The following is a 49,655-nucleotide window of genomic DNA, read 5'->3' as shown; positions in this document are numbered from 1 at the left end:
GCCCTCACCCGTTCAGCGGCCCGTCAGCCCTTCAGCTTGAACTCGGTGCGGACCGTCTTGAGGCCGTTCACCTCGACCTTCACCTTGTACGTGCCGGGCTTCGCCGACTCCGGGCTCGGCGTGCCGCAGCCCTCGGTGCTGGCCTTGCGGAGCCAGGTGAGGGTGCGCATCGACTCGCCGTCGCCGGGGACCTCGGCGAGGAACGGTGCGGCGGTGCCCGGGCAGTCGTCCGAGGCCCAGAACTTCTTGTCGTCGGGCCCGGTGATGGTGACGACGGAGGCCGTGCGACCGAGGTCGATCTTGCAGGTGTCGCCGCTCTCGTTCTTGGCGACCAACTGGAACTGCGGCTTCTCGTCCGACGCGTAGGTCTTCTTGACGGTGCGCAGCGTCACCTCGACGTGGGAGGGCCCGCAGTCCGGCACCTTCGTATCGGCCGGGAGCACGCCCGCGCGAACGGAGCCGCCACCCGAACCGCCCGAACCGCCCGAGCCACCGGAGCCCTCGGCGCTGTCGCCGCCGGAACCGGCGCTGCCGCCGGTGCCACCGGTCCCGTCCGCGCCGGTGGAGCCGCCGTCGCCGCTTCCGGAGCCGTCGCCCGCGACCCAGCCCGAACTGCCGTTGCCGCCGGAACCTGCGGTGCCGTCGCCACCTCCGTCCGAGCCGCCGCCGGAGCCCTCGGAGCCGCCGCCGTCCTCTCCGCCCTCGCCCACCTCGTCGCGCCCGCCCGGGCGCTCGCTGATGGCCGGGCCCGAGTCGGTGGGTCCGGGAGTGATGGAACTGGCCGGTCCGTTGCCGCCGCTGCCCTTGCCCTGGTCGTCCTTGCCGCTGTCTCCGTCGCCCAGGCTCAACGCCCAGACGACGAGCAGGACCAGCAGCGCGAGGACGGCAAGGGCGACGGCCCTCCGTCGCCAGTAGATGGAGGAGGGAAGCGGCCCGATCGGATTGCGCAGAGATCCCACGGCGAAAACCTTACGAGACATCGCCCTCCCGAAAGCGCCGTACCCGCCGCAGGAGACGGCAACTTTTGTGATGAGCGGGCGAGATGTGACCCGGATGGCCCAGCCCGTGGTCGGAAACGCCCCTCGGATGGCCCCTTGATGACCGTCGGTGACCCGATGTGACGGTACGGGCGGGATTCGCCCCCGGCCCTGCCCGTCAGCCGGACAGGCCCGCCTCATAGGCGACGATCGCCGCCTGGACGCGGTTGACGGCCCCCAAACGGTCGAGGATGGCGCTCACATGGCCCTTGACCGTGCCCTCGACGAGGTGGAGGCGACGGGCTATCTCCGCGTTGGAGAGGCCGGAGCCCACGAGCGCCAGCACCTCGCGCTCGCGCGCGGTGAGCGGCTCCGTACGGGCGCGGGCCGCCGCCGCGCGGGCGAGACGGCCCCCGGGGCCGCCGCCCAGCTCGGTGATGACGTGCCGCGCGACCTTCGGTGAGAGGTAGGCGCCGCCGTCCGCGACGGCCCGTACGCCCGTGAGCAGTTCGTGCGGGTCCCCGGACTTGAGCAGGAAGCCACCGGCGCCGCCGCCGAGGGCACGGGCGATGTAGGCGTCCTCGGCGAACGTCGTGAGCATGGCGACGGCGGTGCCTCTCCCCTCCGGGGTCCGGGCCTGTGTCCGGGCGATCTCCTCGCAGGCGGCGAGGCCGTCCAGGCGCGGCATCCGGATGTCGAGCAGCGCCACGTCCGGGCGGTGGGCGGCCACCAGCTCGACGGCCTCCCGCCCGTCGGCCGCCTCCGCGACGACCTCCACCTGCGTGTCGGCGGCGAGAATCGCCCGCACCCCGGCCCGCACCAAGGCCTCGTCGTCCGCGAGCAGCACCCTGATCCGACGCGGTGCCTGGGACTGGCCCGGCTGGCCCGGCTGGTCCGCCGGGTCCTGCGGGCCCTGTGGTCGTGGGGTCATTTCGGCACGCTTCCTGGAGAGGTGGCTGGGTCGTCAAGGGCACGGTTCAGGACGTCGCGTATGAGGGCCTTGTCGACGAGACGGCCGTCGCGGAAGCAGAGGCGGTAGTCGTCGACGCCGACGAAGAGAGCGCCGGACACGCGGTAGTACGCACACCGTGCGCCCTGCGGCCTGGCCGGGCCGCCCGCGCACGTGGGCGTGGGCGTGGGCTTGGACTCGGATGCGGGGACGGGCGGTGACGGTGCCGTGGGTGTGGGCACGGGGGCGGCTGGTGGGGCGGCGCTGGTGACCGTCACGGTGACGTCCTCGCCGCGCTCCCCGTGCGAACGGCGCAGTGCCATGGTGACCTCGGCTCCGGGAGCGTGCTTCGCCGCGTTGGTCAGTCCCTCCCGCACGACGCGGTACGCGACACGTCCCGCACACGCGCCCCGCCCATCCCCCGCAGCCCCCGTGCCCCACATATCCCCCGCGCTCCCTCTGTCCCCCGTACAGCGATTCCCCCGCACGGCGATTCCCCCGCACAACCGCTCACCCGTACGAAAGTACCGACCGCCACTGACAATCGCCCCTGACGAAGGTCAGGCCCCTGTCCGGCCTGGGCCGGAGGTCAGGCGCGAGGCCCGTGCCCGGCCCACAGGCCGCCCGGTTGCGCGCGCGTGGACGTTTCTCCGGCGGGCGCGTCCGTGCCAGGATCGTGCGTGCCATGACTGCGACCACCGAGACCCCCCACGCCGCGACCGCCGCCACCGGCGCCGCGCACGCCGATTCCGCCCAGTCAGCCCAGTCCGCCGAGCACACCCAGCACGCCGAACAGACGGAACAGACGGAACAGACGGACCGCGCCGACTCCATCGAGAAGATCGCCCGCGACCTGCACTCCCCCGTTGTCGACTGGTTCGGCACGCACGCCCGCGACCTCCCGTGGCGCCGCCCCGAGGCCGGGGCGTGGGGGGTCATGGTCAGCGAGTTCATGCTCCAGCAGACCCCCGTGAACCGGGTGCTGCCGGTCTACGAGCAGTGGCTGGAGCGCTGGCCCCGCCCCGCGGACCTGGCCGCCGAGCCGCCCGGCGAGGCGGTACGCGCCTGGGGCAGGCTGGGCTACCCGCGCCGCGCGCTGCGCCTGCACGGGGCCGCCGCCGCCATAGCGGAGCGGCACGGCGGCGACGTACCGCGCGGGCACGCGCAGTTGCTGGCGCTGCCCGGCGTCGGCGAGTACACGGCGGCGGCCGTGGCCTCCTTCGCCTACGGGCAGCGGCACCCCGTTCTCGACACCAACGTCCGACGGGTCTTCGCGCGGGCCGTGAGCGGACGGCAGTACCCGCCGAACGCGACGACGGCGGCCGAGCGCAAGCTCGCCCGCGCGCTGCTGCCCGCCGACGAGGCGACGGCGGCACGCTGGGCCGCCGCGACCATGGAGCTGGGGGCGCTGGTGTGCACGGCCCGCTCGCCCGAGTGCGGACGCTGCCCGATCGCGCAGCAGTGCGCCTGGCAGCTCGCGGGCGCTCCTGCGCACGAGGGCCCCGCGCGGCGTACGCAGACCTACGCGGGCACCGACCGCCAGGTGCGCGGCAAGCTCCTCGCCGTGCTGCGCGAAGCGGTGAATCCGGTTCCGCAGGCGACGCTCGACCGCGTGTGGAACGACCCCGTCCAGCGCGCCCGCGCCCTGGACGGGCTGGTCTCGGACGGCCTCGTCGAGCCGCTGGCGGGCGGCGAATACCGACTGCCGCTGAGCTGAACCGGCCCGGTCACCGGCTGAACGGAGCGGTCCGGGGCCCGCCAATCCGCTCGGCCCCGCTCAGCGGCCTGACAGCCGTTACACAACCGATGGACAGCCGAGGGCTGTCCGTGCGCTCGCGGTACGCGGGTCCGCAACACCGCCTCCCTAGGTTCTTGTGCGTAAGACGAGCAGTCCCACGTCACAAGAGTCTGGAGGCGGGCATGGCAGCGGAGGTACTGGACTTTGAGGAGTACGTGCGGACACGGCAGGAGGCTCTGTTGCGCAGTGCCCGCCGTCTGATCGCGGACCCCGTCGAGGCACAGGACCTGCTCCAGACCGCGCTGGCCCGGACGTACGGACACTGGGACGGCATCGCGGACAAGTCGCTCGCCGACGCCTACCTCCGGCGGGTGATGATCAACACCCGTACGGAGTGGTGGCGCGCCCGCCGTCTCCAGGAGGTGCCGACGGGGCAGCTCCCCGACGTCCGTACGGTCGACGACAGCACGGAGCAGCACGCCGACCGTGCCCTGCTCATGGAGGTGCTGATGGTGCTGGCGCCCAAGCAGCGGAGCGTGGTCGTGCTGCGGCACTGGGAGCAGATGAGCACCGAGGAGACGGCCGAGGCGCTGGGCATGTCGGCCGGGACCGTCAAGAGCACGCTGCACCGCGCGCTGGCGCGGCTGCGCGAGGAGCTGGAACGGAGGGCCGAGAGGTGCCCCGCCGCACGGGCGGCCTGACGGGCGCCGCGGCCCTGCTGCTCGTCGTGGGCGCCGCGGCCGGGGTCACGGGGATCGCCGGGTGCGGCGTGGCGGAGAACGGGGTGCGCGTCGAGGGCTCGCCCGCCGTCTCGGAGGGCCCGCGCGCCTCGGCCTCGCTCGTCTCGACGCCCCCTCCCAGCGCGCCGTCGGACCGTTCCGGGGACAGTGGGGAGGGCGGGGAGAGCGAGGCGGAGAAGGCCGAGAACTCCGAGAAGGCGCAGAAAGCGGAAGGAGAGGGCGGCAAGGTGGACGTCCTGGCGCTGTTGCGTGCCGATCCGAAGGTCAGCTCGGACGTGAAGCGGAACCTCCGGAAGCCGTGTACGGGGCACGTGTGGCCCGTCGACGTCGCCTACGGGCACCTCACGGGCTCGGAAACCCAGGACATGGTGGTCAACGTGACCTCGTGCGACACCGGCTTCGGCCAGGGCAGCTACGTGTACCGCCACGCCTCCGACGGCTCCTACGACCACGTCTTCACCAAGGAGGAGCCGCCGGTCTACGCGGAGGTCTCCGGGCGCGTCCTCAAGGTCGTCAAAGACGTCTACGTGGGCGACGAGCCGACGTGCTGTCCTACGGGGAGGTACACGACGACGTACGTGTGGCGCGACGGTTCCTTCAAGGTGAAGGCACGCGCGTACGACGACACGGGCGACACCGGCGCGAGCCCGTCCCCCGCGCCGGGGGCCGGCACGGGCTCGGGCGCGGGCTCGGCCGCCGGAGGCTGACACCGCCACCCCGCAGCCGCACCCGCAGCCCACGTCCACAGCACACCGCACCACAGAAGGGGTGAGAGGCCGAGAGGCCGGACCGACCGATGGCGGACACTCATGTGCTCTTCGTCGAGGACGACGATGTCATCCGCGAGGCGACCCAGCTCACCCTGGAGCGCGACGGCTTCACCGTCACGGCCGTGGCCGACGGGCTGGCCGGGCTGGCCGCCTTCCGCGCCGACCGGCCCGACATCGCGCTGCTCGACGTGATGGTCCCCGAGCTGGACGGCGTGAGCCTGTGCCAGCGCATCCGGAGCGAGTCGACCGTGCCCGTGATCATGCTCTCGGCCCGTGCCGACTCGATCGACGTGGTCCTCGGCCTGGAGGCGGGCGCCGACGACTACGTCACCAAGCCCTTCGACAGCGCGGTGCTGATCGCCCGCATCCGCGCGGTGCTCCGCCGCTTCGTGCACTCGGGCGCGAGCACGGGCACGGGTACGGGCGCGGGCGGCACCGGCGCGGGCCCGTCCTCCTCCTCGTCCTCGTCCCCGGCACCGGGCGTCGGCGCGGGCGGCGAGGAGGCGCTGCGCTTCGGCGACCTGGAGATCGACACCGAGGGCATGGAGGTCCGCAAGGGCGGCGCGCACGTGGCGCTGACGCCCACCGAAATGCGGCTGCTCCTGGAGTTCTCCGCGGCCCCCGGGACCGTCCTCTCCCGCGACCGGCTCCTGGAGCGGGTGTGGGATTACGGCTGGGGCGGCGACACGCGCGTCGTGGACGTCCACGTCCAGCGGCTGCGCGGCAAGATCGGCCAGGACCGCATCGAGACGGTCCGCGGCTTCGGTTACAAGCTGAAGGGCTAGGGGCGGGGGATGTCGTGGTGAAGCGCCCCACGGACCGCGTCACAGGCCGCCGCACGACCGGCCACCGCGCCACAGGCCCCGGCCTGCGCTGGAAGCTGACGGCGTCCATCGCGCTCGTCGGAGCCCTGATCGCGCTCGTGCTGAGCCTCGTCGTCCACAACGCGACGCGCTCCTCGATGCTGGACAACAGCCGCGACGTCCAGGACGAGCGGCTCCAGTTCGCGCAGCGCATCTACGACACGACAGCGCGCGTCCCCTTCGGCGCGAAGATCGACGATCCGCGGCTGCCGGAACCCCTCAAGGAGGCCGCCCGCGCGGGCAAGCGGGCCACCTATCTCCAGCCCGCGTCCGACGGCGGCGCCCCCTTCGTCTGGGCCGCCAGCCCTCTGGACGACGACGGCGACGGCAAGGGCGACGGCAAGGTGCTCTCGCTGCGCACCCGTTTCGTGGACCGCTACGCCGTGCTCTCCGACCTCGACCGGACCCTGCTCATCGGCTCCTTCTCCGTGGTGCTGGGCGGCTGCGCGCTCGGCGTGCTGTTCGCCGGGCGCCTCTCGCGTCGGCTGCGCAAGGCCGCCGACGCGGCGGGCGCGGTGGCGGGAGGGGCCACGGACGTACGGGTCAGCGACGCCATCGGGAAGCGGGTGCGCGACGAGACGGACGAGCTGGCCCGCGCCATCGACGGCATGGCCGACGCGCTCCAGGGCCGCCTGGAAGCCGAGCGCCGGGTCACGGCGGACATCGCGCACGAGCTGCGCACGCCGGTCACCGGGCTGCTGACGGCTGCCGAGCTGCTGCCGCCCGGCCGCCCCACGGAGCTGGTGCGGGACAGGGCGCAGGCGCTGCGCCAGCTCGTGGAGGACATCCTGGAGGTCGCCCGGCTCGACGGCTTCGCCGAGCGCGCCGACCTCCAGGAGATCGCGCTGTCGTCGTTCGTGGCACGCCGGGTCCGCTCCGCGGCACCGGAGGCGCGCGTCCGTACGGTCGACGACGCGGTCGTCGTCACCGATCCGCGCCGGCTGGAGCGCATCCTGACCAACCTCCTCGGCAACGCGGCGCGCCACGGCCGCCCGCCCGTCGAGGTCACCGTGGACGGCCGGATGATCCGCGTGCGCGACAACGGGCCCGGCTTCCCCGCCGAGCTGCTGGCCGAGGGCCCGAGCCGCTTCCGTACGGGCAACCGCGACCGCGCGGGCCGGGGGCACGGCCTCGGCCTGACCATCGCGGCGGGCCAGGCGAGGGTACTGGGCGCGGAGCTGACCCTCCGCAACGGCGGCCCGGAGGAGCCCGGCGCCGCCGGTCCCCCCGGCGTTGCCGCCGACGGTCAGGGCGAGGGCGGCGGCGCTGTGGCGGTGCTGTGGCTGCCGCGTGCCGCGCCGAGCGAGCCCCAGGGCACCCCGCCGCGCGGGGTCCCCGCGATCACGGAGGCGGAGTTGCGGGCGGGCGCGGAGGCGGAGTCGAAGTCGGAGGCAGAGGCGGGCCGACGGGGCGGGACGGAGTAGCCCGCCGGCTCGCCGCCTCCCAGGACCCCGCTCACTCGCCGGGGTCGCTCACTCCCCGGCCCAGGGCTTGTCCATGTCCAGGCCGCCCGCACGGGGCTCGGTCAGGGCGAACCAGGTGCCGTTGTCGTCGCGGAGGAGCGCTTCCGTGCCGTACGGGCGCTCCTGCGGCTCCTGGAGGAACTCGACGCCCCTGGCCTTGAGCCGTTCGTACTCGGCACGGCAGTCGTCGGTACGCAGCACGCCCCCGCCGATGGCGCCCTTGGTGACCAGCTTCGTCAGCGCCTCGGCCGACTCCGCGTCGAGGCCGTGGCCGTCGGTCCGCATGACCGCCATCTCGACGTCCGGCTGGCCGGGGATACCCACGGTGACCCAGCGTGCGTCGCCCATGGGCACGTCCGTACGGATCTCGAAGCCGAGCTTCTCCGTGTAGAAGGCGACGGTGCGGTTCTGGTCCGTCGACCAGATGGTGGTGATGGCGAGGCCCTTGATCATGGTCAGCTCCGTGACGGTGGGACGGGCGCACGGCGGGGCGGGGCGGAGCCGGGCGGGGGGCGGCACGAGACCGCTGCCCCCGCCCGCTCCCCGGGCCCGCCGGACCCCGCCGCGCCCGGAGTGGTCATGCCCCGATACTGGCACGCCCCTCTGACACCGGCCGCTCGTCGGACCCGGACCGCGGCTGGTCACCCGGAGCGTCATCCGGACCGCCCCCCTCCGAGCCCGAGCCCGCGCCGGAGTCCGCGCCCGAGCCCGAGTCCGCGCCCGGCTCGGCGCCCGGGTCCGCGCCCGGCTCCGGATCCGCGCCCGGCTCGGCGCCCTTGAGCGGCACCTCCTTGATGAACCAGGCCGCGACGAAGCCGATCAGCGCGGCCGAGGCGGCGATGAGGAACACGGTGTGCGTACCGTCGGCCACCGCGTGCTCGTACGCCACCCGTACCGCCTCAGGCAGCTTGGCCAGCGAGGCCGCGTCGAGCTGCGCGCCGCCCTCGGTGAGCTGCGCCGCGCCCCCGCCGGAGCCGCCCGCTCCGGGAGCGCCCCCGGCGGCCCCCGCGGCGGCCTGCTCCGCCATGGAGTCGCTCACGCGGTCGGCGAAGAAGGTGCCCATCAGGGCGACGCCGAAGGAGCCGCCGATCGTGCGGAAGAGCGTGGACGTGGACGAGGCGACGCCCATGTCCTTCGACTCGACGCTGTTCTGCGCGATCAGCATCGTGAGCTGCATCAGGAAGCCCATACCGGTGCCCAGCACCGCCATGTAGAGGCCGGAGGTGAGCCTGCTGGTGCCGACGTCCATCTGCGCGAGCAGGAAGAGGCCGACGGGGATCAGGGCGCCGCCGATGAGCGGGTACGCGCGGTACTTGCCCGTCTTGGTGGTGGCCCGGCCCGTGACGACCGACACGACCATCATCGGCAGCAGCACGGGCAGGAGCAGCAGCCCGGAGTTGGTCGCCGAGGCGCCCTGCACGGTCTGCTGGAACAGCGGCAGGAACGTCATCGAGCCGAACATCACGAAGCCCAGCAGGAAGCCGATGACCGTGACGAGGGAGAAGTTGCCGCTCCGGAAGACCCCCAGCGGCAGCACCGGCTCCGCCACGCGCCGCTCCACGAACAGGAAGACGGCGAGCGCGACGACGGCCAGGGCGCCCAGTCCCAGGATCATGCCGGAGTCCCAGTCGTACTCCGTACCGCCCCAGCTCGTCAGCAGCACGGCCGCCGTGATGCCGGTGGCGAGCAGCAGGGCTCCGCCGTAGTCGATGCGGCCCTGCGCGCGCTTCTTGGGCAGGTGCAGCAGCATGGTGACCATGACGAGGGCGAGCGCGCCCAGCGGCAGGTTGATGTAGAAGGCCCAGCGCCAGCCCAGGTGGTCGGTGAGGGTGCCCCCGACCAGCGGTCCGCCGATCATGGCGAACGACATCACCCCGGCCATCATGCCCATGTACTTGCCGCGCTGCCGCGGCGGCACCAGGTCACCCATGATCGCCATGGCGCCGACCATCAGTCCGCCGGCGCCCAGGCCCTGGAGGGCGCGGAAGCCGATGAGCTGGCTCATCGACTGCGCGGCTCCGGAGGTCACGGACCCGGCCAGGAACACGACGATCGAGGTCAGGAAGACGCCCTTGCGCCCGTACATGTCGCCGATCTTGCCCCAGAGCGGGGTCGAGGCGGCGGTCGTGAGGGCGTAGGCGGTGACGACCCAGGAGAGGTGTTCCAGGCCGCCCAGCTCTCCGACGATCGTGGGCATCGCGGTGCCGATGATCATGTTGTCCAGCATCGCGAGCATGATCGCGATCATCAGCGCGAAGACCGCGAGGCCCACGCTCCGCGGCTGCTTGCCGCCGTCCCCGTCCGCCTTCGCTCCCCCGTCCACCTTCGCTCCCCCGTCCGAGGCCGGTCCCCCGTTCGGCTCTTCCCCCGTGTCCGTGGCGGGCCCCCGCCGGGGCGCCGCCCCGGATATCCCGCTCGCCTCGGTGCTCCCCGAAGTCATTCCTCTCCCCGCTCCCTTACTTGCCGCCCGGCTAGTGAGTACGATGGGCAACGTAGAGCGAGCGCTAGCCGGTCGTCAAGTAAGTTTCTGGAGACTTGGGAGAGTAAGGCCATGAGCAGGGGCAACACCCGGCAAAAGATTCAGGAAGTCGCCCTGGAGCTCTTCGCGGAACACGGATACGAGAAGACCTCGCTGCGCGAGATCGCCGAGCGTCTCGACGTCACCAAAGCGGCCCTCTACTACCACTTCAAGACCAAGGAAGACATCGTCGTCAGCCTCTTCCAGGAGCTGACCAGGCCCATCGACGAGCTGATCGACTGGGCCCAGGAGCAGCCGCGCACCCTGGACACCAAGCTGGAGATCCTGCGGCGCTACAGCGAGGCGCTCGACGCCGCGACGCCCCTCTTCCGCTTCATGCAGGAGAACCAGGCGACGGTGCGCGACCTCAGCATCGGCGCGACGTTCAAGGAGCGCCTGCTCGAACTGCTGAGCCTCATCAAGGAGGACGACGCGCCGATGACCGACCAGGTGCGCTACTCCTCCGCCCTGTTCACCATGCACGCGGGCATGTTCACGATGCAGAGCCTGGAGGGCGACGCCGAGGACAAGCGGAAGGCCGTCCTCGAAGTCGCCCAGGAACTGGTCACGACAGCGCACCGCCACCAGGGCTGACCCCGGGGGGCGGCGCGAAGGTCTACGGGATGACGGGCGTCACCCTCACAGGTGGACGCCGTGCTCCTTCAGGATCTTGACGGGCTCGACGGCGGAACCGTAGTTCGCGGAGTGCCGGATCTCGAAGTGGAGGTGCGGGCCCGAGGAGTTGCCGGTGTCACCGGACTTGGCGATCTCCTGGCCCGTCTGCACCGTCTGACCCGGCTTGACGTTCACCTTGGACAGGTGCGCGTACTGCGAGTACGTGCCGTTGCCGTGCTTGATCACGATGGCGTTGCCGTACGCGGGACCGTCGCCCGCGCCGTTGCCGCCCGCCTTGACGACGGTGCCGCCGTGGACGGACTCGACCGAGGTGCCGGTCGGCACCGCGAAGTCCTGGCCGGAGTGCTTGTGGGCCCAGCGGTCGCCGCTGTTGCCGAAGTCGGCGCTCAGCTTGTACTTGCCGGAGACCGGCGTCTGCCAGGACTTGGCCTTGCGCTCGGCGTCGCGGGACGCCTTCGCCTTGGCCTCGGCGGCGCGCTCCCCGGCCTGCTTCTTGGCCGCGGCCTCCTTGCCCTGGTGGTCGGCCTGCTGGCGGGTCGCGTGGGCGAGGTCGCTCGCCGCGCTCGCCGCGAAGACGTCGGCATCGTCCGCACCCGAGTCGGCTGCGATCGCCACGCCGGCCCCCAGGGCCATCGACGCGCCGAATCCGGCCGCGAGGACCCCGGCCTTCACGCGGTTGCGGCCGATGGTCTTGGTGATGCGGTTCGTGGTGGTCTTCGACATGCGGGTGTTACCTCCGGAAGGTGTGGGGGACGTTCTCCCCGGTTTCCGGCCCGAGGAGCGAAATCCTTGGTAACCCGACACTTCTGGCGCATCAAGGGTGTCCATTACTAAAAGCCCCCGTAGCGACATCGGCCCACTTGGCTTACTTTTCGGACTTTTCGGGGCGTCCCTCTTGGTGCGCACCGGCTCCCGCGCTCCTATTCCGCGTCGTAGAGCGGTGCGGGCTGTGGGTGACGTCACCGGCCGCGCCCCCGTCTCTGTGGCCCCGCTCACCACCAAAAACCGCTTCCCTGTGGCACCGGTCACTCCTTCGGGGCCGCGCGCCGTACGCTGGGGAAAGGTCTCGTATGCACGGCGCGCCGCACGGCCAACGCGCAGGGGGGACGGGGGACATGGCACTCATCTCGTACGTCGGTGGCACGTACGTCGGTGGCACGTACTTCGGCGGCACGTACGCCGACGGCGCGCACGTAGGGGCTGTGGTGGCCGAGAGCCCCGACGGCTTCTCCCGCGTCGTCCTCGCCCTCGTGCTCGGCGCGAGCGGCGTGCTGGTCGGCGTCAGCGGCTGGCTCGGGGCCGGGGAGCGGCTGCGGCGCAATCCGGTGGTCGGCATACGCACCCGGCGCTCGCTGGCCAGCGACGAAGCGTGGCGCACGGTGCACCGCTTCGCCGCGCCCTGGTTCTACGCGTCGGGCGCGGCCCTCGTACTCGGCGGCGTCGGCGCGGCCGTCGTGGGCAACGGCGGCGCCTTCCTCACCCTCGCGCTCGCCACGACGACCGTCTCCGTCGCGCTCGCGCTCCTGGCCATCTGGCGGGGCCACCGCGCGCTCGACCGCAGCCACCGCCCATGACCGGCACCCCGTACACGCGCCCCGTGAACGGACCCCGCTCCTCCGCCAGTTGGGTGTCCTACGATCACGCCCATGGAGCCCGCAACCCTCGCCACGCGCCTCGCCTCCAGTGCCGTAGCGCCCCTGGTCAAGAAGCTGTTCGCGAAGGACGGGCCCGGTGCGGGGCTGGTCGACAGGCCGGTACGGATATCGGGGCTGGTCTCCTTCAAGGGCGAGAAACGCACCCTCACCGAGGCGGACCTCCACAAGCTCGCGGGTGAACTCGTGCGCCGCGCCGCCGAAGCCGCGGGCCCCCACGACGCGCCGTCCCCCGAGGAGCGCCGCGAACTCACCGAGGCGCTGGCCGTCGCGCTGCACAGCCTCGGCGATCTCGACATGGACGACGTCCAGGCCGTACGCCTCGGTCCCGAGGCTTTGGCACAGCGCCTCGCCCGCCCGCGCGGGCTCTCGGAGAGCACGGAGGCGCATCTCGGGCCACTGCTGCACACCGCCTGCCTGCACATCCTGGACTTCTTCAGCCGCCGCTCGACGTTTATCCCGCGCACGCTCACCGAGCAGGCCCAGCAGATCGACCACCTCGTGGCCGCGACGGACCTGCTGATCGCGCGCGTCCCCTCCCAGCGCGCCGAGGACGCCCGCTTCGAGCAGCAGTACGTGGAGCACATCGCCCGTAAACACGGCGAGCTGACCATTTACGGGCTCGACCTCAACCACGCCCGCGAGTGGCGGCTCGACTCCGCCTACATCTCGCTGGAGGCGACGCACGGCCACGGCGCCGGCGTGCCGCTCGCCGCCGAGCGCGCGCTGTCCGGGCACGACCGCGTGCTGCTGCGCGGCGCCGCCGGATCGGGCAAGACCACCCTCGTCCAGTGGCTCGCGGTGACGACGGCACGGCAGGTCTACGACGCGCATCTGCCCCACCTCATCGGCCGCGTGCCGTTCGTGCTGCCGCTGCGCCGCGTCGTACGGGAGGGGCTGCCGCCCACTCCTGACCGGTTCCTGCACGCCGTGCGCAGCGCCGTCGCCGGGGCGCAGCCCGACGGGTGGGCGGACCGGGTGCTGCGGGCCGGGCGGGCGCTGTTGCTCGTCGACGGCATCGACGAGATCCCGGAGAACGAGCGCGAGTCCGTGCGCCGCTGGGCCCGGGAGCTGATGGGCGACTTCCCGGGCAACCTCTGGCTGATCACCTCGCGCCCGTCCGCCGTACGGGACGACTGGCTCACCCGTGAGGGCTTCGCTGAGCTGACGCTCTCGCCCATGTCCCGCGCCGACGTGGGCGCCTTCGTACGCCGCTGGCACGGCGCGGCCGAGGCGGACCCGTCGCTGGGCGAGACGCTGCTCGCGTCGATCCGCACCAACGCGGACCTGGGGCGGCTCGCCGTGAACCCGCTGATGTGCGGGCTGCTGTGCGCGCTGCACCGGGAGCGCAACGGATTCCTGCCGCACGGCAGGAAGGACCTCTACGACGCGGCGCTCAGCATGCTCCTGGAGCGGCGCGACGTGGAACGCGACGTCTCCGTGGACATCGCGGCGGACGTCTCCGCGGGCAGGGGTTTCCGGCCCTCCAAGGAGACCCAGATCCAGCTCCTCCAGAAGCTGGCCCACTGGATGATCCGCAACGACCGCGCGGAGATGGAGCAGAGCGACGCGGTGGCGCAGATCGAACGCGCCCTCGTGTCCATGGCGCACGTCAGCGAACCGGCGGAGCGCGTCTTCCGGTGGCTGCTGGAACGCTCGGGGCTGCTGCGCGAACCGGCAGCCGGACGGGTGGACTTCGTCCACCGCACGTTTCAGGATTACCTGGGCGCAAAGGCGGCCGTCGAGGAGGGCGACTTCCCTCTCGTCATCGATAACGCGCACCGGGACCAGTGGGAGGACGTCGTCCGCATGGCGGTGGCCCACGCGAGGCCGCACGAGCGGGCCCGCATCCTGGAGGGGCTGGTGGCGCCCGTGCCCCGCGAAGGGCTGACGAACGCGGGCCGCGCGCACTACCGCAACGGCGACCACGACGCGTCCGAGGCCATCCCCGTGGGCAACATCCTGCTGGCCGCGGTGTGTCTGGAGCAGGCGACGGAACTGGCGCCCGAGGTCCGCGAGAAGGTCATCGGCCTCACCTCCGGACTGCTCCCGCCCGAGGACGCGTTCATGGCCGACCTGCTGACCGAGGGCGGCGCGGCGGTGCTGGGGCTGCTGCCAGGGCCCGACGAGCTGCCGCCCGGCGCCGAGCCGCAGTACGTCGTCATGGCGGCCACCCGCATCGCCGGTGACGCGGCGCTCCCCCTCCTCGTCCGCTACCGCGACGACCCCTCACTGGCCGTGCGCCGCCAACTGGCCTGGGCGTGGCACCGTTTCGAGACGGAGGAGTACGCGACGGACATCCTGGCCCACCTGGACGAGACGGACCTCTACTTCTGCGCCCACAACACCGACCACCTCCGTGCCCTGCGCACACTGGGTGGCCGGCCCCGCGTCCAGATCGTCGGCCCCTACCACCCCGACGACCTCACCACCCACCTCGCCCCCGACCGCCTCACCCACCTCTGGCTTCGCGACGGCTACGTGGGCACGGGCGAACCCTGGCTCACCGCCTTCCCCCACCTCCACACCCTGGTCCTCCCGTCCCCACCTCGCGACGCGGCGGCGACGACGATCCCGGAGGGGGTCGAGATCGTCAGCGAGGCGGACGTGGCGGAGGAGGGCGCGGACGAGGAGGAGGTCTCCTGACCGGGGACGGCACGGAAACGGCCCCTCCGCCCTGGCCAGGGGGCGGAAGGGCCGTCAGGTGACGTTCCGGCGCCGGAACGTCATGTGTGGGTCCGCTGGCCGGTCCGCTGCCGCGCGCGCTCGGCAGCGGAGGTGGTGGAGGCGGTGGCCTCAACACCGGACGCCGTACGTCACCTCACCGGCATCACGCGTAGTGCCAGTGGACAATCATGGAGCCGTCGTTGGCGGCGCCGTCCGTGCAGCGGTCGACGACGACGGGCTTCCCGTTCCCCATCGCCAGCTCCTTCGCGAGCTGCTCCTTGTTGCAGTCCGTCTGGTAGTTGCCCTGCGTCTCCGACGTGTGCTCCTCAGCCGCCTGGGAAACCCCGGCAGCGGCCCCGGAGAAGGCCAGGATGGTGGCGCCGAGAACTGCGGCCCGCTTGAACTTGCGCATTCTTGCTCTCCCTTGCCGTACGTGCGCGGTGCGCCCGCCCGAAGGCGCGCTGCCACCGCCTTCCGTGGGACGCGGTGAGTCGGCCTGCGGCGGTTCCGTCGTTCCGTCGCTCCGCGCGGTCGGTGCCGCGCGGCAGAACCGGAACGCCGGGGCTCCGACGAAGCGCCGACCGGCCCACGGGCGGCCGAATATCCTCGGCCGCGTGCGATCGAAGACTGCTCGGGCAGACTTCGATCATGTCGTCAGTCGATCACACGGACAGCGGCGCCCTCAAAGGGCCGAGCACCCCTGTTACAACCCTCTGACAAGGAATAACGCTTCGCACCTACGAAGCGAGAGTTGACGCCCGTTTAGACCCTTAACCGGAAATAACAGGCATCAGTGCGGAGCGATGTACGTACCCCGCTTCGGTAAAGGTGCTGGGACTAACGCGCCGTGAATTCGTACTGCAACTCATAGAGGTGCCCCGCCTTCGCCATGACCGTGGCCTCGATCGGCACGTCGTCGTCGGAGAAGACAACCCGCAAGGTGCGAAGCACGGGGAGGTCACTGGGGAGCCGCAGCGCGCGGAACTCCTCCTGGGTGGGCACACGCGCCGAGACCCTGTCCGCACTCAGCCGTGGCGGATACCCCAGGTCAGCGAGGAGCGTCGGCGTACCGCCCTTGATCCTGCGACGAGATGTCATCTCCGTCCCCTGCGCGATCTCCAGCGGATAGAACGACTTGACCAGTTCCACCGGCTCGTCGTCGATCATCAAGAGCTGGGCGCGCAAGAGAGCGGCCCCGGACTCCGGGAGCCCCAGTGCCGCCGCCACATCGGCCGGAGGCCGTGTCTCGCCCACGTCCAGCAGTTTGGTGCGCGCCCGTCCGCCGAGCTTCTCGGCCTCGGAGAGCCAGCGGTACGGCTCACCCGAGCCCGCAGGGGCCATGTACGAAGCAGGCCGCATGGTGCGTTGCCGGTGTTCTCTTACGGTGACGGCCGCACCAGCGCGGCCCAGCACCAGCCGTTCGTCCTTGAGAAGTTGCAGCGCTTTCTGAACGGTGGCGTTGGACGCGCCGAACCTCTGCTTGAGCTGCGCCGTGGAAGGGAGTTTCGCCCCTGGCGCCAGGTCCCCGCTCATGATCTCGTCCCGCAGATCGGCGGCAATCCGCTCGTGCAGCGAGCGCCGGTCGCCTTCATACGCTTCTGTGCCGGACACGGTCATCCGATCCTCAACTCGTACCGCAGTCGCTGCCGCCCGGACGGCATGGTCATCCGGTCCACCTGGAACGGCCGGTCGTCGGCGTCCAGGGTGACCCTGGTCAGTTGGAGCACCGGCGTAGCGGCGCCGATGTCCAGCACCTCGCGCTCGGCGTCGGTCGGCATCCGGGCGGTCACGTCTTCGACGACCCGTACGCCCACGTACCCCATCTCCGCCAGGAGCGTCACCGCGCCGCCACGGATCTTGGTCGTCCGCGCCAGCGGGGTGCCGCGTGCGAGGTGCACGGGGTAGTACGTGTCGGTCAGTTCGTTCGGGAGGTCGTCCAGGTACATCACCCGGCGCCGCACGACGGCCTCTTGCCCTTCGGGCACGCCCAGGAGTTCGCCGATGCCCGGCGGAGGCACCACCTCCCCGGCACTCACGACCCGCTGACGACCACGCCGCCCCGCCGCAGCGGTCTCCGCTCCCCACGCGTCACCGGCCCCCTTGTCCCGAGGACCGAGGTACGGCGTCGAGGCGCTCACCCATTCACTGGCGCTCACGGTGTCCTCCCGTACGACCGACCGGCTGCCCAACCTTGCCGCTTTACACGGTAAGCGACACACAGGCTGTGAGCCCCACACCAAACCTTGCCGCTTTTCGCGAATAGCAGTAATTTCAACGCGGGCGTACACCCATGAGCAAGGTGGTGACCCCGTGCCCTTGTCACGTCGACAACCAGCCCCCTCCATCTGGGGCCCAGGACATTCACGGCCGAGGGACCGGGCCGCTACCCGCCTCCGCTTACTGCGAGGCGCGATGGAGTCGCTTCTCCGGCCAGGATCTGGACGCCATCGCCCTCACCACCTCCGGCTGGCGTCTGCGGCGCTCGGCACGGAACAGCCGGAACCCGCGCCCCGCCCCGCGCACGGTCCCCGACGACACGTACCGGAACAGCCCCGCAGGCCCCACACCGCGTTCCTCGACGGCGACGCCGTGCCCCTCGTCCGCCCATATCTCGTGGCCCACGAGCAACGGGAGCGGCGGGCCCAGTGGGCGGCGCTGGCACCGGACTTGACCGGGGACGAGGCCGTCGCGGGCCCCTACGTCCTTCGCCGGGCCGTGGGAACCACCTGATGATGACGATCAAGGTGTACCGCGTGCGGGGCGACGGAACCCGTGTCCCGGTCTCGTCGAGGACGGTCCGCCCACCTCGGAAGGGCGCGCCTCCGCCCGTCACAGTGGCGTTCCCACCCTGCCAGTGCCCGTGCTGCCGCGCGACGACGCAGTGACGCGGTGACGGGCCTGCCATCGGCCGTCGACGCCGCCCCGCGAACCCGCCTACGCTGCTGCCCCCAGCCCGCCACACCCCCTGCCGCGTCCCCCGGGGAGCCATGGAACCCGCAGCCGTCGCCGCGAAGCTCGCGTCCAGTGCCGTCGCGCCCCTGGTCAAGAAGCTGTTCGTGCCCAGAGCACCCGGTGCGGGGCTGGTGGAGAAGCCTGTGCGGATTTCCGCGCTCGTCTCGTTCAAGGGCGAGAAGACCAGGCTCAGCGACGACGACCTGCGCAAGCTGGCCCGCAAGCTCGTGCGCCGGGCCGTCCAGCGCGGCGGCCCCCACCAGGCGTTGCCGGACGGCGAGTTGGACGCGGTCGGCGACGCGCTCGCCCGCACGCTCCAGGCGCTCGGCGAGTGCGGGGTCACCGACGCGGACGCCGTGCGGATGGGCCATCGCCGGCTGGGCGACGAGCTGTACCAGCAGGCCGACGGGCCGCACCTCACCCGCGATCTCGGCGAGGACGCGACCCGCCTCTACCGCGACGTCCTGGAGGCCGCCTGCCTCCACATCGTGCACTTCTTCACCCAGCGCTCCACTTTCATCGCCCGCAGCCTCTACGAGCAGAGCCAGCAGCTCGCCGACCTCGTCACCCGCACCGACCTCCTCATCAAACGCGTCCCCTCCCGTTCCGCCGAGGACGCCGGGTTCGAGGAGCGCTACGCGGGCTACATCGCCAAGCGCCACAGCCACCTCACCATCTACGGCATCGACCTCCACCACGCCCGCGAATGGCCCCTGGACACGGCGTATCTGAGCCTGGAGGCGACGGCGAAGGACCGCTCCCTCGGCGGATCGCTCGGCGGCTCACTCGGCGCCTCCCCCGGGGGCCCGCACGGTGACCAGGGCGAATGGGCCGCGACGCCGCCACCCCCGCAACCCGCCGAACAGGCCCTCGCCGGACACGAACGCGTGCTGCTGCGCGGCGTCGCGGGCTCCGGCAAGACCACCCTCGTCCAGTGGCTCGCCGTCACCACGGCCCGTCAGAACCGGCTGACCGGACGGCTCGCGCACCTCATCGGCCGCGTCCCGTTCGTCCTGCCCCTGCGCACCCTCACCCGGCGCGGCGCCGCGCTCCCCACCCCCGCCCGCTTCCTCGACGCGGTCGGCTGCCCCCTCTCCGGCTCGCAGCCGCAGAGCTGGACGGACCGCGTGCTGTCGGCGGGCCGCGGGCTGGTGCTGGTCGACGGCATCGACGAGGTGCCCGAGGACGAGCGCGAACGCACCCGCCGCTGGCTCTGCGACCTCCTCACCGCCTTCCCCGGCAACCTGTGGATGGTCACCTCGCGCCCCTCCGCCGTACGCGAGGACTGGCTCGGCACCGACGACTTCACCGAGCTGTCCCTCTCCCGCATGAGCCGCGACGACATCGCCGTCTTCATCAACCGCTGGCACGAGGCGGCCGAGACGGACCCGGAGCTGGCGGGCGCGCTGCTCACTGCCGTACGGACCAAGCCGGACCTGGAACGCCTCGCCACCAACCCCCTCATGTGCGGCCTCATCTGCGCCCTGCACCGCGAGCGCCACGGCTTCCTCCCGCGCGGGCGCAAGGCCCTCTACGACGCGGCGCTCAGCATGCTGCTGGAGCGGCGCGACCGTGAGCGCGACATGTACGGGGAGGGCGCGCGGGAGCTGGACGAGGAGTCGCAGATCGAGCTGCTGCAACGGCTCGCGTACTGGCTCATCCGCAACGGCCGCTCGGAACTGGACCGCGCCGACGCGATCGGACTGCTGGAGCGCGCCCTGCCCTCCATGCCGTACGTGGCGGAACAGGGCACGGCCGAGGAGATCTTCCGCTATCTGCTGGACCGCTCGGGCCTGCTGCGCGAGCCCGCCGACGGCGCCGTCGACTTCGTCCACCGCACCTTCCAGGACTACCTGGGCGGGAAGGCCGCCGTCGAGGAACGCGACTTCAATCTGCTGGCCAGCAACGCGCACAAGGACCAGTGGGAGGACGTCGTCCGCATGGCCGTCGCCCACGCACGCGCCGACGAGCGCGCCCGCCTGCTGCGGGCGCTGCTGGAGCGGGGCGACGAGGAACCGGAGCACCGCAGCAGGCTGCATCTGCTGGCCATGGCGTGCCTGGAGCACGCGACGAAGCTGGACCCGGACGTCCGGGCCGAGGTGGAGCGGCGCGCGGCGGCGCTGATTCCGCCGCGCGATCTGGACGAGGCGAGGGAGCTGGCGGCGCTCGGGCCCGTCGTACTGGAGCTGCTGCCGGGCCCGGAGGAGGTGGACGACGGGGAGGCCAGGGCGGTGGTCCACACGGCGGCGCAGATCGGCACGGACGCCGGACTGGCCACCCTGCTCCGCTTCCGGGACAGCGAGGACATCAACGTGCGCGCGCAGTTGGCCGTCCACTGGGACCGGTTCGACACCGGCGCATACGCCCGGGACGTCATCGCGCATCTCATCGAGAAACCCCCGCACGTCTACATCACGGTCCACTCGCCGGAGGAGCTGGCCGCGCTGCGTGATCTCGGTGGCCATGACCGCGTGTGGCTCCAGGGCGATTTCACCGAGCGACAGATCGCCGAGTCTCTTCCGCCCGGAGAGATGAGGGAGCTGAGCCTCGCCGACAACTCCCTGATCAGCAGCCTGGGCTTTCTGACCGCCTACCAGAAGCTGGAGACTCTGCGGCTCGTCAACTGCGTCCAAGTCTCCGATCTGACGCCCCTGCGCGAGGTGCCGTTGGAGAGCCTCACTCTCCAGAACCTCGCCTCGTTGAAGCAACTGTGGGGGCTGCGGACGCTGACGCGGCTGCAATACCTCCACCTCAACGAGGGGCTGGACTGGCCCGGCTCCTCCGCGCTCCCGGACGGAGCCCCCCTCGAACACGTGTGGGCGCCCTCCGGCATGCGCGATCTGCACTGGATGAGCGACTACCCCACGCTGCGGCACGTGGGTCTGTGGAGCGCCCGGCCCCTCGGCGGATTCCGCGACTGGACCGCGTTCGTCCATCACCCAGGGCTGGTCACGGCCTCCTTGTTCGGCACCCATATAAGGGAGCTGGCGGACGCGGGTGCCCGCATGGAGCAGATGGAGAAGATGTACCTCTCCCTGCCGTTCAAGGGCTGCGACCTGCGACAGGTCGTCGGCCTCTTCCCGCACCTCGACCACCTCGCCATCAGCGGTGCGAAGGAGGTGGACCTCGCGCCTCTCGCCGGTCTGCCCCGGCTGGAGACCGTGATCGTGAGCTACGTGTTCACCATCCACAACGCCGACGCCCTACCCGCCACCGCCAAGCTGACGATCACCCCCCGCCCCAGACCGGCGTGAACACCCCGTACCCCTCTCCCCAAAGCTCCGCATAGGCTGGGCGGTTCACCGGTACAGGCCCACGGGGAGCCCTGAAAGCTCATGGAACCCGCCGTACGTCTCGCGTCAGCCGTTGTCGATCCGATCGTCCGTCCCCTCTTCCGGCCGGAGGAGCCGCATCAGGGCGAAGCCCTGCTGGCCTGGCTGGTCACCTTCCGGGGGGTGGCACCCGCGCTCGGGTACGAGGATCTGCTGCGCACCGCGCGCGAACTCGTACGGCTCGCCCCCGCCCCGTCCCCGAACCCGGACACCGCGACGGACGAGGACGAAGCGACAGCGTCCGTCCTCGCCCGCACCCTCTGGACCATCGGCGAGGTCGACGTCACCGACGCCCAGGCCGTACGCCTCGGCCCCCAGGACTTCGCGCGACGCCTCCGCTCGGCCGTGCCCGGCGCGGACAGGGAGCTGTCGTCGGAGGCGGCCTGGTTCCACGACAACCTGCTGGTCACGGTCTGCCTGCACATACTGCACCTGCTCATCCGCCGCTCCCCAGCGCTCGCGGAACGCATGGCCGAACGGAGTCACCGCATCAGGCAGCTCGTCGACCTCAACGACGTGGAGGCACTGCGCGGTCGCCCCGCGCCCTCCGCCGCCGACGCGGAGTTCGAGGAGCGCTATCTGCGCACGGTGGTCGAGCAGTTCAACCGGGTCACGATCTACGGCATCGACCTCCCCAACCCGAACACCCCCGACAACTGGCCACTCGACGCGACGTACCTCAGCCTCACCGCCGAGTTCGACGCCTCCACGACGCCCACGACGCCCACGACATCCACGCCGGGCACGCCGGGCACGGCCACGGGCGCACCCGCCGCCCCCACACCCGCACCCGCCCCCAACGAACCCGTCACCACCGCCGACCGCGCCCTCTCCGGCCACGAACGCGTCCTGCTGCGCGGCGTCGCGGGCTCCGGCAAGACCACCCTCATCCAGTGGCTGGCCGTCACGACGGCCCGCGACGAACTCCCCGCCGAGCTGGGCGGTCTACGGGGCCGCATCCCCCTCGTCCTCCCCGTACGCCGCTTCGCCCGCGAGGGCTTCCCCGCCCCGGACGACTTCCTCACCGCCGTCCGCCACCCCCTCGCGCACGACGCCCCCGAGGGCTGGGCCGTGCGCGTCCTCGCCGAGGAGCGCGGGCTGCTGCTCGTCGACGGCATAGACGAGGCGCCCGAGGACCAGCGCCCCCACCTCCGCGACCAGCTACGCCGCCTGCTGCGCATCTACAGCGGCAACGTCTGCCTGGTCACCTCCCGTCCCCCCGCCGTCGACGCGGACTGGCTCGCCGACGAAGGCTTCAGCGAGCTGACCCTCGCCCCGATGAACCGCGACCAGGTCGCCGCCTTCATCACCGCCTGGCACACGGCGGCCCGCACCGACGAGGGCAAGGACCACGCGAGTCTCGACGCGTACATGGACCGGCTGCTCCAGACCATCCCCCTCTACCGCGAGCTGCGCGTCCTCGCCACCAACCCCCTCATGTGCGGGCTGATCTGCGCCCTCAACCGCGACCGCTCCGGCTCTCTCCCCCACGGCCGCAAGGAGCTGTACGAGGCGGCCATGGAAATGCTTCTCCAGCGCCGCGACACGGAACGCCACGTCCTGTACGCCGACGCCGTCAACCTCCAGCGCGCCCCCCGCGAGCGCCTGCTCCGCAAGCTCGCCTACCGCATGCTGCTGGAGCAGCGCGCGGAACTCGACCGCGCCACGGCCGTCGAGGAGATATCCCGCCGTCTCCCCGCGATCCCGGCCACGGCGGGCCAGGGCGGGCCGGAGGAGATCTTCCATCACCTCCTCCTCCGTACGGGCCTGCTGCGCGAGCAGCCGGACGGCTCCGTCGAGTTCGTCCACCGCACGGTGCAGGACTATCTCGCGGCCAAGGAGGCCGTCGAGCAGCGCAACTTCGCCCTCCTCCTCGACCACGCCCACGAGGCGGACTGGGAGGAGGTCATCCGCATGGCCGTCGCGCACGCCCGCCCCGACGAGTGCGCGACGCTCCTGCGCGGCCTCCTCGCGCCCGGCAAGACGGGCATGCGGAGGAACCGCCGCCGTCTGCTGGCCGCGGCCTGCCTGGAGCATGTGACGGAGCTGGACCCGGACACCCACGCCCGCATCCGGCGCGAGACGCGCAACATGGTGCGCCCCGCCACCGTCGCGGGCGCGCGCGGCCTGGGCTGGGTGGGCCCGATCGTCCTGGAGATGCTGCCGGACCCGTCCACCGTCACGGACGAGGAGGCCCACCGCCTCGCCGTGACCGTCACCCGCATCAACGACGACGCCGCCATGCACTACCTCGCCCGGCTACGGGATCGCAGGTCGCTGCCCGTGCGGGCCGAGCTGGCGCGCGGCTGGCGCAACTTCGAGACCGAGCGCTACGCCGACGAGATCATCCAGTATCTCGACCCGGAGGGCCTGTACTTCCCGGTCTCCGACAGGGTGGAACTGGCGGCCCTGCGCAAGCTGGGCGGCCGGGAACGGGTCCAGATCGTCGGCCACTTCACCCCGGCCGAACTGCTGGACGGCCTCGCGCACGACCAGCTCACGCACCTGTGGCTCGCCTACGACCTGGGCGTCGCGGACATGAGCTGGCTCGCGGAGTTCCCCCGCCTGACGACGCTTCGCGTGAACCCGCGCCTCCCACGCGTCAGCGGCGTCCCAGAGGGCGTCCGCATCATGTCCTGACCCCTGCGGTCGCCAGAGCCGTTCAGCCCGCCGCCCGCTGCCAGCCGTGTTCCGTCAGACCGCTGGCCGCCCGGAGGTACCCGAGGAGTCCTTCCCTCGGGTACTCGATCAGATCCTCGGGCGGTTCGTGGAGGCTGAACCACGCCAGGCGGAGGCACTTCTCGGGTTCTCTGTTGACCGGCTCCCCGGTCCACTCGGTGGCCTCGAAGAAGAACCCGATCCGGGCCAGGGTGTCGCTCTGCCGGTGGTGCACGACGTGTACCAGGCGCAGATGGCCCGGATCGACGACGACGCCCGTCTCCTCCAGCAGCTCCCGCGCGGCACCGGCACTCAGGGGCTCGCCCTGGTCGAGCTTGCCGCAGGATGCGGTCGCTGCCGGGCTCGATGCCGAGGGCGACCTCACGGAGGCCGTTGGCGACGAGCCGGTCCAGTTCACGGTCGGAGACCCGGTCGAGGACGTTGATGCGCCCGGTAGCGTCCCCCACGTACCGCTCACCAATACGGTGCCGGGTGAACGCGGCCATTTGTGTCCCGATGACGCGGCCGACGCCCAGGAAGAGGTCGTCGACGAAGCGGAACGCGGTCACGCTGTACTTGTCGTGGAGCGTGTCGAGTTCCCCGATGATGTTCGCCTCCAGATGCCCGCCGCTGGCCGCGCCTTTCAGGAGCGCGGTGCCGCGGCTCGCCGCCGGACGCCGGTCGCGCGGGTACACGCAGGGGCGCGTTCACGAACAGTGCGTCGAGAGTGTGGGCCGGGTCGGCTCCCGCGATCAGCGGTAACTGCGATATCGCTCCTCCGGTTCAGCGGGCATGGGAGCCCCAGGTGAGAGTGGAGAGGGTGAGGGGCGTGCAGGGCGGTACGGCAGGGACCGGCGAAGCCGGTCCACAGCGGGCCGAACGCCTTGTCCTTCTTATCCGGCCAGTCGTGCTCGGGCGCAAGTTGCGCGGCCCAGGTGCGCACGGCCAGGTCGTCGTGCGGGTAGACGCTGAAGTCACCGGTGTAGTCGGCCGCGGCGGCGGACGCGGTCCACGGCCCGATCCGGGGAACGTTCATCAGCGCGGCGGCCAGGTCAGCGGCGTCCATGTGCCGCCAGCGCGCGGAGTGCTCCTCGTAGCGGGCGGCGGCTGCCAGCAACACGGAACGGTGGAACCGGGCTCCCACGGACGCGAACTGGTCCTCATCGAGCCCCAGAACCTGCCCGGCCGTGGGTGCGAGAGCCAGTTCTCCGTACGGGGTCTCGACAGTTGTGCCGTATGTCCGGCACCACGTGCGGTACAGCTTGCGAGCCTGCCCGGCCCGCACCACCTGCCGGAGGACGGCAGTGGTGATCGCGTCCCACAGCCAGGGATTGGCCAGCCGCAGCGTGGGCCCGAGCCCGTCGAGTCCGGCCCTGAGCGCTGCGGGAACGGTGTCCGGCAGACACGCGGGGTCGGCGGTGACGAACTGGGGCTTCACGTCCTCGGTCCCCTCCACGCAGGTCAGGCGCAGACCATCGCTGTCCCAGAACAGGACCCAGACCCCAGAGACGGTACGTACGGCTCGGGCGCGACCTCCGCTCCCGGTCTCGGTCCAGGCAGGGTGGTCAGTCGTCAGGACGCCGGTCATGGTCTGCTCCTCGCGTGGTGCGGTTGGTGCGCCGTAACCTCTCGCGTCACGGGGCGTCGCGCGCGCAACCGCGCGAAATGACCCCGCGTCCCCCATAGGCGCCGCGTGCCTCGTCGGTCTGCGCCGGGTCGCGGTCCAGGAGCGTGCGCAGGGCGCTGCGGAGCAGCAGCGCGTGCACGAGTACGCCGTCGGGGCGGGGCACGCAGCGCCAGGACAGCGGCCACGTCGGGCCGTCGAGCGCGGGTACGGGGATGTACGCCACCTGCCCGCACCCGTCGCTCGTCAGCCGCTCCGCCGCGCCCGGCCAGGGACGGCCGGTGGTGCTGCCGGGCGGCACGAGGAAGTACGTGGGCCGACGACGTACGGCCGAGGTGACGACGGGCCCGGGGAACCCGCCCGTGAGCCGCACCATGAGCGTCGCGAGTTCGGCACCGAGTTCGCCGTCGACGCGTACGGCGTCGAAGTACACGCCCGCCTTGCGGAGCCGGTGCCCGTCGGGAGGAAGCCAGGTCAGATCGGTTCGGTCACTTTCTGTATTCATGAGAAAAGTCTCGGTAGCCCCGACTAGCGTTTTCCAGAGCCGGACCTCAAGGGCGAGGACCGTGGTGAGCTGCGCGAAATCGCCTTGAGAGTCGGTTGAGTTCATTTGAGAACGACCCCGACCGGGTGGTGACGCGCCAATGGAAGAAGCGGGACACGACGACCACGAGGAACAGGACCAGCCGAGCCTGAGCACGACCAGATATGTCGGCGAGATCGCTCGCATCCTCCGCAAGCACCTGAAGATGACGCAGGACAACGTCGGCGAGGAACTCGGCTACACGGGCGCTGCGGTCAGCGCGATGGAGACGGGCGTCCAGCCCGGCAGCGAGAAGATGCTCAAGGGGATGGACAGAGTCCTGCTGGGCGGGGCGCCGGTATTTGAGGCGTCCATGAAGTACGCCCGTCGCGACAAGTATCCGTCGCAGTTCCGCGACTTCGCGCCACTGGAGCAGCGGGCGGCCGTTCTGTCCTCATACCAAGCGGTGGTGGTCGACGGCCTCTTCCAGACAGAGGAGTATGCCCGTGCGCTGATCGCGGGCGGATTCCCGGTGCTCCCGGAGCAGCGAGTCGAAGAACTGGTAGAAGCCAGGTTGGCGCGCCGGGCACTCTTCGACCGGGAGCCCACGGCCCTGGTCGAGCTGATCGTGGAGGAGTCCGTATTACGGAGGCCGATCGGCAGCGAGGAGATCATGCGGGGCCAGATGCACTCACTGGCCCAGGACGCACAACGACGCAATGTCACCCTCCAAGTGCTCCCGCCGGACTGCGGCCTGTCCACAGAGCATGTGGGCGCATACGGCTCCATGAAGCTGCTGGAAACCACGGACCACGACCACCTGGTGTACCTGGAACCGCAGGAGGAGAGCCTGCTGATCAGCGACCCGGCAAAGGTCAGCCGCTACGCCCAGCGTTATGCGAAGATCCGGTCACAGGCCCTGAGCCCACGGGATTCGCTGGGTCTCATCGAGCAGTTGGCGGGAGAGCAATGAGCGGCACCTTGCGGTGGTTCAAGTCCAGCTACAGCAACCCCAGCGGAGGCGACTGCGTCGAGGTCGCCTTCGACTGGCACAAGTCCAGCTACAGCAGTTCCAGCGGAGGCGAATGCATCGAGGTCGCCCACTGCGGCTGCGCGGAAGCGGACGTCCACATACGTGACACCAAGACCCCGGACGGCGCGGTCCTGACCGTCCCGGCCGCCGCGTGGGCGGCCTTCACCACGTACGCCCGCTAAGCAGGCGAAAACGGCTGAGCGGTGGAGCGGCCGTAGCCGTTCCACCGCTCAGCCGGGGACGTCCTTACGAGCTTACGAGTGCGAGTGCGAGCTGATCACGCCGCCGGAGCTGAGGACGATGGCGACGCCGTTGGCGTCGACCCCGGCGTCGTGCCCGTCCGCGTCGAGCGTGCCCATCACCGAGCCGTCGTTGCCGAGGATCTTCGCGCGGAAGTGGTTGTCGCCGACCTCCGTGACCTTGGCCTTCCAGCCGCCCTCAAGGCTGTAGGTGCCTGCGCCCGTGTGCTCGCCGCCCATCCAGGAGTAGATCTGGCCGTCGAGCGCCAGCATCACGTACATGCCGTTGGCGTTGAGACCGGCGTCGTGACCGTCCGTCTCCAGCGTGGCCGTGACCGCGCCGTCGGAAACGATCTTGGCCCGGTAGCTCTGCTCGCCGAGCTTGTAGATCTCGGCCTTGCTGCCGTCCTCCAGGGTCTCGGTGCGGTCAGGCGTCGCCGACTTCTCCGAACCCGACCCCGCGCCCTCGCGGTCCGCTGAGGTCGCCTCGGTCTTCGTCTCCTGGCCGCTCTTCGCCGAGTCGTTCGACGCACCGTTGTCGTCGGACGAGTGGGCGGCGGAGGCACTGTCCTGCTTGCCCTGGCCAGAAGCGTCCGTGTCGCTGCCCTGGCAGGCGGTCAGCGAGAACGCGGCGGCGGCCGCGAGGGCCACCAGGCCGGTGGAGCGGACGGTGCGGCGGATGCGGCGAGTGGTCATGCTGGGCCCCCATGGGTGGTCGGGATACGGCGCTCCGACCGCTCCCGAAGGGCGACCGGCCGGATCTCTTGTTCGCTACACCCTGTCCGATGGCCACCCGCCGGATCTTGTTCACGAAGTTCTGTCCGGGGTCAGTAACACACTTTGTAACAGCGGGGTGGAGCGCCGTGCGCTGCCCGTTCGGGCAGCCGGTCCTGCCCTCCCGTTCCTGGCCGCGTCGGGCGTTGACCTTGTATGCAGGAGATGTTGATGTCCGCTGGCGGAAGAGGCAGCCCGTGCACGCAAGGGACGACGCCCGACAGTCCACGTCCGGGAACGGCCACGCACCGGCCCGTAGCCGCGCGGCCGACTCGGCGGTGCGGCCGGTTCGGCCTGCGCGGCCGGGTGCGCCGGTGGCGCCACAGGCGCTCCGCGACCTTCAGCGCAGCGCCGGGAACGCGGCCGTCGTCCAGATGCTCCGCCGGAGCGGGCACCGTACGGAAGAGCAGCCCGAGGTGCCCGAGGTGCCCGAGGTGCAGCGGTCCGCCGCCGTCCGGGACGTCCTCCGCAGCGGTGGCCGCCCCCTCGACAACGCGACCCGTACGGACATGGAAGCCCGGCTCGGTGCCGACTTCTCCGACGTCCGCGTGCACTCCGGCAGCGCGGCGAAGGCGTCGGCCACCGAACTGGGCGCCCGTGCCTACACCTCCGGCAACCACATCGTCATCGGCGACGGCGGTGCCGACGCGCACACTCTCGCGCACGAGCTGACGCACGTCATCCAGCAGCGCCAGGGGCCCGTCGCGGGCACCGACAACGGAGGCGGCCTCAAGGTCTCGGACCCGTCCGACCGCTTCGAGCGCGAGGCGGAGGCCAACGCGAGACGGGTGATGGCGCGTCGGGCACCGGAGACCGCCGACCGGCCTCGCGAGGACTCCGTCCAGCTACGGCCCGGACACCCCGGACACGTCGCGCAGCGCATGGAGGTCACTCCGCAAGAGCGCGACGCGTTCCTCGCCACGCACAACCCACGGAACCAGGTGATCCTCAACGCCAGCCTGAACGGCGTGGACCTGGGCCTGTACGCCAGCGCCGCGCAATCGCACGACCGGACGAACAGCGACCACGCCGAGGACGCGATCCTGGACCTGCTGGAGACGCTGGCCTGGAGCATGCCGGACGTCCTCCAGGCATCCAACACCCTCGACATCACCGCGCTGACCGCCAGCCCGTGCACCACCATCGCGCGCACCGACCCCCAGACGGGCGCCCAGTTGCCCATCACGTCCAGGAAGGGGTCGGCCGGAAGCACGGACGGCTGCGCCGAGCGCCTCATCGAGCTGCAAACCGGTGGTCTGGAGAAGGGCGACGGATCGATGGCCACCTTCCAGATCTCCGTCGCCTGCGCCCACTACTACCAGCCCGCCAAGCCCGGCGCGAAGGAAGCGTCCCGCCAGGCGGTGGCGGCCATGCAGGCGGCCGGAATCACCGTCACGGTGACCAATCCGTAGAGCCGGGGGCGGGGGTGTCAGGTGTGTCCCGCCACGCGTGCTGCGTTCCGTCGGCGGCGACGGTGAGGCCGTGACGGTCCAGTCCGGGCTGCCCCGCGCCGCGCCACTCGGTGTAGGCGGCCACCACCTCCTCCCACAGGTTCCGGGGGCCGTAGCAGGTGACCGCGCCGTGCTCCCACCAGGCTTCGTGCGACACGAGGGTGACGCAGGTGCCGGTCTCGTCCCACAACTGCGTCCGCGGCTCGGCCCCTTCGCCACGGTGGGCGAGGCCCACGTCGGGGACGCGCAGCCCGATGACGAAGTCCTGCGCCCAGTCGCGGTCCAGGACCTGGGCCGGTCCGACCGGCGAGGACGCCTTCCTGACCCGCTCCGAGGGCTCGACGGTACGGGGCGGGCGCTCGCCACGGGCCCACATGTACTGGGCGGTCCCCACGAACGGCCCGTGGGCGCCGCCGTCGGGCCGCACGGTGAGTTTCAGCAGGCCGCCGTTGGCGTAGGAGGTGCCGAACGGGGTGAGGATGACGGCGCCGGGCACGCACTGCCCGGTCCAGGCGCGGGGGATGTGCCGTACTGCGGCGGTCGCGATGATGCGGCCGTACGGCCCGTACGGGCCGTCTCCGGGGCGGCCGTTCATGCCGTCACCGCACACGGTCTCGGGACGGTACCCGGCGGCGGCGAGATTGGCGGCGCCCCAGGCCGACAGATGGGGATCGATCTCCACCGTGGTCACGTTCGCGTCGCCGACGCGCTCGCACAGCAGCGCGGTGACATAACCGGACCCGGTGCCCAGCTCCAGCACCCGCTGCCCCGGCTCCAGATCGAGCCGGCACAGCTTCTCGGCGACGATGTCGGGCGCGGAGATGCTGGAGGTGAAGGTTCCACCGCGTGCGGGGGCATCGGGGAGGCGGTGGTCGTCGAGCTGGGTGATGACGCTGTGGTGCGGGTCCCAGGCCGCCCGGTACCAGCCCTCGGGGTCCGCCTCGTGGTCGATCAGGGGGTAGCGGCCGTCCGCGTCGGCGGTCTGGTCCCACACCTTGGCGGGGACGAAGTGGGCGCGGTCGACGGCGGCGAACGCGTCGCGTACCCAGGGAACGCGGAAGCCGCCTTTGGCGGCCACCGCCCCCGCACACACCTCCCGGAAGTCCACCACCGCTGTTCCCCCTCTCCTCCTCACCTCCCCACCGAGCGGCCTGCGGCCCCCGACCCTCGCGGCTCCGGCCCCCGCGCGGCAATGCCCCGTAGGAGGGACAGGGCCGGGGGACCGGGGCCGGGCCGGGGGACGGGTGCCGGGCCGGGCGGCGTCTCGCGGAAGGGCGGACGACCAGCGCGTTCACTACGTTCACGCACTCGCGTCCGCGCAACTCCCCGCACGGACGGTGCGCACGAGAACAATGGGGACGTCCGGGCTCCGCCATCGCGCACGGCCGCGTGAGGCTGCGTGAGGCAAGGGCCCGAGGGAGCGGAGATACGCACGCAGGGAGGACCCATGCATCCGGACAGCGGTGACGACAGCGCCGTTTCCGATTCCGCGATTCCCGCGCGCGACAGCCACACCGAGGCCGCACGGCAAGAGCGGCTGGAATGGCTCCGCACGCGGCAAGGAACACCACTGGCGCCCTTGCACCCGATGCGGCTGCACGCGGATGACCTCTCCCACAACGTCGAGAACCTCATCGGGGCCGTGGAGGTGCCCGTCGGGCTGGCCGGGCCGCTGGTCTTCGACGGCACGCACGCGTCCGGCAGCCTGTACGCGCCGCTGGCCACCACCGAGGGCGCCCTGGTCGCCTCGGCGTCGCGCGGCGCCCGTGCCCTCTCCCAGGCGGGCGGCGTACGCACCCACGCGGTCTCCCAGCGCATGACGCGGGCGCCCGTCTTCCAGCTCGGCTCGCTCGGCCAGGCCGCCGTCTTCACGGACTGGCTCGGAGACCACCTGGAGGAGCTGCGCGGCCAGGCGGCCCGCGTGTCCCGGCACGCCGCGCTGGTGAGCGTACGCGCGGTCATGACAGGCCGCACCGTGCACGTCGTCTTCGCCTACGAGACCGGCGACGCCGCGGGCCAGAACATGACCTCGGCCTGCACCTGGCACGCCTGCCAGTGGATCCTCGACCGTTTCCCCGCCGACACCTCGGCGGACGTCGAACAGTTCCGGGTCGAGGGGAACCTCAGCGGCGACAAGAAGGTCACGTACCACAGCTTCCTCAACGGCCGGGGCACCCGCGTGGTCGCCGAGGCCGAGCTGCCGGACCACGTCCTGCGGCATGTGCTCAACACCGGCCGGGACAGTCTGCTGGACACCCACCGCATCCAGCGCGGCGGCGGCCTCCACGGCGGCATGGTCGGCAACGACGTCTGCATCGCCAACGTCATCGGCGGAATGTTCACAGCCCTGGGGCAGGACATCGCCTCCGTGCACGAATCCAGCCTCGGGCACCTGGAGCTGGAGCCCGTCGACGGCGGCGTGCGGGCGACGATGGTCCTCCCCGCCCTGATCGTCGGCACGGTCGGCGGCGGCACCCGGCTGCCCGCACAGCACGCCCTGCTGGAGATGCTCGGCTGCGCCGCGCCCGGAGGCCAGTCCCGGCTCGCCGAGATCATCGCGGGGTTCGCGCTGGCCCTCGACCTGTCCACGATGTCCGCTGTCAGCGCCGACGAGTTCGTCGCCGCACACGAACGCCTGGGCCGCAACCGTCCCCCTGCCGTGCCCGCCGTGCCCACCGACGCGTGACGGCGAAGAAGAGCGCCGCGTCCGTCACCAAGCCCGAACAGCGGCCCGGCCCGACCCGATCCGATCCGGACCCCGCCCTCCGGCGCCGGGCCCGGTTCCGCGGCAGGTTGCGGACGCCCTAGCGCGCGCCTGGAGTTGGGGGCGCCAACGGCAGGATCTTCCGGTCGAAGAAGTCGAAGAACGGATCGGCGCGATCATAGAGAACGTTGAACCCGGACGATGTTTCTTCGATCAGCGCAGGATCCCGGAAACGGTTGGCTCCCGCCGCATTTCCATCGTCATCGTATACGACTTCGTACATGACCACGTCACCGAGAATGACCACTTCAGGGACGGGCCGCTTCTTTTCGACGTCTGAGATTTCACGAGCATCGATGACCTTGATATTGTCACCCAGCTCCACACGCAGACGAAGAACGAACAGTTCCCACTGCACATAGGGAGTGACGGGGAACTCTACGACGCGCAGCCGACGCTCCTTGACACCGAGCCGAGCCGCCTTCTGGAATTGCTTCGCGTAGACCTCACGCTTCTCTTCGATGAGAGACAGCGCCTGGGACCATTTTCCGGCGCTGAACGCCTCCCAGCTCGGGAAGCCTCGCTCCTTGAAGTTCTGGCCGCGCTCAAGCTTGTTGAGAAACCGGATCCCGCTCTCGTAGAAGCGTCGGAAATCGGCATGGTACTCCGGACGCATCAAACGCTCGGAAGCACCCTTCGAGAAGGAATCAAACACTGGGGATATCCGGTTTCGCCGCGACCATCATATTCCTGGGAATTACCACCAGCTTTTCATCGGCGCCAACTGATACCCCCGGAGGCAGCGATTTTCCGAGCGACTCCGTGAGATCCCTGCCGATGATGGCGACATCGCCGTTGCCGAGTTCCCATATATCAGGGCAGTCCGGTGTGTCCGTCGTATTGCCTAACTCTTTCGGGGATTTACCAAGCCTCCTCTTGAAGGATGTCGAAGGGTCCGCTTCCCACGGTCTCGCCATGCATCTCTCCCCTCGGCTGGTTCCACTCACCGCGCCCGGATATTGTGCCCGTTTCCAGAGGAGACGACAACTAACGAGAGGAGATCGACTGGAGATGGCATCGAGTTCCAGTCACCAGGCATATGCCAGGGGAAAGATGACCGAAGACAGCCCCTTGTCGGGCCCACTCAGGGATGGTAGCGATGGAAGTTCGTCAATCTTTACCTCATTACCACGACACGATCATCCCACCTGCGATGGTGCCGATAATGACACAAATGAGCCTCACTGGAACAGTGCATTCCGATGAGCAATAACTTTGACGGACGCGCTGAGGACAGTGGCCGCATCTACCAGTCCACAGGCGACCAGCACATTAACGAGAACAATTATTACGGTGCCCAGGAACCCCCGACGAGCGGTCCGGACTCCGTACGTCGTCCGGTGATCGGCCGGGCCCCCTCGGTCCTGCGCGACCGCGCCGAGGTGTTGGAGCGCTTGCGGGCGAGCGTCGGCGGAGAGCGCGCCGGTGAGGTCTATGTTCTCCACGGCATGGGTGGATGCGGCAAAACAGCCGTGGCCTGTGCCCTGTTCCAGTTCGCCACCGAGGTGAGTGGGCGGGTCGGGCTGTGGGTGAATGCCGCCGACCGTGCGGGCCTGCGTGCCGGGATGCTCGCCGTCGCCGCTGACCGAGGTGCCCGCGACGGCGAACTGTTGGCGGCCCGGAATGGGCTCCGACCTGCGGCGGACCTTGTGTGGGACCGTCTCGACCGCTCTTCTGAGGCGTGGTTGTTGGTACTCGACAACGCGGATGATCCCGAGATTCTGCGCGAAGGAAGCTGGCTGCGCAGCAGTCCACGGGGTACCACCGTGGTCACCACCCGTCGAGCAGCCGCCCGCTGGTGGCCAGGCGCCGAGTTGCAGCACATCGGCGTGCTACCGCGTGACGACGCCGCCCAGGTGCTGCGCGACCTGGCACCGGAAAGCGGCACCGCGGAGCAGGCCGCCGCCGTCGCCGACCGGCTGGGGCGGCTGCCCCTCGCGCTCACCCTTGCCGGTGGTTTCCTGGCCCACCAGGTACTCGATCCCTGGACCATGGATACATATGGGCACCACCTGGGCGAAGACGAACGGGTCGAGCTCATAGATCAAGGAGCAGATGTCTTGTCCGAAGCGGACCCCCGCCATTTGGTCGGCCGAACCTGGCAACTGACGCTGGATGCTTTCGAAGCCCGTGGCCTTCCGGAGGCTTCCGCACTTCTCAGACTTCTGGCTCGTTACGCTCCCGAGCCTCTGCCAGTTTCTCTGTTGAACCACCCTGAAATCAGCGGTGTTCTGCCTCGCGCTCGATGCGAAACAGCATTGCGAGCACTGTTGGACCACTCGCTCACCGAATTAGTCGATGTCGGCGTGCGCTGTGTGCAGAGCCACGGCATACTGCTCGACAGCGTGGCCGCTTCCACGCCTGAAGAAAAGCTCCCGGCTCTCGACTCGACGGCAGTTCAATTGCTCGACTCGGCTTTCCCTTCCCTGCCCGATGCCGGCCCGTACGATCCGCAGTTGCGCCTGCTCGCCCCTCACGCACTTGCTCTGCTGCGGCATGCCAGACAGCCTCCGATTATTGCCGACGCCCTGGCCGTCGCCCAGCGCTTGTCCATCGCCCTCCACCGCACCGGGGACTATATGTCCGCCTGGGAGACGGCCGATGCGGCGGCAAACCTCACAAAACAGGTCCTCGGCGATGAACATCGGCTCGTTCTGGCGGCTCGGTCAAGGGCGGGGCGAGCACTTTTCCGGCTGGGCAGATATACAGAGGCTGAGCGACTTCTCCTCGATGTGCACCGCACTCAGCAGCGCATTTTGGGCGACGGTTCCCCCGACACGCTGGATACCAGACACGGGCTCCAGCTCGTGCTCGCGAACATCGGCAGGCGCGAGGAAGCACTCGCTCTTCTGAGGTCAGTAGTAGCGGGACGCCGAGAAGCACTGGGAGAAGCACACCCGTTGACCTTGCGCTCCCGGGCCAGTCTGCTGACCATGCTGTCAGCGGCCGAACTGGCCCACGACAACGACGCACTGCTTGCATTGCCCTCGGAGTGCGTCCAGAAACTCGGCCCGGAACACACCGTCACCCTGGCCGCCCAGCACAATCACGCTTGGGCACTTTATGTGCTGGGGCGGCTCGAATCCGCGAACGAGGCCATGCGACTGGTCTGCCGGACTTACCTGGAACGTTTTGGCGCGGACTATCCCCTCGCGCTGTCGGCCCAGCAGCTTTTCGCCCGTACTCAGTTCGCCCTCGGCCACACCGCATCCGGGATCGATGCGATGGTCGATGTCGTCGCACGACGAGAACAGAGCCTGGGCGTTGATCACCCTTTCACCGCCGCAAGTCGCGAACTGCTGGAAGAGTTCAGGGCGACGGCGTAGCCGACCGCGCGCCGGCTCCCCGCCGGGCTCGGGCGCGTCCCGCGCCGGGGGTAGGGAACCGGCGGTTCCGCTCTCCCCCGACCGGTCGCACACGTCAGTGCGCCCGGGGCCCCTCGCGGGGCGTCCGGGCGCACGTCTCAGGTCGGGCTCAGGCCAGGCTGCCGGGCTGTCGGGCGGCGGTCACGGGTGGTAGATCCAGATGGTGTAGAAGTCAGGCCGGATCTCGGGGTTGGGCACGCAGTCCACGTCCGTGTAACCACTCGGGAAGTAGTCGTCCCTGGCCTGCTGTTCGCAGAACGCCTCGCCCTTCGCGTAGCTCTCGCCACCGGCGATCACCCAGCCGCTCTCGGCGGCGGCGGCGGGCACGCGCGCATCGGTTGAACGGTTGATGCGCGGACGACGCCCCCATCGCGCCCGTGCATCCGGTGCGTCCGGTGCGTCCGGTGTGAGGCAAACCGTCGGCCGTCGCTCTCACTTCGCCGCGGTGGACGGCGGGTCCCATTAGCGTCCGAAAACGTCAGCGCTTCGCGCTTGCCCGCACCACACCCCTCAGCACAAGGAGACGACGTTGAAGGCGATCACCATCCAGAAGTTCGGGCCCCCGGACGGCATGGCCGTCACCGACCTGCCCGACCCGGCCCCCGCCGCCGGACAGGTCCTGATCGCCACGCAGGCGATCGGCGTCGGCGGCGTCGACGCCGTGATCCGCAGCGGTGCCGTCGCCGCCTTCGGCTTCGGGGAGGGCCACATCCCCGGCAGCGAGGTGGCGGGCACGGTGACCGCCGTCGGCGAGGGCGTCGACGCCTCATGGGTCGGCCGACGCGTGTGGGCGTTCACCGGTCTGGGCGGCGGGTACGTCGAACAGGCCGTCGCCTCCGTGGAGGACGTGGTGCCGCTGGCCCCCGACCTGTCCTCCGCCGACGCGGTGACCCTCGGCGCCTCCGGCGTCGTGGCCCACTTCAGCCTCGCCCACGCCCGCTTCGCCCCCGGCGAGTCGGTGCTCGTGCGGGGCGCCGGGGGCAGCCTCGGGGTCATGACGGTCCAGCTCGCGGCGCTCGGCGGCGCCGGTGCGGTGGCGGTCACGGCGTCGTCGGCGGAACGCGGCGAGCTGCTGCGCTCACTCGGCGCCACGCATGTGCTGGACCGCTCAGGGGAGGGTGACGGGGGCGCGCCCACGGGCTACGACGTCATCATCGACGTCATCGCCGGACCGGACATGCCCTCCTTCCTGGACAGGCTCAACCCGAACGGCCGGATGGTTGCCGTCGGCGTGGTCGGGGGCCCGCCGCCCGAGGACTTCGGCACAAAGCTGATAGCGGCGTTCCGGAAGTCGCTGTCCTTCGCCACCTTCAGCGCCGACACCGTGCCCCGTTCCGCTCAGCACACCGTGCGACGGGAACAGTTCGCCGCCGCGAGCCGGGGCGAACTCCGCGCCGTGGTGCACGAGGTGCTGCCCCTGGACGAGGCGGCCCTCGCCCACCGGAAGATGGCCGCGAGCGAGGTCTTCGGCCGCGTCGTCCTCACCCCGTAGCCAAGCGGGACCCGGGCGGCGCCCCGTAAGCCGCCGACACACGCGTGTGGGGCCGGCCCCCGAAAGGGCCGGCCCCACATATACGGTTCACCGCTCAGCGCGCGGCGTCACGCTTCCTTCGAGAGGTTCGGGCCGCCGCCCGCCGTGGACTCGACCGGCGGGGCGTCCGGCAGCGCGGACTTCTCCTCGCCGCGGAAGGTGAACTTCTTCTCCTCACCCTCGCCCTCGGTGTCCACGACCACGATGTGGCCCGGACGCAGCTCGCCGAAGAGGATCTTCTCCGACAGCTCGTCCTCGATCTGGCGCTGGATCGTCCGGCGCAGCGGCCGGGCGCCCATCACCGGGTCGTAACCCTTCTTGGCCAGCAGCTCCTTGGCGTCCGTGCTCAGCTCCAGGCCCATGTCGCGGTCCTTGAGGCGCTCGTCCACCTGGGCGATCATCAGGTCCACGATGCGGATGATGTCTTCCTGCGTGAGCTGGTGGAAGACCACCGTGTCATCGACACGGTTCAGGAACTCCGGGCGGAAGTGCTGCTTCAGCTCGTCGTTGACCTTGTTCTTCATCCGCTCGTAGCCCGTCTTGACGTCGCCCTGGCCCGCGAAGCCCAGGTTGAAGCCCTTCGAGATGTCACGGGTGCCGAGGTTGGTGGTCATGATGATGACCGTGTTCTTGAAGTCCACTTCCCGGCCCTGGGAGTCGGTCAGACGACCGTCCTCCAGGATCTGCAACAGGGAGTTGAAGATGTCCGGGTGGGCCTTCTCGACCTCGTCGAACAGGACCACGGAGAACGGCTTGCGGCGCACCTTCTCGGTGAGCTGGCCGCCCTCTTCGTACCCGACGTAGCCGGGGGGCGAGCCGAACAGCCGCGAGACGGTGTGCTTCTCGCTGAACTCCGACATGTCGAGCGAGATCAGCGCGTCCTCGTCGCCGAAGAGGAACTCGGCGAGCGTCTTGGACAGCTCCGTCTTACCGACACCGGACGGACCGGCGAAGATGAACGAACCGCCCGGACGCTTCGGGTCCTTGAGGCCCGCACGCGTGCGCCGGATCGCCTGGGAGAGCGCCTTGATCGCGTCCTCCTGGCCGATGACGCGCTTGTGCAGCTCGTCCTCCATGCGCAGCAGCCGCGAGGACTCCTCCTCGGTGAGCTTGAAGACCGGGATGCCGGTGGCCGTGGCCAGGACCTCCGCGATCAGCTCTTCGTCCACCTCGGCGACGACGTCCATGTCGCCCGCCTTCCACTCCTTCTCCCGCTTCGCCTTCTGGGCGAGGAGCTGCTTCTCCGTGTCACGGAGGGAGGCGGCCTTCTCGAAGTCCTGCGAGTCGATCGCGGACTCCTTGTCCCGGCGGACGTTCGCGATCTTCTCGTCGAACTCGCGGAGGTCCGGCGGCGCGGTCATCCGGCGGATGCGCATCCGGGACCCGGCCTCGTCGATGAGGTCGATCGCCTTGTCCGGCAGGAAGCGGTCCGAGATGTAGCGGTCGGCGAGCGTCGCCGCGCCCACCAGGGCCGCGTCCGTGATGGAGACGCGGTGGTGCGCCTCATAGCGGTCGCGCAGGCCCTTGAGGATCTCGATCGTGTGCGGCAGCGACGGCTCCGCGACCTGGATCGGCTGGAAACGGCGCTCCAGGGCCGCGTCCTTCTCCAGGTGCTTGCGGTACTCGTCCAGCGTGGTGGCACCGATGGTCTGGAGTTCACCCCGGGCCAGCATCGGCTTGAGGATGCTCGCGGCGTCGATCGCGCCCTCCGCGGCACCCGCGCCGACGAGCGTGTGCAGCTCGTCGATGAACAGGATGATGTCGCCGCGGGTGCGGATCTCCTTGAGGACCTTCTTCAGGCGCTCCTCGAAGTCACCGCGGTAGCGCGAACCGGCGACCAGGGCGCCGAGGTCCAGGGTGTAGAGGTGCTTGTCCTTGAGCGTCTCGGGCACCTCGCCCTTGACGATCGCCTGGGCCAGGCCCTCCACGACGGCGGTCTTGCCGACGCCGGGCTCGCCGATGAGCACCGGGTTGTTCTTCGTGCGGCGCGAGAGCACCTGCATGACGCGCTCGATCTCCTTCTCGCGCCCGATGACCGGGTCGAGCTTGGATTCGCGCGCCGCCTGGGTGAGGTTGCGGCCGAACTGGTCCAGGACAAGGGACGTCGAGGGCGTGCCCTCGGCGGGGCCGCCCGCGGTGGCCGCCTCCTTGCCGCCGGAGTAACCGGAGAGCAACTGGATGACCTGCTGCCGCACCCGGTTCAGATCGGCGCCCAGCTTCACGAGGACCTGGGCGGCGACGCCCTCGCCCTCGCGGATCAGGCCGAGCAGGATGTGCTCAGTACCGATGTAGTTGTGGCCGAGCTGAAGGGCCTCGCGGAGCGACAGCTCCAGGACCTTCTTGGCACGGGGAGTGAAGGGGATGTGGCCCGAGGGGGCCTGCTGCCCCTGGCCGATGATCTCCTCCACCTGCTGGCGGACCGCCTCGAGCGAAATCCCGAGGCTCTCCAGTGCCTTAGCGGCGACACCCTCACCTTCGTGGATCAGGCCCAGAAGGATGTGCTCGGTGCCGATGTAGTTGTGGTTGAGCATCCGGGCTTCTTCCTGAGCCAGGACGACAACCCGCCGCGCGCGGTCGGTGAACCTCTCGAACATCGTTAATCGCTCCTCAGAGCGGTCAGGCAGTAAGGGGACGCTCCCCTCTCTGTCCTTCCGCAGCTTAGTCCCGCAAGCGGGGACCGCTCATTCCAACTGCCGACACCAGGGAACATCCCCGCAAGCACGGGACGCACACCGACAACTCGCGTGCCCCGAACAGCCGACAACAGTTCCAACCCGATGGTGCGAGACGATGTTCCCGCAGGCCAGGCGTATCCACCCGGATTCACTACGCCGACGGCGAACGCCTTTTGGCCGACACGCCCGTCACTGGCTGACATCACCGTCCACACCCCCGTTCCACTAGGGACTTCTTACCCCCTGTGGCTGACATTCCATGCCGAGCACGCCGCTACCGGCATACCGCATCCGCTGATGGCGAACAGCCTTGCGCCGCACATCTTTGGCCCGTTGAGCACGATACGTGGTCGAGTGTCAACCCTACGTAACCCGATCGGGGTTCGTCAGTTGCTCCGGGCATGACGTTCATGATTCCCCGGCCCAGAGCGGCGCTGTGCGCCGCGCGGGAGCGAGGCGGGTGCGGCGGCGGGCCCGACGGGCCCGGAGGGCGCGCGGAGGCGCTGGAGATGCCGGAGGACGCCGGTCTGGCGCTGCTGCGGCGCCCGGAGGTGCACACGGGGCCCGTCGCCCACGATCCCGCGCGCCGACGCCTCCAGCTCCTCGTCCCCGAGGGCAGCGCCGAGGAGCTGCCGGGCCTGCTGGAGTGGCTGGAGTGGCGCGGGATCGAGCTGGAACTGTCCGCCCGCGCACCCTTCGACCCGCGGGAGGCCGCCATCTGGCTGCGGCCCCCCGAGCCGGGACGGGGCGCGGACCACGTGGATCTCGTACGGCTGGTGAGTGCGGCGGCGACGGAATGCCACCGCGCGCGGCTGACGCGTACCGCGGTACCGCGCGTACGGAAGCCCGGCGAGATCAGCCGTTGGCCTTCTCGTACGCCTCGCGGATATTGGCGGGAACACGGCCGCGGTCATTGACCTCGTAACCCTGCTCCTTGGCCCAGGCGCGGATCTTGGCGGTGTCCTGACCGCTGTTGCCGCCCCCGCCGGAAGCCCGGCCCTTTCCACGCGCGGAACGGCCGCCTGTACGGCGCCCGCTCTTCACATAGGGCTCCAGCACATCGCGGAGCTTGTCCGCATTAGCGGTGGTGAGGTCGATCTCGTAGGTCTTCCCGTCGAGCGCGAACGTCACGGTCTCGTCGGCTTCGCCGCCGTCGAGGTCGTCAACGAGAAGAACCTGAACCTTCTGTGCCACCGGCTACTCCCATTCGTCATCGATAACCGATTACTGATACTGCCGACGAAAGCAAACCGCTTTTCTCTGAGAAACACAAACCCTCTGTGGAGTTTGACGCGTGACCCGACGAGGATTGGCGGGATCTTTCGGACATAGCGACTCACGCCGCTCGCCTCTCAGAGATGCAGCAGCATGCGGCTGTTGCCCAAGGTGTTCGGCTTCACTCGTTCGAGACCGAGGAACTCTGCTACGCCCTCGTCATAGGAACGCAGCAGCTCGCTGTAGACATCACCGTCCACCGGCGTCTCACCGATCTCCGTGAAGCCGTGCTTCGCGAAGAAGTCCACTTCGAAGGTGAGGCAGAAAATACGCCGTACCCCGAGCCACCGCGCCGTCTGCAAGAGCTTCTCCAGGAGCAGATGTCCCACCCCGGTGCCCTTGAGCGACGGATCGACCGCGAGCGTCCTGACCTCGGCGAGGTCCTCCCACATCACGTGCAGGGCGCCGCAGGCGACGACCTCGGCGTCGTGGTCGCGTTCCGCCACCCAGAACTCCTGGATGTCCTCGTAAAGCGTCACCGTGGCTTTGTCGAGGAGGATGCGGTCGCGGGAGTAGGCGTCGACGAGAGCGCGGACGGCGCGTACATCCGTGGTGCGGGCGCGGCGAACCGTGACTTCTCTGAGCGGTTCCGCGCGTTCCGGTGCTTCCGGCTGTTCCGAGACTTCCGGCGCTTCCGGCTGTTCCGGCTGTTCCGGCTGTTCTGGCGGCATGAACGGACGCTATCGCTCCTTCGGCGCGCGCTTCTCTCCGGGGGCGTCGAGATGGACGCCGTTCAGTTGTACGACCCGCAAGGCATCCCTCAGCGCGTCGGCCTGTTCCGGTGTCATACGCCCGATGAACTCCACGAGGGCCGCGGCCAGGTTGTCACTGGAGGACCACGCCTCGTTCATCAGAGCCGCGGAGTACGCGGGCCGTGTGGACACCGCCTCATATCGATAGGCGCGGCCTTCTTGTTCCCTCCGCAGCCAGCCCTTCTGATGCAGGTTGTCCATTACGGTCATCACTGTGGTGTAGGCGATGGAGCGTTCCGACTGTAGATCCTCGAGGACTTCTCGCACGGTGACGGGGCGGTTCCACTGCCATACCCGCGTCATCACGGCGTCTTCCAACTCTCCCAATGGCCTAGGCACCCGAGAATAATAGTCGGAGATGTCCCGAATCAGAGACGCCTTTGATCTCCACAGAGCCAAACAAAAGGGCGCACGGAGCGGCTTTACCGCTTCCGCACGCCCGCGCTCAGGGCCGGGCCCGAGTCCGGATCCGGCTCCGGGTTCGGCCCGCTACCGGCCGGACCGGCTCAGTTGTCCTTCTTCTGCTTCGACCGCTCGGCACGGGCGAGCGCGGCGTCCACGACCGCGTCCTCCTTGCCCTTGTTCGCGCCACCCTGGCTCTTGACTATGATCACGATCAGCGCTGTGAAGGCCACCGCCATCACGATCGGCGGGGTCAGTGCGGCGACGTAGTCCATGGCTGTCGGCCTCCTCGGTGGGCAGGTCTCCAGCCTAACGCGGCGCGTTCCGGGGCCCGACGGTAAGGCCCTGTTCCCGGCTTCTCCGGCGCCCCCCAGCCCCCCCTGGCCCCGGTTCCGGCTGTCAGGCCGAGAGCGCCTCCTCGGGCGGCGGCGAGGGGCGGCGACGGGGCGGGAAGACCTCGCCGGGGGTGGGGACGGGGCGCGGGGGGCGCCCCGGACGCGAGGGCTCCGTGCCCGGCGTGGACGGCCTCACGGGCGGGTCCTGACGCGGCTCCCCACGCTTCGGCTCCTCGCGCATCGGCTCCTCGCGCTTCGGTTCCTCGCGCTCCGGCTCTTCCCCGTCGCCGCCCGCGCCGCCGTCGTTCTCGCGGGAGCGGGCGGGCTGCGGCACCTGTGAGGCGGGCACGGGCGTCGCGGGCCGCGCGGGCTCCGTCGCGCCCGTCGAGCCCGCCGTGCGGCCACCCGGGACGACCATCAGCCGCGCCCGTACGGCCTGCTCGGCCAGCCGCTCGCAGCGCTGGAGCAGCGCCGTGCGGCGGTCCGTCTCGGCGGCGCCCGCCGCCTCCGTGCGGAGGGCGCGCAGCGCCACGAGGTCGTCGGGGCGCGGGAGGTAGCCCGCCCTGAGCGCGTCCTCCAGCTGGTCGAGATACCCGGCGGCCGATCCTGGCAGCGCGTCGCGGTAGCGGGCGAGGTCGGCGAGCAGGAACGTGCGCAGCCTGCTCCCCTCGCGGACGGTCTCGTCCACGGCCTCGGCGAGCCGCAGATACTCGCGCACCTCTGCCGCGCGCTCGGGCGACGGGGGCGACGGGACGACTCCCGGCGCCGTCGCCGTCGCCGGGGAGGAGGGCTGGACGGCGGCGGCGAGGGCGCCTCGGAGCACACGCAGCTCGTCCGCGCTGAAGGCCATGCCGCCTCGTGAACCGTATGGCGTGGGCATACGGCGACAATACGGGGCAGAACGGCTAAATGTGCTTATCGCCTGTTCCGACGGCGTGGCGTGCGTCGGCGCGCCGTCGGAACAGGCGGGTGCGGCGAACGTCCGCCGCTACGACCTGCTCACGTTCCGCTCGTAGACGAGCCGCAGCCCGATCAGGGTCAGCCACGGCTCGTGCTCGTCGATGACGGAGGACTCCCCCAGCACCATCGGCGCGAGGCCGCCCGTGGCGATGACGGTGACGTCGTCGGGCTCGTCGCCCAGCTCGCGCGCCATGCGCTCCACGACCCCGTCGACCTGGCCGGCGAAGCCGTAGAGGATGCCGGACTGCATGGCCTCGACCGTGTTCTTGCCGATGACGCTGCGCGGGCGCGCCAGCTCGATCTTGCGGAGCTGGGCCCCGCGCACGCCCAGCGCGTCCACGGAGATCTCGATGCCGGGGGCGATGACGCCGCCGACGTACTCGCCGCGCGCGGAGACCGCGTCGAAGGTGGTGGCCGTGCCGAAGTCGACGACGACGCAGGGGCCGCCGTACAGCTCGACGGCCGCCAGCGCGTTGATGATGCGGTCCGCGCCGACCTCCTTCGGGTTGTCCATGAGGATCGGCACGCCCGTCTTGACGCCGGGCTCGACCAGCACGGAGGGGATGTCGCCGTAGTAGCGGCGGGTGACCTCGCGCAGCTCGTGCAGGACGGACGGGACGGTCGAGCAGATCGCGATCCCCTCGACGTTGTCGCCCAGTTCCTCGCCCAGGAGCGGGTGCATGCCCATCAGCCCCTGGAGCAGCACGGCCAGCTCGTCGGCGGTGCGGCGGGCGTCCGTCGAGATGCGCCAGTGCTCGACGATGTCCTCGCCGTCGAAGAGGCCGAGCACGGTGTGGGTGTTGCCCACGTCGATGGTGAGCAGCATCAGGCGTCGGCCTCCTCGGCGGCGTCGCTGTCGTCGGCTGCCGCTGCCTCTGCCTCTGCCGCTTCGCGCAGGTCGAGGCCGATGTCGAGGATCGGCGACGAGTGGGTGAGCGAGCCCACCGCGAGATAGTCGACGCCAGCCGCCGCGTACTCGGCGGCGTTTTCCAGCGTCAGACGGCCGGAGGACTCCAGCCGGGCGCGGCCGGCGACGAGCCGGACGGCCGCCGCGGTCTCCTCCGGCGAGAAGTTGTCGAGCAGCACCAGGTCCGCGCCCTCGGCGAGGACAGGTTCGAGCTGGTCGAGCCTGTCCACCTCCACCTCGATGGGCACGTCGGGGAACTCGGTCCGCACGGCCTTGAACGCCTCCGCGACGCCGCCCGCCGCCACCACGTGGTTGTCCTTGATCAGCGCGGCGTCGGAGAGCGAGAAGCGGTGGTTGACGCCGCCGCCGCAGCGCACCGCGTACTTCTCCAGGGCGCGCAGGCCTGGCGTCGTCTTGCGGGTGTCGCGCACCTCGGCGCCCGTACCGGCGAGCGCGTCGGCCCAGCGGCTGGTGGCCGTCGCGATACCGGAGAGGCGGCAGAGCAGGTTGAGGGCGCTGCGCTCGGCGGTGAGGAGGTCGCGGGTGCGGGTGGTGACCGTCAGCAGCCGGGCCCCCGCCTCGACGCGGTCGCCGTCCTCGACATGCCGCTCGACCGCGAACTCGTCCGTGCACACCACCGACAGCACCGCCTCGGCGATCCGCAGCCCCGCCACGGTGCCCGCCTCCCGCGCGGTGAAGTCCCCGGTGGCGACGGCGTCCTCGGGGATCGTCGCCACGGTGGTGACGTCCACGCCGTGGTCCAGATCCTCCTCGATGGCCACATGCGCGACGTCCTCGACCTGCACCGGGTCCAGACCCGCGTCCGCGAGAAGCTCGGCCAGGTCCGGGTCCAGACCGCAGTCGAGCGGATCGAGACCGAAGCCCTCGTCATCGTGACCAGCACCGCAGCCACAGGCGTCGCCGCAGCCGCCGCCCACGGTGGCCGCGGCCGACGGGCCGCCGATCTGGAGCAGGGGCACGTCGACGGGCTGGGGCCGACGCTCCTCCGGCGATTCCGGGGTGGGGCTGGTCACGGTTTCTCCTTGGTAACGACCGGCGGGAAGGCGGTCGGCGGGAAGGCGGTCGTGTCGGTCGTACGGACGTCGAGAGTAGGCGCGTCGGGAGTGGGAGCGTCGGGAGCAGGAGCGTCGAGAGTACGGGCATCGGGGCCATGGGTGACCACGAGGTGGCGGGCCCAGTCCGCGTCGTTCCGCTCCGGGTGGTCCTCGCGCCAGTGGCAGCCGCGCGTCTCGGCACGGCGGAGCGCGGCGGCGACGAGAACGCGGGCGACGAGATGGAGGTTGGCGTTCTCCCAGGTCTCGACGCCGGGCTCGGCGGCCTTGTGCGCGAAGTCGGCGGGCAGCGCTTCGAGGCGGGCCGCGGCCTCGGTGAGGCTGCGCGCCGAACGCAGCACGCCCGCGCCCTCCGTCATCAGCCGCTGGATGGCAGGGCGCGCCTCGGCGGGCAGCAGGGGCGTGACGGGGTGCGCGGGCGTGCTGGGGGGCGCGCCGCCGTCCGGGGCCGGTCCGTCCGCGTGGTGCTCCGTGGCGTGCTCGGCGACGTGGTCCGCGATGCGCTCCGCGAAGACCAGGCCCTCCAGCAGGCTGTTGGAGGCGAGCCGGTTGGCGCCGTGCACACCCGTACAGGCGACCTCGCCGCACGCGTACAGCCCAGGAACGGTCGTCCGCCCGCGCAGGTCCGTACGGACGCCGCCGCTCGCGTAGTGCGCCGCCGGGGCGACGGGTACGGGCTCGGTCACCGGGTCGATGCCGTGCGCGCGGCAGGCGGCGAGGATCGTCGGGAAGCGGGCCGCCCACATCTCCGCGCCGAAGTGGCGGCCGTCCAGATACATGTGCGTCGCGCCCTGCTCGGCGGCGCGGCGCATGATGCCCTTCGCGACGATGTCGCGCGGCGCCAGCTCGGCCAGCTCGTGCTGACCGGCCATGAAACGCACCCCGTCCGCGTCCACGAGGTGGGCGCCCTCGCCGCGCACGGCCTCGGAGATCAGCGGCTGCTGGCCCTCCGCGTCCGCGCCCAGATACAGCACGGTGGGGTGGAACTGCACGAACTCCAGATCCGAGACCTCGGCACCGGCCCGCAGCGCGAGGGCGACGCCGTCGCCCGTGGAGACGGCCGGGTTCGTCGTCGCGGAGAAGATCTGGCCCATGCCGCCCGTCGCGAGCACGACGGCGGGCGCGTGCACCGCGCCGACCCCGTCGTGCTGGCCCTCGCCCATGACGTGCAGGGTGACCCCGGCCGCGGCGCCCTCGGGAGTCTTGAGGAGATCGAGGACGAGCGCGTTCTCGACCGTACGGACAGTGCCGCGCGCGCTGCGCTCCCGTACGGCCGCCACCAGCGCACGCGAGATCTCCGCGCCCGTCGCGTCGCCGCCCGCGTGCGCGATGCGGCGGCGATGGTGGCCGCCCTCGCGGGTCAGCTCGATGTCCCCCGAGCCGGGGTCGGTGTCGAAGCGGGCGCCCGCGTCGATGAGCCGCCGCACGGCGCCCGGCCCCTCGGTGACGAGGGTGCGCACGGCCTCCTCGTCGCACAGCCCCGCGCCCGCGACGAGGGTGTCCTCGCGGTGCTGCTCCGGGCTGTCGCCCTCACCGAGCGCCGCGGCGATGCCGCCCTGCGCCCAGCGGGTGGAGCCGTCGTCGAGCCGCGCCTTGGTGACGACGACGGTGCGCAGCCCGGCGTCCGCGCAGCGCAGCGCCACCGTCAGCCCGGCGACACCGGAGCCGACGACCACCACGTCCGCCTCGATCCGCCACCCCGGAGGGGGCGCGAGGAGCGGGCCTGCTGTGCCGTGCGTGCCGTGCGTGCCGTGCGGAGGACGGGTCATGCGGCTGCTCCAGGTCTCGGTCTCGCGCGGGGCGCGGGCGCCGTCGTCATCGGGGCGCTCCGAGCCGGAGCGGGAGGTTGTCGATGAGACGGGTGCCGCCGACGCGGGCCGCGACCGCGAGCACGGCCTCGCCCACGAAGTCGTCGGGGACCTCGGTGAAGTCCGCCGGATCGATGAGGGCCGCGTAGTCGAGCGCCAGGGGCGGGTCGAGGCGGGCCGCTTCGGCGAGGACGGCGCGGGCGGCTTCGCGCACGCGGGACGCGGTGGGGGGCGCCTGTGTGGGGGCCGAGCCCTTGTCGGGGTCCGGATCCGTGGCCGGGTCCGGGTTTGCGGCCTCGCGGGCCGCGAAGAGGGCGCGGGAGAGGGCGAGGGCCGTGGCGCGCTCGGCCCGGGAGAGGTAACGGTTCCGGCTGGAGAGCGCGAGCCCGTCCGCCTCGCGCACGGTGGGAACGCCGACGATCTCCACGGGGAAGTTCAGGTCACGCACCATGCGACGTATCAGCGCGAGCTGCTGCGCGTCCTTCTGCCCGAAGAACGACACGTCGGGCGCGGTGAGATGGAGCAGCTTGGCGACGACCGTCAGCATGCCGTCGAAGTGACCGGGGCGCGAGGCCCCTTCGAGCCGCCCGCCCATGGGGCCCGCCGAGAGCCGTACCTGCGGCTCGCCGCCCGGATAGACCTCCTCGGCCGAAGGCGCGAGCACGAGATCGGCGCCCGCCTTCTCCGCGACGGTCAGATCCGCCTCCAGCGTGCGCGGATACCGGTCGAGATCCTCGCCGGGCCCGAACTGGAGGGGGTTCACGAAGACCGTGACCACGACCTGCCCCTCCGGGCCGACGCGGGCGCGCGCCATGCGTATCAGCTCCGCGTGGCCGTCGTGGAGCGCGCCCATGGTCATCACGACGCCACGGCGGTGGCCAGGGGGGCGGGAGAGGGCGCGGAGCTCGGCGGCGGTACGGAGGAGGGTGACGGCGCTCTTGGTGACGGGGTGCGCCGGGTCCGGGACCGCGGTCATGAACGGCCTCCCTCGTCGCCGTCCGGGGTGCCGCCGTTGCCGTTGCCGTTGCCCGGACCCGGGTCGGCGTCCGCGAGAACGTCGAGCAGATCCTCGGCGAGACCCGGCTTGAGCAGGCCGTGCGTCAGGGCACGGTCCGCGGTCGTACGGGCCATCGCCACATACCCCGACACCGCGTGCGGCGCGTGCTTCCGCAGCTCGGAGATGTGCGCAGCGACGGTTCCCGCGTCGCCGCGCGCGACAGGGCCCGTCAGCGCCGCGTCGCCCGACCGCAGCGAATTGTCCAGCGCCGCGCCCAGCAGCGGGCCCAGCATCCGGTCCGGGGCCTCGACGCCCGAGGCGCGCAACAGCTCCATCGACTGCGCGACAAGCGTGACCAGGTGATTCGCGCCAATCGCGAGAGCCGCGTGATAGAGGGGGCGCGCCTCCTCCGCGATCCACTCGGGCTCGCCGCCCATCTCGATGACCAGCGCCTCGGCGGCGAGCCGCAGCTCCTCCGGCGCGGTCACGCCGAACGAACAGCCCGCGAGCCGCTGGACGTCCACGGGCGTGCCCGTGAACGTCATCACCGGGTGCAGCGCCAGCGGGAGCGCGCCCGCGCGCAGGGCGGGTTCGAGGACGCCGGTGCCGTAGCGGCCCGACGTGTGCGCGATGAGCTGCCCTGCGCGGATCGCGCCCGTGTCGGCGAGGCCCGTGACCAGGTCAGGGAGCGCGTCGTCCGGGACCGTCAGAAGGACGAGGTCCGCGTGGGACAGCACCTCGGTGGGATCCATCAGCGGGACGCCGGGGAGGAGGGCCGCGGCGCGGCGGCGTGAGGCGTCCGAGACGCCTGACGCGGCGACGGAGCGGTGGCCCGCGAGGCGCAGCGCGGAGGCGAGGGCGGGGCCGACGCGGCCGGTTCCCACGACGCCGACGTCCAGGCGCGCGGGCCTGTCCTCCGCGCGGCCGTGGCCCGGGCCATGGGCTGATTGGTGTGCGTGTGCGTTCACGGAGTGATGGCCTTCCGTCTACCGTTCCGGTCCACGACGGGTACCGGACGTCTCTCCCGGCCATGCTAAGCCCTTCGCGGGCTGCGCCAGGAAACGCAGGGTTGCCCCTTCACCGTGGTGTGCCCCCTCACGGGGTGCGGGGTGAAGGCCACACGGGGTGCCCGTTTCTCGCAGGGGTGCGCCTTGGCTGGTGCCCCTTTGGGGGTTCGTTCGCGTGGTGCGGGCCGGTGGCACGGGTTGTGCCCACCCGTCCCGCCTTGCGGGACGATTGCCCACAACATTTG

General features: G+C 71.0%; 46 protein-coding genes. 18 read left to right on the top strand and 28 right to left on the bottom strand.

Annotated features, from left to right (window positions below; genetic code table 11):
• Positions 1-23: 23 nt before the first annotated feature.
• The 3 genes from ACWGJ2_RS34035 to ACWGJ2_RS34025 all read right to left on the bottom strand — a co-directional run bounded on the left by ACWGJ2_RS34035 (position 24) and on the right by ACWGJ2_RS34025 (position 2,303).
• Positions 24-959, bottom strand: coding sequence for a hypothetical protein (locus tag ACWGJ2_RS34035; RefSeq protein WP_453350197.1), 936 nt, complete (start codon positions 957-959; stop codon positions 24-26).
• Positions 960-1,155: 196 nt separating this feature from the next.
• On the bottom strand, positions 1,156-1,908 hold the full coding sequence (locus tag ACWGJ2_RS34030) for a response regulator transcription factor (RefSeq protein ID WP_453350196.1): 753 nt from the start codon (positions 1,906-1,908) through the stop codon (positions 1,156-1,158).
• Entirely contained in the window at positions 1,905-2,303 is a 399-nt protein-coding gene (locus ACWGJ2_RS34025; protein ID WP_453350195.1) for a hypothetical protein, read from the bottom strand. The genes ACWGJ2_RS34030 and ACWGJ2_RS34025 overlap by 4 nt, the downstream gene beginning before the upstream one ends.
• A gap of 308 nt (positions 2,304-2,611) precedes the next feature.
• Between ACWGJ2_RS34025 and ACWGJ2_RS34020 the strand changes: the two genes are divergently transcribed.
• The 5 genes from ACWGJ2_RS34020 to ACWGJ2_RS34000 all read left to right on the top strand — a co-directional run bounded on the left by ACWGJ2_RS34020 (position 2,612) and on the right by ACWGJ2_RS34000 (position 7,461).
• Positions 2,612-3,643, top strand: a complete 1,032-nt coding sequence (locus ACWGJ2_RS34020) for an A/G-specific adenine glycosylase (protein ID WP_453350194.1) — start codon at positions 2,612-2,614, stop codon at positions 3,641-3,643.
• Between the two features lie 203 nt (positions 3,644-3,846).
• A complete protein-coding gene (locus tag ACWGJ2_RS34015) occupies positions 3,847-4,365 on the top strand; it encodes a SigE family RNA polymerase sigma factor (RefSeq protein WP_453350193.1) in 519 nt (172 codons plus the stop codon).
• On the top strand, positions 4,341-5,111 hold the full coding sequence (locus ACWGJ2_RS34010) for a hypothetical protein (protein WP_453350192.1): 771 nt from the start codon (positions 4,341-4,343) through the stop codon (positions 5,109-5,111). The genes ACWGJ2_RS34015 and ACWGJ2_RS34010 overlap by 25 nt, the downstream gene beginning before the upstream one ends.
• Positions 5,112-5,200: 89 nt before the next feature.
• Complete coding sequence (locus ACWGJ2_RS34005) at positions 5,201-5,959, top strand: response regulator (RefSeq protein WP_453350191.1); 759 nt, start codon at positions 5,201-5,203, stop codon at positions 5,957-5,959.
• A gap of 83 nt (positions 5,960-6,042) precedes the next feature.
• Positions 6,043-7,461 carry a sensor histidine kinase gene (locus ACWGJ2_RS34000; protein WP_453350198.1) on the top strand — a complete coding sequence of 473 codons (1,419 nt, stop codon included), beginning with the start codon at positions 6,043-6,045 and terminating at the stop codon, positions 7,459-7,461.
• 48 nt (positions 7,462-7,509) lie between these two features.
• On the opposite strand, the gene ACWGJ2_RS33995 is transcribed toward ACWGJ2_RS34000, so the two are convergent.
• Positions 7,510-7,953, bottom strand: coding sequence for a VOC family protein (locus tag ACWGJ2_RS33995; protein ID WP_453350190.1), 444 nt, complete (start codon positions 7,951-7,953; stop codon positions 7,510-7,512).
• Between the two features lie 124 nt (positions 7,954-8,077).
• On the bottom strand, positions 8,078-9,940 hold the full coding sequence (locus ACWGJ2_RS33990) for an MDR family MFS transporter (RefSeq protein ID WP_453350189.1): 1,863 nt from the start codon (positions 9,938-9,940) through the stop codon (positions 8,078-8,080).
• Between the two features lie 111 nt (positions 9,941-10,051).
• Between ACWGJ2_RS33990 and ACWGJ2_RS33985 the strand changes: the two genes are divergently transcribed.
• Complete coding sequence (locus tag ACWGJ2_RS33985; protein WP_453350188.1) at positions 10,052-10,612, top strand: TetR/AcrR family transcriptional regulator; 561 nt, start codon at positions 10,052-10,054, stop codon at positions 10,610-10,612.
• A 45-nt stretch (positions 10,613-10,657) separates the two neighbouring features.
• Here the strand turns inward: ACWGJ2_RS33985 and ACWGJ2_RS33980 are convergent, their stop codons facing one another.
• Positions 10,658-11,377, bottom strand: a complete 720-nt coding sequence (locus tag ACWGJ2_RS33980) for a M23 family metallopeptidase (RefSeq protein WP_453350187.1) — start codon at positions 11,375-11,377, stop codon at positions 10,658-10,660.
• A gap of 392 nt (positions 11,378-11,769) precedes the next feature.
• On the opposite strand from ACWGJ2_RS33980, the gene ACWGJ2_RS33975 reads away from it, so the two are divergent.
• Complete coding sequence (locus tag ACWGJ2_RS33975) at positions 11,770-12,228, top strand: SdpI family protein (RefSeq protein ID WP_453350186.1); 459 nt, start codon at positions 11,770-11,772, stop codon at positions 12,226-12,228.
• A 72-nt stretch (positions 12,229-12,300) separates the two neighbouring features.
• Entirely contained in the window at positions 12,301-14,952 is a 2,652-nt protein-coding gene (locus ACWGJ2_RS33970) for an NACHT domain-containing protein (RefSeq protein WP_453350185.1), read from the top strand.
• Positions 14,953-15,136: 184 nt separating this feature from the next.
• Here the strand turns inward: ACWGJ2_RS33970 and ACWGJ2_RS33965 are convergent, their stop codons facing one another.
• From ACWGJ2_RS33965 to ACWGJ2_RS33955, 3 genes are all read right to left on the bottom strand, one after another.
• A complete protein-coding gene (locus ACWGJ2_RS33965; protein ID WP_453350184.1) occupies positions 15,137-15,385 on the bottom strand; it encodes a hypothetical protein in 249 nt (82 codons plus the stop codon).
• 425 nt (positions 15,386-15,810) lie between these two features.
• The gene (locus tag ACWGJ2_RS33960; RefSeq protein WP_453350183.1) at positions 15,811-16,590 is read right to left on the bottom strand and encodes a GntR family transcriptional regulator; all 780 of its coding nucleotides are present in this window, start codon (positions 16,588-16,590) and stop codon (positions 15,811-15,813) included.
• Positions 16,587-17,129, bottom strand: coding sequence for a GntR family transcriptional regulator (locus ACWGJ2_RS33955; protein ID WP_453350182.1), 543 nt, complete (start codon positions 17,127-17,129; stop codon positions 16,587-16,589). The genes ACWGJ2_RS33960 and ACWGJ2_RS33955 overlap by 4 nt, the downstream gene beginning before the upstream one ends.
• 256 nt (positions 17,130-17,385) lie before the next feature.
• On the opposite strand from ACWGJ2_RS33955, the gene ACWGJ2_RS33950 reads away from it, so the two are divergent.
• The 3 genes from ACWGJ2_RS33950 (at position 17,386) to ACWGJ2_RS33940 (ending at position 23,897) form a co-directional block, all read left to right on the top strand.
• Positions 17,386-17,703 carry a hypothetical protein gene (locus ACWGJ2_RS33950; RefSeq protein WP_453350181.1) on the top strand — a complete coding sequence of 106 codons (318 nt, stop codon included), beginning with the start codon at positions 17,386-17,388 and terminating at the stop codon, positions 17,701-17,703.
• Positions 17,704-17,960: 257 nt separating this feature from the next.
• Positions 17,961-21,179, top strand: coding sequence for an NACHT domain-containing protein (locus ACWGJ2_RS33945; protein ID WP_453350180.1), 3,219 nt, complete (start codon positions 17,961-17,963; stop codon positions 21,177-21,179).
• Positions 21,180-21,260: 81 nt separating this feature from the next.
• Positions 21,261-23,897 carry an NACHT domain-containing protein gene (locus tag ACWGJ2_RS33940; RefSeq protein WP_453350179.1) on the top strand — a complete coding sequence of 879 codons (2,637 nt, stop codon included), beginning with the start codon at positions 21,261-21,263 and terminating at the stop codon, positions 23,895-23,897.
• A 22-nt stretch (positions 23,898-23,919) separates the two neighbouring features.
• Here the strand turns inward: ACWGJ2_RS33940 and ACWGJ2_RS33935 are convergent, their stop codons facing one another.
• The 3 genes from ACWGJ2_RS33935 to ACWGJ2_RS33925 form a co-directional block, all read right to left on the bottom strand.
• Positions 23,920-24,300, bottom strand: coding sequence for an NUDIX domain-containing protein (locus ACWGJ2_RS33935; protein WP_453350178.1), 381 nt, complete (start codon positions 24,298-24,300; stop codon positions 23,920-23,922).
• Positions 24,301-24,558: 258 nt separating this feature from the next.
• Positions 24,559-25,503, bottom strand: coding sequence for a hypothetical protein (locus ACWGJ2_RS33930; RefSeq protein ID WP_453350177.1), 945 nt, complete (start codon positions 25,501-25,503; stop codon positions 24,559-24,561).
• 46 nt (positions 25,504-25,549) lie between these two features.
• A complete protein-coding gene (locus ACWGJ2_RS33925; RefSeq protein WP_453350176.1) occupies positions 25,550-26,044 on the bottom strand; it encodes a hypothetical protein in 495 nt (164 codons plus the stop codon).
• 139 nt (positions 26,045-26,183) lie between these two features.
• Between ACWGJ2_RS33925 and ACWGJ2_RS33920 the strand changes: the two genes are divergently transcribed.
• Complete coding sequence (locus ACWGJ2_RS33920; protein ID WP_453350175.1) at positions 26,184-27,035, top strand: helix-turn-helix domain-containing protein; 852 nt, start codon at positions 26,184-26,186, stop codon at positions 27,033-27,035.
• On the top strand, positions 27,032-27,277 hold the full coding sequence (locus ACWGJ2_RS33915) for a DUF397 domain-containing protein (RefSeq protein ID WP_453350174.1): 246 nt from the start codon (positions 27,032-27,034) through the stop codon (positions 27,275-27,277). The genes ACWGJ2_RS33920 and ACWGJ2_RS33915 overlap by 4 nt, the downstream gene beginning before the upstream one ends.
• A gap of 72 nt (positions 27,278-27,349) precedes the next feature.
• Here the strand turns inward: ACWGJ2_RS33915 and ACWGJ2_RS33910 are convergent, their stop codons facing one another.
• The gene (locus ACWGJ2_RS33910; protein ID WP_453350173.1) at positions 27,350-28,030 is read right to left on the bottom strand and encodes a hypothetical protein; all 681 of its coding nucleotides are present in this window, start codon (positions 28,028-28,030) and stop codon (positions 27,350-27,352) included.
• A 392-nt stretch (positions 28,031-28,422) separates the two neighbouring features.
• Here ACWGJ2_RS33910 and ACWGJ2_RS33905 point away from each other — a divergent pair, with 392 nt between their 5' ends.
• A complete protein-coding gene (locus ACWGJ2_RS33905) occupies positions 28,423-29,520 on the top strand; it encodes an eCIS core domain-containing protein (RefSeq protein ID WP_453350172.1) in 1,098 nt (365 codons plus the stop codon).
• On the opposite strand, the gene ACWGJ2_RS33900 is transcribed toward ACWGJ2_RS33905, so the two are convergent.
• Complete coding sequence (locus ACWGJ2_RS33900; protein WP_453350171.1) at positions 29,501-30,637, bottom strand: methyltransferase domain-containing protein; 1,137 nt, start codon at positions 30,635-30,637, stop codon at positions 29,501-29,503. The two genes, ACWGJ2_RS33905 and ACWGJ2_RS33900, sit on opposite strands and share 20 nt — an antisense overlap.
• Before the next feature lie 369 nt (positions 30,638-31,006).
• Here ACWGJ2_RS33900 and ACWGJ2_RS33895 point away from each other — a divergent pair, with 369 nt between their 5' ends.
• Entirely contained in the window at positions 31,007-32,245 is a 1,239-nt protein-coding gene (locus ACWGJ2_RS33895) for a hydroxymethylglutaryl-CoA reductase (protein ID WP_453350170.1), read from the top strand.
• 118 nt (positions 32,246-32,363) lie between these two features.
• Here ACWGJ2_RS33895 and ACWGJ2_RS33890 read toward each other — a convergent pair whose 3' ends face one another.
• The gene (locus ACWGJ2_RS33890; RefSeq protein WP_453350169.1) at positions 32,364-32,978 is read right to left on the bottom strand and encodes a DUF6879 family protein; all 615 of its coding nucleotides are present in this window, start codon (positions 32,976-32,978) and stop codon (positions 32,364-32,366) included.
• The gene (locus tag ACWGJ2_RS33885; protein WP_453350168.1) at positions 32,971-33,240 is read right to left on the bottom strand and encodes a hypothetical protein; all 270 of its coding nucleotides are present in this window, start codon (positions 33,238-33,240) and stop codon (positions 32,971-32,973) included. Before ACWGJ2_RS33885 ends, ACWGJ2_RS33890 begins: the two co-directional genes overlap by 8 nt.
• A 285-nt stretch (positions 33,241-33,525) precedes the next feature.
• On the opposite strand from ACWGJ2_RS33885, the gene ACWGJ2_RS33880 reads away from it, so the two are divergent.
• Complete coding sequence (locus ACWGJ2_RS33880) at positions 33,526-35,649, top strand: tetratricopeptide repeat protein (protein WP_453350167.1); 2,124 nt, start codon at positions 33,526-33,528, stop codon at positions 35,647-35,649.
• A 180-nt stretch (positions 35,650-35,829) separates the two neighbouring features.
• Here ACWGJ2_RS33880 and ACWGJ2_RS33875 read toward each other — a convergent pair whose 3' ends face one another.
• A complete protein-coding gene (locus ACWGJ2_RS33875; RefSeq protein WP_453350166.1) occupies positions 35,830-36,015 on the bottom strand; it encodes a hypothetical protein in 186 nt (61 codons plus the stop codon).
• Positions 36,016-36,217: 202 nt separating this feature from the next.
• Between ACWGJ2_RS33875 and ACWGJ2_RS33870 the strand changes: the two genes are divergently transcribed.
• Complete coding sequence (locus ACWGJ2_RS33870; RefSeq protein ID WP_453350165.1) at positions 36,218-37,180, top strand: zinc-binding dehydrogenase; 963 nt, start codon at positions 36,218-36,220, stop codon at positions 37,178-37,180.
• 107 nt (positions 37,181-37,287) lie between these two features.
• On the opposite strand, the gene ACWGJ2_RS33865 is transcribed toward ACWGJ2_RS33870, so the two are convergent.
• Entirely contained in the window at positions 37,288-39,813 is a 2,526-nt protein-coding gene (locus ACWGJ2_RS33865; protein ID WP_453350164.1) for an ATP-dependent Clp protease ATP-binding subunit, read from the bottom strand.
• 482 nt (positions 39,814-40,295) lie between these two features.
• Here ACWGJ2_RS33865 and ACWGJ2_RS33860 point away from each other — a divergent pair, with 482 nt between their 5' ends.
• Complete coding sequence (locus tag ACWGJ2_RS33860; protein ID WP_453350163.1) at positions 40,296-40,811, top strand: SCO3374 family protein; 516 nt, start codon at positions 40,296-40,298, stop codon at positions 40,809-40,811.
• Here ACWGJ2_RS33860 and ACWGJ2_RS33855 read toward each other — a convergent pair.
• The 10 genes from ACWGJ2_RS33855 to ACWGJ2_RS33810 form a co-directional block, all read right to left on the bottom strand.
• The gene (locus tag ACWGJ2_RS33855) at positions 40,750-41,088 is read right to left on the bottom strand and encodes a histone-like nucleoid-structuring protein Lsr2 (RefSeq protein ID WP_453350162.1); all 339 of its coding nucleotides are present in this window, start codon (positions 41,086-41,088) and stop codon (positions 40,750-40,752) included. The genes ACWGJ2_RS33860 and ACWGJ2_RS33855 overlap by 62 nt on opposite strands.
• Before the next feature lie 158 nt (positions 41,089-41,246).
• A complete protein-coding gene (locus ACWGJ2_RS33850; RefSeq protein ID WP_453350161.1) occupies positions 41,247-41,840 on the bottom strand; it encodes an amino-acid N-acetyltransferase in 594 nt (197 codons plus the stop codon).
• A gap of 9 nt (positions 41,841-41,849) precedes the next feature.
• Complete coding sequence (locus ACWGJ2_RS33845; protein ID WP_453350160.1) at positions 41,850-42,260, bottom strand: BlaI/MecI/CopY family transcriptional regulator; 411 nt, start codon at positions 42,258-42,260, stop codon at positions 41,850-41,852.
• 167 nt (positions 42,261-42,427) lie between these two features.
• On the bottom strand, positions 42,428-42,598 hold the full coding sequence (locus tag ACWGJ2_RS33840; RefSeq protein ID WP_453350159.1) for a hypothetical protein: 171 nt from the start codon (positions 42,596-42,598) through the stop codon (positions 42,428-42,430).
• Positions 42,599-42,722: 124 nt separating this feature from the next.
• The gene (locus tag ACWGJ2_RS33835) at positions 42,723-43,538 is read right to left on the bottom strand and encodes a hypothetical protein (RefSeq protein WP_453350158.1); all 816 of its coding nucleotides are present in this window, start codon (positions 43,536-43,538) and stop codon (positions 42,723-42,725) included.
• A 108-nt stretch (positions 43,539-43,646) separates the two neighbouring features.
• Entirely contained in the window at positions 43,647-44,444 is a 798-nt protein-coding gene (locus ACWGJ2_RS33830; protein WP_453350157.1) for a type III pantothenate kinase, read from the bottom strand.
• Positions 44,444-45,559 (bottom strand): carboxylating nicotinate-nucleotide diphosphorylase, encoded by a 1,116-nt coding sequence (gene nadC, locus ACWGJ2_RS33825; RefSeq protein WP_453350156.1) that lies wholly within the window; start codon positions 45,557-45,559, stop codon positions 44,444-44,446. Before nadC ends, ACWGJ2_RS33830 begins: the two co-directional genes overlap by 1 nt.
• Positions 45,556-47,367, bottom strand: coding sequence for an L-aspartate oxidase (locus ACWGJ2_RS33820; protein WP_453350155.1), 1,812 nt, complete (start codon positions 47,365-47,367; stop codon positions 45,556-45,558). The genes nadC and ACWGJ2_RS33820 overlap by 4 nt, the downstream gene beginning before the upstream one ends.
• A gap of 46 nt (positions 47,368-47,413) precedes the next feature.
• Positions 47,414-48,382 carry a pantoate--beta-alanine ligase gene (gene panC, locus ACWGJ2_RS33815; protein WP_453350154.1) on the bottom strand — a complete coding sequence of 323 codons (969 nt, stop codon included), beginning with the start codon at positions 48,380-48,382 and terminating at the stop codon, positions 47,414-47,416.
• Complete coding sequence (locus ACWGJ2_RS33810; protein ID WP_453350153.1) at positions 48,379-49,371, bottom strand: Rossmann-like and DUF2520 domain-containing protein; 993 nt, start codon at positions 49,369-49,371, stop codon at positions 48,379-48,381. The genes panC and ACWGJ2_RS33810 overlap by 4 nt, the downstream gene beginning before the upstream one ends.
• Between the last annotated feature and the right edge of the window lie 284 nt (positions 49,372-49,655).

This window comes from Streptomyces sp. NPDC054796 (assembly GCF_053611545.1).
Note: the sequence above shows the minus strand (reverse complement) of the source record. Positions and strands in the feature narration are given on the sequence as shown.

Coding starts and splice junctions, on each gene's coding strand:
- ACWGJ2_RS33880 (WP_453350167.1), top strand. CDS start 33,526: ATGAGCAATAACTTTGACGGACGCGCTGAGGACAGTGGCCGCATCTAC.
- ACWGJ2_RS33865 (WP_453350164.1), bottom strand. CDS start 39,813: ATGTTCGAGAGGTTCACCGACCGCGCGCGGCGGGTTGTCGTCCTGGCT.
- ACWGJ2_RS33910 (WP_453350173.1), bottom strand. CDS start 28,030: ATGACCACTCGCCGCATCCGCCGCACCGTCCGCTCCACCGGCCTGGTG.
- ACWGJ2_RS34015 (WP_453350193.1), top strand. CDS start 3,847: ATGGCAGCGGAGGTACTGGACTTTGAGGAGTACGTGCGGACACGGCAG.
- ACWGJ2_RS33920 (WP_453350175.1), top strand. CDS start 26,184: ATGGAAGAAGCGGGACACGACGACCACGAGGAACAGGACCAGCCGAGC.
- ACWGJ2_RS33820 (WP_453350155.1), bottom strand. CDS start 47,367: ATGACCCGTCCTCCGCACGGCACGCACGGCACGCACGGCACAGCAGGC.
- ACWGJ2_RS33975 (WP_453350186.1), top strand. CDS start 11,770: ATGGCACTCATCTCGTACGTCGGTGGCACGTACGTCGGTGGCACGTAC.
- ACWGJ2_RS33995 (WP_453350190.1), bottom strand. CDS start 7,953: ATGATCAAGGGCCTCGCCATCACCACCATCTGGTCGACGGACCAGAAC.
- ACWGJ2_RS33895 (WP_453350170.1), top strand. CDS start 31,007: ATGCATCCGGACAGCGGTGACGACAGCGCCGTTTCCGATTCCGCGATT.
- ACWGJ2_RS33950 (WP_453350181.1), top strand. CDS start 17,386: ATGGAGTCGCTTCTCCGGCCAGGATCTGGACGCCATCGCCCTCACCAC.
- ACWGJ2_RS33980 (WP_453350187.1), bottom strand. CDS start 11,377: ATGTCGAAGACCACCACGAACCGCATCACCAAGACCATCGGCCGCAAC.
- ACWGJ2_RS33860 (WP_453350163.1), top strand. CDS start 40,296: ATGACGTTCATGATTCCCCGGCCCAGAGCGGCGCTGTGCGCCGCGCGG.
- ACWGJ2_RS33850 (WP_453350161.1), bottom strand. CDS start 41,840: ATGCCGCCAGAACAGCCGGAACAGCCGGAACAGCCGGAAGCGCCGGAA.
- ACWGJ2_RS33915 (WP_453350174.1), top strand. CDS start 27,032: ATGAGCGGCACCTTGCGGTGGTTCAAGTCCAGCTACAGCAACCCCAGC.
- ACWGJ2_RS33835 (WP_453350158.1), bottom strand. CDS start 43,538: ATGCCCACGCCATACGGTTCACGAGGCGGCATGGCCTTCAGCGCGGAC.
- ACWGJ2_RS33830 (WP_453350157.1), bottom strand. CDS start 44,444: ATGCTGCTCACCATCGACGTGGGCAACACCCACACCGTGCTCGGCCTC.
- ACWGJ2_RS33930 (WP_453350177.1), bottom strand. CDS start 25,503: ATGACCGGCGTCCTGACGACTGACCACCCTGCCTGGACCGAGACCGGG.
- ACWGJ2_RS33945 (WP_453350180.1), top strand. CDS start 17,961: ATGGAACCCGCAGCCGTCGCCGCGAAGCTCGCGTCCAGTGCCGTCGCG.
- ACWGJ2_RS33960 (WP_453350183.1), bottom strand. CDS start 16,590: ATGACCGTGTCCGGCACAGAAGCGTATGAAGGCGACCGGCGCTCGCTG.
- panC (WP_453350154.1), bottom strand. CDS start 48,382: ATGACCGCGGTCCCGGACCCGGCGCACCCCGTCACCAAGAGCGCCGTC.
- ACWGJ2_RS33840 (WP_453350159.1), bottom strand. CDS start 42,598: ATGGACTACGTCGCCGCACTGACCCCGCCGATCGTGATGGCGGTGGCC.
- ACWGJ2_RS33985 (WP_453350188.1), top strand. CDS start 10,052: ATGAGCAGGGGCAACACCCGGCAAAAGATTCAGGAAGTCGCCCTGGAG.
- ACWGJ2_RS34030 (WP_453350196.1), bottom strand. CDS start 1,908: ATGACCCCACGACCACAGGGCCCGCAGGACCCGGCGGACCAGCCGGGC.
- ACWGJ2_RS33885 (WP_453350168.1), bottom strand. CDS start 33,240: ATGGCGAGACCGTGGGAAGCGGACCCTTCGACATCCTTCAAGAGGAGG.
- ACWGJ2_RS34020 (WP_453350194.1), top strand. CDS start 2,612: ATGACTGCGACCACCGAGACCCCCCACGCCGCGACCGCCGCCACCGGC.
- ACWGJ2_RS34005 (WP_453350191.1), top strand. CDS start 5,201: ATGGCGGACACTCATGTGCTCTTCGTCGAGGACGACGATGTCATCCGC.
- ACWGJ2_RS33965 (WP_453350184.1), bottom strand. CDS start 15,385: ATGCGCAAGTTCAAGCGGGCCGCAGTTCTCGGCGCCACCATCCTGGCC.
- ACWGJ2_RS33970 (WP_453350185.1), top strand. CDS start 12,301: ATGGAGCCCGCAACCCTCGCCACGCGCCTCGCCTCCAGTGCCGTAGCG.
- ACWGJ2_RS33925 (WP_453350176.1), bottom strand. CDS start 26,044: ATGAATACAGAAAGTGACCGAACCGATCTGACCTGGCTTCCTCCCGAC.
- ACWGJ2_RS33940 (WP_453350179.1), top strand. CDS start 21,261: ATGGAACCCGCCGTACGTCTCGCGTCAGCCGTTGTCGATCCGATCGTC.
- ACWGJ2_RS33990 (WP_453350189.1), bottom strand. CDS start 9,940: ATGACTTCGGGGAGCACCGAGGCGAGCGGGATATCCGGGGCGGCGCCC.